This is a genomic window from Bradyrhizobium sp. USDA 3240 (genome assembly GCF_054063295.1).
The window spans coordinates 8116488-8171568 of the sequence record NZ_JBSSGD010000002.1; the positions used below are offsets into that span (position 1 = coordinate 8116488).

53 protein-coding genes (2 of these 53 only partly in view) are annotated in these 55081 nt (G+C 65.3%); 30 read left to right on the plus strand and 23 right to left on the minus strand.

What is annotated here, in order from left to right:
• Positions 1–618: the final stretch of an MFS transporter gene (locus tag ACVIGA_RS38645; RefSeq protein ID WP_456670153.1), read on the plus strand. The gene continues 645 nt to the left of window position 1, outside the view; the window shows 618 of its 1263 coding nt (coding positions 646–1263); its start codon lies beyond the left edge, outside the window; it ends in the stop codon at positions 616–618.
• 93 nt (positions 619–711) lie between these two features.
• Here ACVIGA_RS38645 and ACVIGA_RS38650 read toward each other — a convergent pair whose 3' ends face one another.
• Both ACVIGA_RS38650 and ACVIGA_RS38655 read right to left on the minus strand, forming a co-directional pair.
• Complete coding sequence (locus ACVIGA_RS38650) at positions 712–2991, minus strand: FdhF/YdeP family oxidoreductase (RefSeq protein ID WP_456670154.1); 2280 nt, start codon at positions 2989–2991, stop codon at positions 712–714.
• Positions 2992–3261: 270 nt separating this feature from the next.
• On the minus strand, positions 3262–4032 hold the full coding sequence (locus ACVIGA_RS38655) for an enoyl-CoA hydratase (RefSeq protein WP_456670155.1): 771 nt from the start codon (positions 4030–4032) through the stop codon (positions 3262–3264).
• A gap of 237 nt (positions 4033–4269) precedes the next feature.
• Between ACVIGA_RS38655 and ACVIGA_RS38660 the strand changes: the two genes are divergently transcribed.
• Entirely contained in the window at positions 4270–4809 is a 540-nt protein-coding gene (locus tag ACVIGA_RS38660; RefSeq protein WP_456670156.1) for a PaaI family thioesterase, read from the plus strand.
• 60 nt (positions 4810–4869) lie between these two features.
• Complete coding sequence (locus tag ACVIGA_RS38665) at positions 4870–5478, plus strand: TetR/AcrR family transcriptional regulator (RefSeq protein WP_456670157.1); 609 nt, start codon at positions 4870–4872, stop codon at positions 5476–5478.
• A gap of 152 nt (positions 5479–5630) precedes the next feature.
• Here the strand turns inward: ACVIGA_RS38665 and ACVIGA_RS38670 are convergent, their stop codons facing one another.
• Together ACVIGA_RS38670 and ACVIGA_RS38675 are read right to left on the minus strand one after the other, a co-directional pair.
• The gene (locus tag ACVIGA_RS38670; protein WP_456670158.1) at positions 5631–6143 is read right to left on the minus strand and encodes a chromosome partitioning protein ParB; all 513 of its coding nucleotides are present in this window, start codon (positions 6141–6143) and stop codon (positions 5631–5633) included.
• Between the two features lie 198 nt (positions 6144–6341).
• Positions 6342–7901, minus strand: coding sequence for a winged helix-turn-helix domain-containing tetratricopeptide repeat protein (locus ACVIGA_RS38675; RefSeq protein WP_456670159.1), 1560 nt, complete (start codon positions 7899–7901; stop codon positions 6342–6344).
• A gap of 171 nt (positions 7902–8072) precedes the next feature.
• On the opposite strand from ACVIGA_RS38675, the gene ACVIGA_RS38680 reads away from it, so the two are divergent.
• Positions 8073–8312 (plus strand): DUF1127 domain-containing protein, encoded by a 240-nt coding sequence (locus ACVIGA_RS38680; protein WP_456670160.1) that lies wholly within the window; start codon positions 8073–8075, stop codon positions 8310–8312.
• Between the two features lie 15 nt (positions 8313–8327).
• Here ACVIGA_RS38680 and ACVIGA_RS38685 read toward each other — a convergent pair whose 3' ends face one another.
• Complete coding sequence (locus tag ACVIGA_RS38685) at positions 8328–9242, minus strand: LysR family transcriptional regulator (RefSeq protein ID WP_456670161.1); 915 nt, start codon at positions 9240–9242, stop codon at positions 8328–8330.
• A 120-nt stretch (positions 9243–9362) separates the two neighbouring features.
• Between ACVIGA_RS38685 and ACVIGA_RS38690 the strand changes: the two genes are divergently transcribed.
• From ACVIGA_RS38690 to ACVIGA_RS38730, 9 genes are all read left to right on the plus strand, one after another.
• Complete coding sequence (locus tag ACVIGA_RS38690; protein ID WP_456670162.1) at positions 9363–10859, plus strand: CoA-acylating methylmalonate-semialdehyde dehydrogenase; 1497 nt, start codon at positions 9363–9365, stop codon at positions 10857–10859.
• Positions 10860–10984: 125 nt separating this feature from the next.
• Complete coding sequence (locus ACVIGA_RS38695; protein ID WP_456670163.1) at positions 10985–12130, plus strand: isobutyryl-CoA dehydrogenase; 1146 nt, start codon at positions 10985–10987, stop codon at positions 12128–12130.
• On the plus strand, positions 12127–13209 hold the full coding sequence (locus tag ACVIGA_RS38700; protein WP_456670164.1) for an enoyl-CoA hydratase/isomerase family protein: 1083 nt from the start codon (positions 12127–12129) through the stop codon (positions 13207–13209). The genes ACVIGA_RS38695 and ACVIGA_RS38700 overlap by 4 nt, the downstream gene beginning before the upstream one ends.
• 24 nt (positions 13210–13233) lie before the next feature.
• Positions 13234–14121, plus strand: coding sequence for a 3-hydroxyisobutyrate dehydrogenase (mmsB, locus tag ACVIGA_RS38705; protein WP_456670165.1), 888 nt, complete (start codon positions 13234–13236; stop codon positions 14119–14121).
• 129 nt (positions 14122–14250) lie between these two features.
• Positions 14251–15975, plus strand: a complete 1725-nt coding sequence (locus tag ACVIGA_RS38710) for an AMP-binding protein (protein ID WP_456670166.1) — start codon at positions 14251–14253, stop codon at positions 15973–15975.
• 13 nt (positions 15976–15988) lie between these two features.
• The gene (locus ACVIGA_RS38715) at positions 15989–16468 is read left to right on the plus strand and encodes a MaoC family dehydratase (RefSeq protein WP_456670167.1); all 480 of its coding nucleotides are present in this window, start codon (positions 15989–15991) and stop codon (positions 16466–16468) included.
• 176 nt (positions 16469–16644) lie between these two features.
• Positions 16645–16791 carry a hypothetical protein gene (locus ACVIGA_RS38720; protein ID WP_223972942.1) on the plus strand — a complete coding sequence of 49 codons (147 nt, stop codon included), beginning with the start codon at positions 16645–16647 and terminating at the stop codon, positions 16789–16791.
• A 278-nt stretch (positions 16792–17069) separates the two neighbouring features.
• Entirely contained in the window at positions 17070–17987 is a 918-nt protein-coding gene (locus tag ACVIGA_RS38725; protein ID WP_223972940.1) for an SDR family NAD(P)-dependent oxidoreductase, read from the plus strand.
• A 2-nt stretch (positions 17988–17989) separates the two neighbouring features.
• On the plus strand, positions 17990–19207 hold the full coding sequence (locus ACVIGA_RS38730; RefSeq protein WP_456670168.1) for an NAD(P)/FAD-dependent oxidoreductase: 1218 nt from the start codon (positions 17990–17992) through the stop codon (positions 19205–19207).
• A gap of 155 nt (positions 19208–19362) precedes the next feature.
• Here ACVIGA_RS38730 and ACVIGA_RS38735 read toward each other — a convergent pair whose 3' ends face one another.
• Positions 19363–20580 (minus strand): MFS transporter, encoded by a 1218-nt coding sequence (locus ACVIGA_RS38735; RefSeq protein WP_456670169.1) that lies wholly within the window; start codon positions 20578–20580, stop codon positions 19363–19365.
• A gap of 92 nt (positions 20581–20672) precedes the next feature.
• On the opposite strand from ACVIGA_RS38735, the gene ACVIGA_RS38740 reads away from it, so the two are divergent.
• Positions 20673–21575, plus strand: coding sequence for a LysR family transcriptional regulator (locus tag ACVIGA_RS38740; protein ID WP_456670170.1), 903 nt, complete (start codon positions 20673–20675; stop codon positions 21573–21575).
• Positions 21576–21755: 180 nt separating this feature from the next.
• Here the strand turns inward: ACVIGA_RS38740 and ACVIGA_RS38745 are convergent, their stop codons facing one another.
• The 3 genes from ACVIGA_RS38745 to ACVIGA_RS38755 form a co-directional block, all read right to left on the minus strand.
• Complete coding sequence (locus tag ACVIGA_RS38745; protein WP_456670171.1) at positions 21756–22835, minus strand: alanine racemase; 1080 nt, start codon at positions 22833–22835, stop codon at positions 21756–21758.
• A gap of 123 nt (positions 22836–22958) precedes the next feature.
• Positions 22959–24773 (minus strand): ABC-F family ATP-binding cassette domain-containing protein, encoded by a 1815-nt coding sequence (locus ACVIGA_RS38750; RefSeq protein WP_456670172.1) that lies wholly within the window; start codon positions 24771–24773, stop codon positions 22959–22961.
• Between the two features lie 4 nt (positions 24774–24777).
• Complete coding sequence (locus tag ACVIGA_RS38755; protein ID WP_375780535.1) at positions 24778–25275, minus strand: YaiI/YqxD family protein; 498 nt, start codon at positions 25273–25275, stop codon at positions 24778–24780.
• A gap of 136 nt (positions 25276–25411) precedes the next feature.
• Between ACVIGA_RS38755 and ACVIGA_RS38760 the strand changes: the two genes are divergently transcribed.
• Complete coding sequence (locus tag ACVIGA_RS38760; RefSeq protein ID WP_456670173.1) at positions 25412–26212, plus strand: hypothetical protein; 801 nt, start codon at positions 25412–25414, stop codon at positions 26210–26212.
• Between the two features lie 251 nt (positions 26213–26463).
• Here the strand turns inward: ACVIGA_RS38760 and ACVIGA_RS38765 are convergent, their stop codons facing one another.
• Positions 26464–28839 carry a xanthine dehydrogenase family protein molybdopterin-binding subunit gene (locus ACVIGA_RS38765; protein ID WP_456670174.1) on the minus strand — a complete coding sequence of 792 codons (2376 nt, stop codon included), beginning with the start codon at positions 28837–28839 and terminating at the stop codon, positions 26464–26466.
• Between the two features lie 223 nt (positions 28840–29062).
• Here ACVIGA_RS38765 and ACVIGA_RS38770 point away from each other — a divergent pair, with 223 nt between their 5' ends.
• Together ACVIGA_RS38770 and ACVIGA_RS38775 are read left to right on the plus strand one after the other, a co-directional pair.
• Positions 29063–30106 (plus strand): Ppx/GppA phosphatase family protein, encoded by a 1044-nt coding sequence (locus tag ACVIGA_RS38770; RefSeq protein ID WP_456670175.1) that lies wholly within the window; start codon positions 29063–29065, stop codon positions 30104–30106.
• 167 nt (positions 30107–30273) lie between these two features.
• The gene (locus ACVIGA_RS38775) at positions 30274–30975 is read left to right on the plus strand and encodes an RlmE family RNA methyltransferase (protein WP_456670176.1); all 702 of its coding nucleotides are present in this window, start codon (positions 30274–30276) and stop codon (positions 30973–30975) included.
• A 75-nt stretch (positions 30976–31050) separates the two neighbouring features.
• On the opposite strand, the gene ACVIGA_RS38780 is transcribed toward ACVIGA_RS38775, so the two are convergent.
• Positions 31051–32541 carry a DHA2 family efflux MFS transporter permease subunit gene (locus ACVIGA_RS38780; protein ID WP_375780541.1) on the minus strand — a complete coding sequence of 497 codons (1491 nt, stop codon included), beginning with the start codon at positions 32539–32541 and terminating at the stop codon, positions 31051–31053.
• A gap of 136 nt (positions 32542–32677) precedes the next feature.
• Between ACVIGA_RS38780 and ACVIGA_RS38785 the strand changes: the two genes are divergently transcribed.
• The 4 genes from ACVIGA_RS38785 (at position 32678) to ACVIGA_RS38800 (ending at position 36381) form a co-directional block, all read left to right on the plus strand.
• The gene (locus tag ACVIGA_RS38785; protein ID WP_092125564.1) at positions 32678–32923 is read left to right on the plus strand and encodes a hypothetical protein; all 246 of its coding nucleotides are present in this window, start codon (positions 32678–32680) and stop codon (positions 32921–32923) included.
• A 202-nt stretch (positions 32924–33125) separates the two neighbouring features.
• Complete coding sequence (gene guaB, locus ACVIGA_RS38790; protein WP_223972903.1) at positions 33126–34616, plus strand: IMP dehydrogenase; 1491 nt, start codon at positions 33126–33128, stop codon at positions 34614–34616.
• Positions 34617–34889: 273 nt separating this feature from the next.
• Positions 34890–35912, plus strand: a complete 1023-nt coding sequence (locus tag ACVIGA_RS38795; protein WP_456670177.1) for an NADP-dependent oxidoreductase — start codon at positions 34890–34892, stop codon at positions 35910–35912.
• A 130-nt stretch (positions 35913–36042) separates the two neighbouring features.
• Positions 36043–36381, plus strand: coding sequence for a hypothetical protein (locus ACVIGA_RS38800; RefSeq protein ID WP_456670178.1), 339 nt, complete (start codon positions 36043–36045; stop codon positions 36379–36381).
• 6 nt (positions 36382–36387) lie between these two features.
• On the opposite strand, the gene ACVIGA_RS38805 is transcribed toward ACVIGA_RS38800, so the two are convergent.
• Both ACVIGA_RS38805 and ACVIGA_RS38810 read right to left on the minus strand, forming a co-directional pair.
• On the minus strand, positions 36388–37224 hold the full coding sequence (locus ACVIGA_RS38805; protein WP_456670179.1) for a metallophosphoesterase family protein: 837 nt from the start codon (positions 37222–37224) through the stop codon (positions 36388–36390).
• A gap of 126 nt (positions 37225–37350) precedes the next feature.
• Positions 37351–37788, minus strand: a complete 438-nt coding sequence (locus tag ACVIGA_RS38810) for a hypothetical protein (protein ID WP_456670180.1) — start codon at positions 37786–37788, stop codon at positions 37351–37353.
• A 169-nt stretch (positions 37789–37957) separates the two neighbouring features.
• On the opposite strand from ACVIGA_RS38810, the gene ACVIGA_RS38815 reads away from it, so the two are divergent.
• Positions 37958–38380 (plus strand): MAPEG family protein, encoded by a 423-nt coding sequence (locus tag ACVIGA_RS38815; protein WP_456670181.1) that lies wholly within the window; start codon positions 37958–37960, stop codon positions 38378–38380.
• 22 nt (positions 38381–38402) lie between these two features.
• Positions 38403–39701 (plus strand): RsmB/NOP family class I SAM-dependent RNA methyltransferase, encoded by a 1299-nt coding sequence (locus ACVIGA_RS38820; protein WP_456670182.1) that lies wholly within the window; start codon positions 38403–38405, stop codon positions 39699–39701.
• 97 nt (positions 39702–39798) lie between these two features.
• Here ACVIGA_RS38820 and ACVIGA_RS38825 read toward each other — a convergent pair whose 3' ends face one another.
• On the minus strand, positions 39799–41082 hold the full coding sequence (locus ACVIGA_RS38825) for an MFS transporter (RefSeq protein ID WP_456670183.1): 1284 nt from the start codon (positions 41080–41082) through the stop codon (positions 39799–39801).
• Positions 41083–41196: 114 nt separating this feature from the next.
• Between ACVIGA_RS38825 and ACVIGA_RS38830 the strand changes: the two genes are divergently transcribed.
• Positions 41197–41649 carry a winged helix-turn-helix transcriptional regulator gene (locus ACVIGA_RS38830; RefSeq protein WP_456670184.1) on the plus strand — a complete coding sequence of 151 codons (453 nt, stop codon included), beginning with the start codon at positions 41197–41199 and terminating at the stop codon, positions 41647–41649.
• A gap of 116 nt (positions 41650–41765) precedes the next feature.
• On the opposite strand, the gene ACVIGA_RS38835 is transcribed toward ACVIGA_RS38830, so the two are convergent.
• Together ACVIGA_RS38835 and ACVIGA_RS38840 are read right to left on the minus strand one after the other, a co-directional pair.
• Complete coding sequence (locus ACVIGA_RS38835; protein ID WP_456670185.1) at positions 41766–42098, minus strand: DHCW motif cupin fold protein; 333 nt, start codon at positions 42096–42098, stop codon at positions 41766–41768.
• Positions 42099–42387: 289 nt separating this feature from the next.
• Positions 42388–42759 carry a nuclear transport factor 2 family protein gene (locus ACVIGA_RS38840; protein WP_456670186.1) on the minus strand — a complete coding sequence of 124 codons (372 nt, stop codon included), beginning with the start codon at positions 42757–42759 and terminating at the stop codon, positions 42388–42390.
• A gap of 136 nt (positions 42760–42895) precedes the next feature.
• Between ACVIGA_RS38840 and guaA the strand changes: the two genes are divergently transcribed.
• Positions 42896–44494: a glutamine-hydrolyzing GMP synthase gene (guaA, locus tag ACVIGA_RS38845; protein ID WP_456670187.1), complete on the plus strand. Its 1599-nt coding sequence runs from the start codon at positions 42896–42898 to the stop codon at positions 44492–44494.
• Positions 44495–44582: 88 nt separating this feature from the next.
• A complete protein-coding gene (locus ACVIGA_RS38850; RefSeq protein WP_456670983.1) occupies positions 44583–45485 on the plus strand; it encodes an HNH endonuclease in 903 nt (300 codons plus the stop codon).
• A 121-nt stretch (positions 45486–45606) separates the two neighbouring features.
• On the opposite strand, the gene ACVIGA_RS38855 is transcribed toward ACVIGA_RS38850, so the two are convergent.
• On the minus strand, positions 45607–45843 hold the full coding sequence (locus ACVIGA_RS38855; protein WP_342722481.1) for a hypothetical protein: 237 nt from the start codon (positions 45841–45843) through the stop codon (positions 45607–45609).
• Between the two features lie 391 nt (positions 45844–46234).
• On the opposite strand from ACVIGA_RS38855, the gene ACVIGA_RS38860 reads away from it, so the two are divergent.
• Positions 46235–47431 (plus strand): serine hydrolase domain-containing protein, encoded by a 1197-nt coding sequence (locus tag ACVIGA_RS38860; protein ID WP_456670188.1) that lies wholly within the window; start codon positions 46235–46237, stop codon positions 47429–47431.
• Between the two features lie 75 nt (positions 47432–47506).
• On the opposite strand, the gene ACVIGA_RS38865 is transcribed toward ACVIGA_RS38860, so the two are convergent.
• Positions 47507–48145 (minus strand): glutathione S-transferase family protein, encoded by a 639-nt coding sequence (locus tag ACVIGA_RS38865; RefSeq protein WP_456670189.1) that lies wholly within the window; start codon positions 48143–48145, stop codon positions 47507–47509.
• Positions 48146–48433: 288 nt separating this feature from the next.
• Between ACVIGA_RS38865 and ACVIGA_RS38870 the strand changes: the two genes are divergently transcribed.
• Entirely contained in the window at positions 48434–48907 is a 474-nt protein-coding gene (locus tag ACVIGA_RS38870) for a VOC family protein (RefSeq protein WP_456670190.1), read from the plus strand.
• 187 nt (positions 48908–49094) lie between these two features.
• Complete coding sequence (locus ACVIGA_RS38875) at positions 49095–50357, plus strand: serine hydrolase domain-containing protein (protein ID WP_456670191.1); 1263 nt, start codon at positions 49095–49097, stop codon at positions 50355–50357.
• A 119-nt stretch (positions 50358–50476) separates the two neighbouring features.
• Here ACVIGA_RS38875 and ACVIGA_RS38880 read toward each other — a convergent pair whose 3' ends face one another.
• The 4 genes from ACVIGA_RS38880 to ACVIGA_RS38895 form a co-directional block, all read right to left on the minus strand.
• Complete coding sequence (locus ACVIGA_RS38880; RefSeq protein ID WP_456670192.1) at positions 50477–50974, minus strand: peptide deformylase; 498 nt, start codon at positions 50972–50974, stop codon at positions 50477–50479.
• 69 nt (positions 50975–51043) lie between these two features.
• Positions 51044–51916, minus strand: a complete 873-nt coding sequence (locus ACVIGA_RS38885; protein WP_456670193.1) for a bifunctional helix-turn-helix transcriptional regulator/GNAT family N-acetyltransferase — start codon at positions 51914–51916, stop codon at positions 51044–51046.
• Between the two features lie 73 nt (positions 51917–51989).
• The gene (locus tag ACVIGA_RS38890) at positions 51990–52850 is read right to left on the minus strand and encodes a DMT family transporter (protein WP_456670194.1); all 861 of its coding nucleotides are present in this window, start codon (positions 52848–52850) and stop codon (positions 51990–51992) included.
• Positions 52847–53353, minus strand: a complete 507-nt coding sequence (locus ACVIGA_RS38895) for a MarR family winged helix-turn-helix transcriptional regulator (protein WP_456670195.1) — start codon at positions 53351–53353, stop codon at positions 52847–52849. The genes ACVIGA_RS38890 and ACVIGA_RS38895 overlap by 4 nt, the downstream gene beginning before the upstream one ends.
• A 214-nt stretch (positions 53354–53567) precedes the next feature.
• Here ACVIGA_RS38895 and ACVIGA_RS38900 point away from each other — a divergent pair, with 214 nt between their 5' ends.
• On the plus strand, positions 53568–54365 hold the full coding sequence (locus ACVIGA_RS38900) for a DUF899 domain-containing protein (protein ID WP_456670196.1): 798 nt from the start codon (positions 53568–53570) through the stop codon (positions 54363–54365).
• Positions 54366–54398: 33 nt separating this feature from the next.
• Here ACVIGA_RS38900 and ACVIGA_RS38905 read toward each other — a convergent pair whose 3' ends face one another.
• Positions 54399–55081 carry the 3' portion of a LysR family transcriptional regulator gene (locus ACVIGA_RS38905; RefSeq protein ID WP_456670197.1) on the minus strand. The gene runs 220 nt beyond the window's last position, so 683 of the gene's 903 nt are visible here — the last part of the coding sequence; its start codon lies beyond the right edge, outside the window; its stop codon occupies positions 54399–54401.

Here is a 55081-nt window from a genome sequence, read left to right on the forward strand (position 1 = left end):
CTGCTGCGCGACCTCAAGGAGGGCATCGTCTATGCTTGGAGCGGTCCCGGCATGCGCGCGGCACTCTGCGTCGCGTTCCTGGCCAACCTCACCGCGTTTCCGCTCACCAACGGCCTGCTGCCTTTCGTCGCGCGCGACATCTTCCATACCGACCAGACCGGGCTCGGCTATCTCTCCGCGAGTTTTGCCTTCGGCTCGCTGATCGGTTCGATCACGCTCAGCCTGGCCGGCGGCGTGCGCATCGCGCGGCTGCTGATCGGCGCGACGCTCGCCTGGTATGCGATGCTCATGGTGTTCGTCGAGCTCAGGACCATGCCGGTGGCGATGGCCTGCCTGGTGCTGGCCGGGATCGCGCAGAGCATGTCGATGATCTCGGCCGCCGTGATGCTGATGCGCAACGCCAGCGCGCATCTGCGCGGCCGGGTGATGGGCGTGCGCATGATGGTGATCTACGGCCTGCCGCTCGGCCTGCTCGCGGCCGGCAGCCTGATCGACCTGATCGGCTACACCGCAACCGGCACGCTGCTCGCCGCCGCCGGCTTCATCGCGATGCTGGCAATCGCGCTGCACTGGCGGGCTGACCTCTGGCCGGTGCACGCGCCGGCGAATGCAAGGTGAAACTTCGGTAGCCTGGATGAGCCGAGCGATATCCGGGGCCGCTGGTCCCGCATGTCGCTGCGCTTATGCGGGCTACGTCCTGCGATACGGGCGCTACACCGCCTGAGCCGCCCGCCGGATATGCACCGGGACCGACTTGTACGACGGCGTGCCGCTCTCCTTGTCCTGGTAGTCGAGCGGCACCAGGCCGTTGGCTTCCGGATAATAGGCGGCGACCGAGCCGCGGGCGATGTCGTAGACGATCGCGGTCAGGGTGAGGCGGCGCGGCGCGCCGGAGGGCAGCGCGGTCTCGATCTCGACGAGATCGCCATGGGCGAGGCCGCGCGCGGTGAGGTCCGCCTCGTTGGCGAACAGCACGTCGCGCCGCCCGAACACGCCGCGATAGCGGTCGTTCAAGCCATAGATCGTGGTGTTGTACTGATCATGGCTGCGGATGGTGGCGAGCTTGAGGATGGTCTCGTCCGACAAGACCGGGTCCTCTTCGAGGCCGTCGAAGATCAGGAATTCGGCCTTGCCTGATGGCGTGGTCCATTTGCGCTCGGTCGGAGGCAGCGGCAGGCGGAAGCCGCCGGGAATCCGGATCCGCGCGTTGTAATCCTTGAAGTCGGGGAAGACGCCCTCGATGGCGTCGCGGATGCGGTCGTAATCGGCGATCAGCTCAAGCCACGGCACCTTGCTCGCCGGCAAGGTCGCCATCGCCATGCCGGCAACGATCGCCGATTCCGAAAGCAGGTTTTCGGAGGCCGGGGTCAGCTTGCCGCGCGAGGCGTGCACCATCGACATCGAATCCTCGACGGTGACGACCTGCGGCCCCGAGGCCTGGATGTCGCGTTCGGTGCGCCCCAGCACCGGCAGGATGATCGACTGCTTACCGACCAGAAGATGCGAGCGGTTGAGCTTGGTGCCGAGATGCACCGCGAGCTCGAGCTTGCGCATGCCGGCCGCGCAACGCTCGGGATCGGGCAGCGCGATGGCGAAATTGCCGCCGAGGCAGATCAGGACCTTGGACCTTCCGTCGTCGATCGCCTCCATCGCTGCGACCGCGTCATGGCCGTGATGGCGCGGTGGCTTGAAACCGAAGGTGCGCTCGATGCCCTCGAACATCGGGATGTTGGGCTTCTCAGTGATGCCGACGGTGCGGTTGCCCTGCACGTTGGAGTGGCCGCGCAGCGGGCAGATGCCGGCGCCCGCCTTGCCGTAATTGCCCTTCAGCAGCAGCAGGTTTGCGATCTGGTGGACATTGTCGGTGCCGCGGCTGTGCTGGGTGATGCCCATGCCGTAGGTGACGATGGTGGCATTGGATTTTGCATAGGCGGCGGCGATTTCGCCGAGCTGGGCGCGCGTGAAACCGGACACGGTCTCGATCGCCTCCCACGACGTGGCGCGCAGGTCGGCGGCGAACGCGGCAAAGCCGTTGGTGTGCTCGGCGATGAAGCCGTGATCGAGCACGTCGTGCGTCGCGTCATCCTTCTCGATCAGCGCCTTCATGACGCCTTTCAGCACCGCGGCGTCGGCGCCGACCTTGGGCTGATAATAGGTCGAGGCGATCCGCGTCGAGCCAAGGGTCGCCATCTCGATCGGGTCCTGCGGATCAGCAAAGCGCTCCAGTGCGCGCTCGCGCAGCGGATTGAATACGATGATCGGCGCGCCGCGGCGCGAGACCTCCCACAACGTGCCCATCATGCGCGGATGGTTGGTGCCGGGGTTGTGGCCCATCGCGATGATCAGCTCGCAATGGTCGAAATCGTCCAGCGACACCGTGCCCTTGCCGATGCCGATCGATTGCGGCAGCCCGACACTGGTCGCCTCGTGGCACATGTTCGAGCAGTCGGGGAAATTATTGCTGCCGTATTCGCGCGCGAAGATCTGGAACAGGAACGCGGCCTCGTTCGAGGCGCGACCGGAGGTGTAGAACTCGGCCATGCCGGGATCGGGCAGGCTGCGCAGGCTCTCGCCGATCCGCGCGAAGGCGTTGTCCCATGTGATCGGCTGGTAGGTGTCGGACGCGGCGTCATAGGCGAGGGGGTCGGTCAGGCGACCCTCATTCTCCAGATGGAAGTCGCTCCAGGTCAGCAGCTCGGTGACGGTGTGCCCGGCGAAGAAGTCCGGCGTGACGCGCTTGCTGGTCGCCTCCCAGGTCACGGCCTTGGCGCCGTTCTCGCAGAACTGGAAGGTGGAGGTGTGCTCCTTGTCCGGCCAGGCGCAGCCCGGACAATCGAATCCGTCCGGCTTGTTGGTGCGCAGCAGCGTGATCGGCGCCTCGACCAGATCCATCTGGTCGCGCACCGCTGTCGCGGTGGCCTTGAGGGCGCCCCAGCCGCCGGCCGGAGCATTGTAGGGTCGGATACCGGGAACGTCGCGCTTTTGGACCATATGTCCTCCTGCAGCTCTTGAGTTCTGACCTCGTGCGTCTGTCCCGAAAGTGATTGCTTTGTTGGCCGCGAGCGCGGCGATCCGCGAGACCTGCGTTCCGATCGACGTTCTCGATCTGAAACACCAGGCTCGCGCGATGGAGGTTAGACTAATCGGCTGGGGCCGGCGGTCAACACTCTGTCAGGTCGGTCTCGTAGCCCGGATGAGCGAAGCGATATCCGCGACGGCCGATCCCGCATGTCGCTGCGCTCATGCGGGCTACAAAAGCATCTACCGCTTGCGATCTAGAAATCCCTGCAACAGCCGCTGCGGCTCGCCGGTCTGGAACGACTCTCCGAACATGCCGACGCTGAGGTTGACCGACTCGGTCAGCGGCAACTCTTCCCATTGCCGCAGCAGGTCCTTCTGAATGCGCAGCGCTTCGGGGCCGCATTCCAGCAGTGCCTTCACGGTGTGCTCGACGGCCTCATCGAGGCCGCCGGGTTTTGCCACGGTGTCGACGAGGCCCCAGGCGAGCGCGGTGGAGGCGTCGATGTTCTCAGCGGTCATCATCAGCCAGCGGGCGCGACCCCAGCCGATCAAGCGCGGCAACAGCGCGGCATGGATCACCGAGGGAATGCCGACGCGCACCTCGGGCATGCCGAACATGGCGTCATGCGCCGCGACGCGGACGTCGCAGGCGGCCGCGACCTCAAGGCCGCCGCCGAGGCACCAGCCAGGCAGGCGGGCGATGACGGGCGCCGGGAATTTGCGCACCGCCTCGCAGAGATCGCGCAGGCGGCTGATGAACGCTTCGGCTGACGCCTGGTCGAGCGTCGCCATCTCCTTGATGTCGGCGCCACCGATCATGCTGCGCTCGCTTTCGCCGGCCAGGATCACGGCGCGGATGGTCCGATCGGCGGCCAGGTGCTCAAAGCCTTCGCGCACGCCGTTGGTCACGGCGGAGCTGACGATGTTCAGCTTGCCGGCGTTGCAGATCGTGAGGCGGACGACGCCTCGCGCGTCGCGGTCGATGCCGCAGTGTGGATTGAGCATGTCCATTGGAAAGGTCCCGGCGCAGGAATTAACACGTCATTCCGGGATGGTGCGTAAGCACCAGACCCGGAATCTCGAGATTCTCGGTGCGCAACTGCGCACCTGAGGGTTCGATGCTTCGCATCGCCCCAGAATGACTCGGGCCATGTCCCGGACAAAGCCCGCCTCTGTCAAGGTGCTGGCCCTGTTGCGCTGCACGGCGCTGCCATATAGAATTATGTTTATCATATAAATGGAGCCATCATGACCGCCGCTGAGACATCAGACCTGCATTCGCTTGAACTGACGCGCTCGCGCGTGGTGGAATGGCAGGCGCCCGGGCCGGTCGCCAAGGCGGCGATGCCGATGTCCGGCATCGCGGCGATGCGCGCGATTCGCGACGGCCACTTGCCGCCGCCGCCGATGGCAAAGCTGATCGGCTTCCGCATGGCTGTTGTCGACGAGGGGAGGATCGTGATGGAACTCGAGCCGCATGAGAGCCTGGAGAACACCATCGGCCTCTTGCACGGCGCGACTGCTGCCGCGCTGCTCGATACCGCGATGGGTTGCGCGATCTCGACCCTGCTGCCGGCCGGGCAGACCTCAGTGACATTAGACCTCAAGTTGACCTATCTGCGCCCACTCTCCCTGCGCTCGGGAACCATCGCGGCCGAGGGCAAGGTGATCAAGCTCGGTCGCCAGACCAGCTACACCGAGGGCTTCGTCCGCGACGGCAAGGGCAATCTTGCGGTGCACGCGACTGCGACATTTTCCATGCTCGGCGGGGAACCAAAAGCGAAATAACTGCAGCATTCCGGGCGCAAATCTGTTATTGTATGATTAGAAACATTCCATGAGAGCGGCATGCGCTATTCGAAAGAACACAAGCAGGAGACCCACGCGCGGATCGTGAAGAAGGCCGCGACGCGGCTGCGCGAGAAGGGCGCCCATGGCATCGGCGTCGCCGACCTGATGAAGGACGCCGGCCTGACCCATGGCGGCTTCTACGCGCATTTCGACTCGCGCGAGGCGCTGGTGATCGAGGCCTTCAACTACGCCATGGACCGCGCCAACGAGCGCTGGCGCAAGGTTACGGCGGAGGTGCCGCCGGAGAAGCGGCTTGCGACCATCGTCGACGGCTACCTGTCGGCGATCCATCGCGACGATCCCGGCCAGGGCTGCGCGGTGCCGGCGCTCGGCGCCGAGATCGCCCGCGAAAGCCTGAAGACCCGCAAGGCCTTTGCGCTCAAGCTCGACCAGATGATCGATATGATCACCGACCAGATCCAGGACGTGCCGCGCAAGACCGCGCGCAAGCAGGCGATGGCTACGCTCGCGACCATGCTGGGCACCATCGTGATGTCGCGGATCGCAGGCAATGGCGAGATGTCTGACGAGATCCTGAGCGCGGGCCGCGAGGCGGTGCTCGGCCGGGCGGCGGTGACGAAGAAACCGCGTGCCAGAGCGAATTAGCGGAGTTCCTGCGACGAGGCGCCGGATCTCCCGGTTCGGTTTTCGTCGGCAACGAAGCCATGAGGCACCCTTTGGAAGGCCTCAGCCCTGCGAGGCTTCCGGAGTGACGGCCCGGCGCATGCTCCCTCCGACCTTGATGGCCGGGGCGGTCATCAATAACGACCACCATCGCGCTTTTGTTGTGTGAGCCATTCCGACAGCGTCCTCGTTTTTGATGGTGGCTCGCCCGAGGACCCTCGTCTGATGCTCGTTCCGGAGCGAGCCGACCGAAGCCTGGCTGATTCAGTTTCCACGATCGCGTCTGCGGAAGCCGACGATCGCTCGGCAGCTTCTCTCTCGAGGCGCAGCTTCTTCAAGCGCGCCATTTTGTCCCGCTCGGCCTCTGTCTCAGCTCCGTCGGACAACAGCGTCTTGTGGTGAGCAGTCTCTGCTGAACCCCAGACTCCGATGATGGTCGTCTCGCCAAGCGCCTTGCAGGCCTCGAGCCGATGTAACCCTTCGAGCAAAACCAGGCGGCCCTCATCGGGCCGAACGAGAATGGGGACTTGTTGCCCAACGTCCAGAATACTCGCCGCGATTTCTTGAACGAGCTCAGGCCTGAGCGTTTTCCGTTTCTTAACGGGCACGTAAATCTGATCGATTGGAAGACTTTCCGGGTCGGGCACAGTGTTACTCCCTACTCAGGATCCGTCCAAAATGCGGTATAAGGATGAAGCGCCACATCGCCAAGGCATTTCTCAAACTGAACTCGAGGGCCAGCGCGCTAGTCGGGTCGTCCCGCTGAACAGCGCGCGCTCGGCTTCGCCGGTCTCGTAGATGCAGTCCGCAAAGGCGCTGCTACGGGGCGGGCCGCGAACCGGCGGTCAGTCCGGAAGCCCCGCTTCGCGAAGGCCCTTGGCAAAAAGCGCAAGATGCTCTGCCCGGCGGAATGGGGTCAGATCTCCCAGATTGGAGATGCGCAAATCGGGATTGCGCTCGCGTGCGCGCGCGATGCCTTGCCGTGCCGGCTCGAGGCGTCCGGTGAGCGCGTTGCTGGCCGCGAACATGCAGATTGCCAGTAGGAAATCCGGATTGTCGCGCAACGCTTTCTCGGCCGATGACAGAGCCATGTCGTAACGGCCCGAGAGAAAGTGAGCATAGGACACGGCTGCGTGCATTGTGTGCATCGCCGGATCGAGCGGGCTCAGGCGCATGGCGCGCGCAGCGTAGTCAAGTGCGAGGTCGGGCTCGCCTCCAAAAGCTCTCACCCAGGCACCAAGATTCCAGGCTTGCGCCAGGTTCGGATTGATCGCCAGTCCGCGATCGACGAATGCGATAGCATCGTCGAACTCATGGGCGATAAAGGCGAGCACGTAGGCACCCATGCACATCGCTGCCGGGTCATCTGCTCCCAGATGCACTGCCTTCCGGCCGAGCCGCGTAGCTTCGGCAGATTCCTGGTCAGGATCGATCATCCAGCGGCGTGCCTTGCGTTGGATGTAGCACCACCCGGCCATGCCATAGGCGCACGCCAGACCGGGGTCGAGCTCGATCGCCTTGCGAAAGAGCAGGAGCGCTTCGTTGTTGGTTTCTCTGGTCCATCGACGAACGCGCGCCAGGCCACGCAGGTAATAGTCGTATGCATCCAGATTCTCGGTTGGCTTGCGCCTGGCCCGCTTGATTTCCTCGCGCTGCAGCATGGGCGCGATTGCGCCGACGACGGTCGAGGTCACCTGGTCCTGCAGATCGAAGACATCTTCGAGCGCACCATCAAAGCGGTCAGCCCAGAGATGTGCGCCGGTCTCGGCATCGATGAGCTGGCCGGCGATGCGAATGCGATTTCCGGCCTTGCGCACGCTCCCTTCGAGGACATAGCGCACCGCGAGTTCGCGGCCGACCTGTTTGACGTCCACGGACCGGCCCTTGTAGGTGAAACTCGAATTGCGCGCGATCACGAGCAGCCAGCGAAACCGCGACAATGCCATCGTGATGTCCTCCACGATGCCGTCGGCGAAGTACTCCTGCTCCGGGTCGGCACTGAGGTTCTGGAACGGCAGCACGGCAATGGATGGCTTGTCGGGAAGCTTGGGGAGCGCCTGCGGTGGTTCGGCCAGGGCGCCGGCCGTCGCCGCGTGCTCCTCGCGGACCGCACCGACGAACCGGAAGCCTCTGCGCGGCAGGGTCTTGATGAGGCGCTGCTCATCGCCGGAATCGCCGATTGCGCTGCGCGCGGCGTTGAGGCGCGTGGTCAGGGCTGCGTCCGACACGCTGCGTCCATTCCAGATGGCGTCGATGACGTTGTCCTTGCTGACGACGCGCTCCCGGTTGCGGATCAGGAAGTCGAGCAGGTCGAATACCTGTGGCGCGACAGCGACCATGTCCGTTCCGCGATGCAACTCGCGGCGGCCCGTGTCGAGTGCGTACTCCTCAAAGAGATAGCGCAAGCTGCGAATCCCTTGGGTGTGCCTCCGACGATCGGTCGTGAGGCGCCTTGGCACCGCTTGGAGTGCCAAGAATAAGCCGCTGGTGAGGAAAATGTAAGCAGCGTGTCAAGCGCGCGCGTTCATGCCGCGGCACCTTGTCTGGGTGGATGAACGTATCCTGGAGGTGCTGCAATGAGCGCGATCTACGGTCCAACGAGTTCAGCCCAGGCGGTCGCATCGACGCCGCGGATCTTCAGTGCTTTCAAGGGCTTTTGGGATGCAGTTCAGGAATGGCGCAAATGGGAGCGGCTTCGTTCCGATCTCGGCAGCCTGAGTGATCGGGAGCTCATGGACATCGGGATCTCGCGTGGTGAGGTCGACTATGTCGCATCGAATCGGGATACGGACCCGCGAGGCATTCGATCCGTCTGACGATGTCGGTGAGCCCTACGCCCCGCTGAACAGCGCGCGCTCGGCCTCCACGGTCTCGTAGATGTAGTCCGCCACGGCACGGATGCGGGCGAGGTCCTTGCTGTCGGCGTGCATCAACAGCCAGAAGGTGCGGGAGATCCGCACCTCGTCCCGCAGCACCGGTTGCAGTTCGGGGTGGGCTGATGCCATGAAGTGCGGCAGCACGGCGATGCCGAAGCCGGCGATGGTGGCGTTGAGCTGCGCGATCAGGTTGGCGCTGCGGAATTTCGCGGAAATCTTCGGCGAGACCAGCGGCAGATAGTCCAGTTCCGGCGTGAACAGCAGCTCCTCGATGTAGCCGACGAAGCGGTGCTTCGGCAGGTCGGTACGCGCGGCGATCTTTGGCGCCTGTGCGAGATAGCCGGGTGCGGCATAAAGCCCGAGCGTGTAGTCGAGCAGTTTGCGGCCGACGATGCGGCCTTCCTTCGGCATGGTCAGGCTGATTGCGATGTCGGCCTCGCGCTTGGAGAGCGAGAACAGCCGCGCGGTGGCGACGAGCTGCAGATCGAGATCGGGATACCGCTCGGTGAACTTGACCAGCCGCGAGGCCAAAAAGTGGCTGCCGAAGCCGTCGGGCGCGCCGATCCGCACCGTGCCGGTGAGATGCGCGCGCGAGCCGCCGACCGCCTCCTGATTGGCGACGATGGTCGATTCCATCGCCTCGGCACTGTCGGCGACGTGCTGGCCGGCCTCGGTGAGCAGATAGCCGGTCTTGCGGCGATCAAACAGTTTTGCGGACAGGTGGCCTTCCAGCCGGTCGACACGCCGGATCACTGTGGCATGATCGACGCCGAGCTGCTTGGCAGCAGCCGATACCGACCCGCCGCGCACGATGGCAAGCACGAAACGGAAGTCGTCCCAGTCGATCGTGTCGCCGCCTTGATCCTGCATTTCCGCACATCTATGGTGCAATTTATCGGACTTGAATCCTATAAAATGCAGGGTCATTAGGGTTTGTAAAGCGATCTTGCCGCGAGGAGCGGCGATTCACGTCTTCAAGGGAGGATATTCATGCGCTCGATCGGACATTTCATCGGTGGCAAGGAGGTCAAGGGCACCTCGGGCCGTACGGCTGACGTCTTCGAGCCGATGACCGGCGACGTCCAGGCCAAGGTCGCGCTGGCCTCCAAGGCCGAAGCTCGCGCCGCGGTGGAGAACGCCCGCGCCGCGCAGCCGGAGTGGGCCGCCACCAACCCGCAGCGCCGCGCCCGTGTCATGATGAAGTTCGTCGAGCTGGTGCAGCGCGACTATGACAAGCTCGCCGAGATTTTGGCGCGCGAGCATGGCAAGACCGTTCCCGACGCCAAGGGTGACATTCAGCGCGGCCTCGAAGTCGCCGAGTTCGCCTGCGGCATCCCGCATCTGATGAAGGGCGAGTACACCGAAGGCGCCGGCCCCGGCATCGACATCTATTCGATGCGCCAGCCGCTCGGCGTGGTCGCCGGCATCACGCCGTTCAACTTCCCGGCGATGATCCCGATGTGGAAGTTCGCGCCCGCGATCGCCTGCGGCAACGCCTTCATCCTCAAGCCGTCGGAGCGCGATCCGGGTGTGCCGATGGCGCTGGCCCAGCTGATGATCGAAGCGGGCCTGCCGGCCGGCATTCTCAACGTCGTCAACGGCGACAAGGAAGCGGTCGACGCCATCCTCGACGATCCCGACGTCAAGGCGATCGGCTTCGTCGGCTCGACCCCGATCGCGCAGTACATCTACGAGCGCGCCGCGCAGACCGGCAAGCGCTGCCAGTGCTTCGGTGGCGCCAAGAACCACGCCATCATCATGCCCGATGCCGACATGGACCAGGCGGTCGACGCGCTGATCGGTGCCGGCTATGGCTCGGCCGGCGAGCGCTGCATGGCGGTCTCGGTTGCGGTGCCCGTCGGCAAGACCACGGCCGACCGGCTGATGGAAAAGCTGATCCCGCGCGTCGAGTCGCTCAAGATCGGCACCTCGGTTGATCCGTCGGCCGATTACGGCCCGCTGGTGACCCGCGAGGCGGTCGAGAAGGTCAAGAGCTACATCGACATCGGCGTCAAGGAAGGCGCGACGCTCGCCGTCGACGGCCGCGGCTTCAAGATGCAGGGCTACGAGAACGGCTTCTATCTCGGCGGTTCGCTGTTCGACAACGTCACCAAGGACATGCGGATCTACAAGGAAGAGATTTTTGGCCCGGTGCTGTCGGTGGTGCGCGCCAAGGATTATCACGAGGCGCTGGCGCTGCCGTCCGACCACGACTACGGCAACGGCGTTGCGATCTTCACCCGCGACGGCGACACGGCGCGCGACTTCGCGGCCAAGGTCAATGTCGGCATGGTCGGCGTTAACGTGCCGATCCCGGTGCCGATCGCCTATTACACCTTCGGTGGCTGGAAGAAGTCCGGCTTCGGCGATCTCAACCAGCACGGTCCGGACTCGGTCCGCTTCTACACCAAGACCAAGACGGTGACCTCGCGTTGGCCGTCCGGCGTCAAGGACGGCGCGGAGTTCTCGATCCCGACGATGAAGTAGTTTCCGGGAACGTCATTGCGAGCGCAGCGAAGCAATCCATCTATCCCCCGCGTGGAAGAATGGATTGCTTCGTCGCTTCGCTCCTCGCAATGACGATGGGGTAACCTTCAGGGCTAGGCGGCGAGATGCAGTTCGCTCTCAACGAGGACCAGATCGCGGTTCGCGACATGGCGCGGGCGTTTGCGGCGGAGAAGATCGCGCCGCATGCGCTCGAATGGGACGAGAAGAAGCACTTTCCGGTGGATGTGATGCGCGAGGCAGCAGGCCTCGGCATCGGCGGCATCTATATCAAGGACGATGTCGGCGGCTCGGCGATGACGCGCTTCGACGCGGCGCTGATCTTCGAGGCGCTGGCGACGGGCTGCCCGACCACGTCCGCTTTCATCTCGATCCACAACATGGCGTCCTGGATGATCGATGCCTATGGCAACGACACGCAGCGCCACAAATGGCTGCCGAAGCTCTGCACCATGGAGCTGCTGGCGAGCTATTGCCTGACCGAGCCGGGCGCAGGTTCCGATGCCGCTGCGCTGCGCACCCGCGCGGTGCGTGACGGCGACCATTACGTGCTCAACGGTCAGAAGCAGTTCATCTCGGGCGCCGGCAGCACTGACCTCCTGGTGGCGATGGTGCGCACCGGCGGCGATGGCCCCGGCGGCGTCTCGACGATCGTGATCGACGGCAAGACGCCCGGCGTGTCGTTCGGCGCCAACGAGCGCAAGATGGGCTGGAATGCACAGCCGACCCGCGCGGTGGTGTTCGAGAACGCGCGCGTGCCGGTCGAAAACCGGCTCGGCGAGGAGGGCATCGGCTTCAAGATCGCGATGGCCGGCCTCGACGGCGGCCGTCTCAACATCGCGGCGTGCTCGCTCGGCGGCGCGCAGACGGCGCTCGACAAGGCGCTGGCCTACATGAAGGACCGCAAGGCCTTCGGCAAGCGGCTCGACGAGTTCCAGGCGCTGCAATTCAAGATCGCCGACATGGCAACCGAGCTGGAAGCCGCACGCACCTTCCTGTGGCGCGCAGCCGCTGCGCTAGACCGCAAGGATCCGGACGCGTCGATGCTCTGCGCGATGGCCAAGCGGTTCGGCACCGATGTCGGCTTCGAGGTCGCCAACCAGGCGCTGCAGCTGCACGGCGGCTACGGCTACCTCAGCGAATACGGCGTCGAGAAGATCGTGCGCGATCTGCGCGTGCACCAGATCCTCGAAGGCACCAATGAAATCATGCGGCTGATCGTGTCGCGCAAGTTGATCGAGGGCGCGCGATGAATGATGCGGCCGTTGCGGAAGGCGACCTGATTGCACGCAAGGAAGGGGCGGCCGGCATCATCCGGCTGAACCGGCCGAAGGCGATCAATGCCGTGACGCTGGAGATGTTCCACGACATCGACAGGGCGCTCGAAGCGTTCGAGGCCGATCCCGACGTCGCGGTCATCGTGCTGGAAGGCGCCGGCGAGCGCGGCCTGTGCGCCGGCGGCGATATCCGCGCGCTCTGGGAAAGCTCGAAGGCCAAGGGCGACCTCGGCAAGATCCTGTGGCGGGACGAGTACATTCTCAACGCGCGGATCAAGCATTTCCCGAAGCCTTACATCGCCTTCATGGACGGCATCGTGATGGGCGGCGGCGTCGGCCTGTCGGCGCACAGCCGACACCGCGTGGTGACCGAGCGGACCAAGCTGGCGATGCCCGAAGTCGGGCTCGGCTTCTTCCCCGATGTCGGCGGCACCTATCTGCTGTCGCGTTCGCCGGGCGAGATCGGTACCTATTTTGGTCTCACCGGCACCACCATGAACGGCCCCGATGCGATCTACGCCAAATTCGCCGACGCGGTGGTACCGAGCGCCAAGCTGCCGGCGCTGCGCGAGGCGCTGACCAAGGTTGCGCCGGGCACGACGTCCGCCGAAATCGACCGGCTGATCGCAGGCTTCGCCACCGGCGAGAAATTCGGCCCCGTGGCCGCGCTACAGGCCAAAATCGACGTCTGGTTCGCGGGCGGACGGATGGAAGACATCGTTGACGCGCTGAAAGCCGATGGCTCCGAGCTGGCGCAGGCAACACTGAAAACGCTCAGTGAGAAGTCGCCGCGCGGCATGGTGGTGACGCTGAAGCTGCTGCGGCTGGCGCGCGCCACCGCGACGCTGGAAGAGTGCCTGGTGCGCGAATATCGCGCGGCGCTCGAGGTGTTCGCCAGCGACGATTTCCGCGAGGGCGTGCGCGCCGCCGTGATCGACAAGGACCGCAATCCGAAGTGGTCGCCGCCCAATATCGAGGACGTGACGGCGGAGATGCTGGTGCCTTACTTCGCCGAGATCGGCGCCGACGAACTGAAATTTCCTGACAGCAAATAGAAACGTCGCAAGCGGAGGACTCCCATGGCAAACGTCGCATTCATCGGGCTCGGCAATATGGGCGGGCCGATGGCCGCCAATCTGGTCAAGGCCGGCCACAAGGTGACCGCGTTCGATCTGGTCGCGGCATCCCGCGATCAGGCCAAGAGCGATGGCGCCGCGATCGCCGAGAGCGGCGTCGGCGCGGTGAAGGGCGCCGATGTCGTGATCACAATGCTGCCGGCCGGCAAGCATGTGCTCGGCGTCTGGAACGAGGTGCTGCCCGCGATGGACAAGGGCGCGCTGATCATCGATTGCTCGACCATCGACGTCGAAAGCGCCAAGCAGGCGCATGCGCTCGCCGCCAAGCATGGCTTGGCTTCGGTCGATGCGCCGGTGTCCGGCGGCACCGGCGGCGCCAAGGGCGCGACGCTGACCTTCATGTGCGGCGGCGAGGCGAAGGCGTTTGCGGCGGCGCAGCCGATGCTGGCCAACATGGGCAAGAAGATCGTGCATTGCGGCGGCGGCGGCGCAGGGCAGGCGGCCAAGATCTGCAACAACATGATCCTCGGCATTTCGATGATCGCGGTCGGCGAGGCCTTCGTGCTCGCCGAAAAGCTCGGCCTGTCGCATCAGGCGCTGTTCGACGTCGCCTCGACCTCATCGGGGCAGTGCTGGTCGCTGACGACCTATTGCCCGGTTCCAGGTCCAGTGCCGACCTCGCCGGCCAACAACGACTACAAGCCGGGTTTCGCCTCCAACCTGATGGTGAAGGACCTGACGCTGGCGCAGGACGCCGCCACTGCCGCCGGCGCGGTGACGCCGCTCGGCAAGCATGCGCAGGAACTCTATAAGACCTTCGACGCGTCGGGACATGGCGGGGTCGACTTTTCCGGAATTATCCAGCACGTTAGAGGACTTGCAGGGAAATAAGACCGTCATCTTGAGGTGCGAGCGCTTGCGAGCCTCGAAGGATGATGGTCGACCGCTTGTGGCCATCCTTCGAGACGCCCCGCCTCGCGCGGCTCCTCAGGATGACGGCGGTGAACGCGGTGAGACCCCATGACCACATTTCAGGACGCACGCGCCTTTCTGCTCGAGCACCGCACCGACTACGACACGGCGGTGAAGGGATTTCGCTGGCCGGATCCGACGCCCTTCAACTGGGCGCTGGACTGGTTCGACGCCGAGCTGGCGCGCAATGCCGACAGCCGCGACCGGCCGGCGCTGTGGATCGTCGATGCCGCCAGCGGCAACGAAACCAAGCTCAGCTTTGCCGAGTTGGCGCGCCGCTCCAACCGGGTCGCGAACTTCCTGCGCGCGCAGGGACTGAAGCGCGGCGACCATCTGTTGCTGCTGCTCGGCAATGTCGTGCCGCTGTGGGAGACCATGCTGGCGGCGATGAAGCTCGGCATGGTCGTGATCCCCGCGACCACGCTGTTGACCGCGGATGAATTGCGCGACCGGCTCGATCGCGGCAAGGCGAAGGCGGTGGTCGCGACGCAGGATCAGGTCGCGAAGTTCGCAGGCCTCGGCGGCGAAAAGCTGGCGCGCATCGTGGTCGGCGCGACACAGGCCCATGAGGGCTGGTTGCCGTTCGAGGAGGCGGCCAAGGCGTCGGATGCCTTCACGCCCGACGGCCCGACCAAGGCCGACGACCCGATGCTGCTGTATTTCACCTCGGGCACCACGGCCAAGCCAAAGCTGGTGCGGCACAGCCAGCGCAGCTATCCGGTCGGCCACCTCTCGACCATGTACTGGATCGGCCTGCAGCCCGGCGACATTCATCTCAACATTTCCTCGCCCGGCTGGGCCAAGCACGCCTGGAGCTGCTTCTTCGCGCCGTGGAATGCTGGAGCGACGATCTTCATCGCCAACCAGCCGCGCTTCGAGGCGAAGGGACTGCTCTCGATCATCGGCCGCTGCGGCGTCACCACGCTGTGCGCGCCGCCGACGGTGTGGCGGATGTTCATTCAGGAGCAACTGTCGGACTTCAAGGTGAGCCTGCGTGAAGTGTGCGGCGCCGGCGAACCGCTCAACCCCGAGATCATCGACCAGGTCAAATCGGCCTGGGGCCTGACCATCCGCGACGGCTACGGCCAGACCGAGACCACGGCGCTCGCAGGCAACTCGCCGGGGCAGAAGGTGAAGGTCGGCTCGATGGGCCGGCCGCTGCCGGGCTATCGCGTGCAGGTCACCGACAATGACGGCCATGCCGCAAAGGAGGGCGAGGTGACCTTGCTGCTCGGCGCGGACCGGCCGGCGGGCCTGATGCAGGGCTATCAGGGCGACGACGGCAGACTGATCGGCACCGACGGCGAGATCTACCGCAGCGGCGACGTCGTGTTCACCGATGACGAAGGTTATCTGACCTTCGTCGGCCGCACCGACGACGTGTTCAAATCCTCCGACTACCGCATCTCGCCGTTCGAATTGGAGAGCGTGCTGCTCGAGCACGACGCGGTGGCGGAAGCGGCCGTGGTACCGAGCCCGGACCCGATCCGGCTCGCGGTCCCCAAGGCCTATGTGCTGCTGGTCTCCGGTGTCGAGCGCAGCCCGGAGACGGCGCTGTCGATCTTCAAGCATTTGCACACGCGGCTCGCACCGTTTAAACGCATCCGCAAGATCGAGCTGGTTACCGAACTGCCCAAGACGATTTCTGGAAAAATTCGTCGCGTGCAGTTGCGCCGGCTCGAACATGACGATGTCAGAAGCGATGCGTTGCGCGGAGCCGAGTTCCGCGAGGAAGAATTTCCGGAGCTGCAGAAGGTGCGGACCTCCGGGTAGCGGAGGTTAGCCAATGAACGAAGTCTGGAAGAAGCCGCCGGTGTCGCTGGAAACCTACCAGGGCATGGTCGGCAAGGAGATCGGCGTGTCCTCGTGGCACCTGCTGGATCAGGGCCGCATCGACACCTATGCCGACGTGATCGAGGATCACCAGTTCATCCATGTCGATCCCGAGCGCGCGAAGAAGGAGACCGCGTTCGGCACCACGATCGCCCATGGCTTCCTCACGATGTCGCTGCTGTCGATCATGTCCTACGAGGTGATGCCGGTGCTCGAGGGCACCGCGATGGGCGTCAATTACGGTTTCGACAAGCTGCGCTTCATTTCGCCGGTGCGCTCGGGCAAGCGCGTCCGCGGCCGCTTCGTGCTGGCGGAAGCCACGCTGCGCAAGCCGAGGGAACTGCTGTCGCGCACCAACGTCACGGTCGAGATCGAGGGCGAAGAGAAGCCCGCGCTGGTCGCCGACTGGCTCGGCCTGATCTACTTCAGCTAAGGGATGGTTGAGTAGCTCCACTTTTCCCGCAAGCGGGAGAGGTGGAGCGAGCCCGTCGCAACCCTCTTTCAGAGGCGGTGAGTTGCTCGCCTGATCCACATAGCGCATTGACGGCTTTGATCCCTGGTGTCCATCATGCCTCCGTTGAGGCGGTGCGGGTCCCGGGAGTGGCAGCCATGGTGCAGAACATCGTCGCCGGACTTGTCGTAGTCGGTTTGATTTTGATTGGCTCGCTGAGCTACGCCCAGGAGCATCACGAGTGCTGGAGCGGGCACCTGCTCAAAAGCCTGAAACCCTGCGGGTCGATGACCCCTTCCGTCTAGCGCGCCCGGTGGCCGTCTTGGGTCTGGCCCTCTTGGGTCTCGGCCGGGCTTGACCCGGCCATCCATCGCTGCTCAAAAGTCCCCAACCTTTTCATGCCGTTCGGCCCTCATCCTCTCTCCTTGTGGAGAGGGTGGCGAAATCGAGCGGAGCGAGATGGAGCCGGGTGAGGGTCTCTCTCCGCGTGCTCATCCGTGGAGAGAACCCCTCATCCGGCGCGCTGGCGCGCGCCACCTTCTCCCACAAGGGGAGAAGGGTAGTCAGAGCAGGAACGACAGGCATGGCAATCAGGTTTGACGGACGCGTCGCTATCGTCACCGGCGCGGGCAATGGTCTTGGGCGGGCGCATGCGCTGGGGCTCGCCAGCCGCGGCGCCAAGGTCGTGGTCAACGATTTCGGCGGCGCGCGCGACGGCACCGGCGGCTCGCTGTCGCCGGCCGAGACCGTGGTCGAGGAGATCCGTAAAGCGGGCGGCACCGCGATGGCCGACGGCGCCGACGTCTCCAACTTCGAGCAGGTCACCGCGATGGTCGAGCGCGCCACCAAGGAGTGGGGCAGCGTCGACCTGCTCTGCGCCAATGCCGGCATCCTGCGCGACAAGTCGTTCACCAAGCTCGAGGTCGCCGACTGGGCCAAGGTGCTCGACGTGCATCTCACCGGCACCTTCTATTGCTGCAAGGCGGTGTGGGCCGGCATGCGCGAGCGCAATTACGGCCGCATCGTGCTGACGACCTCCTCGTCCGGCCTGTTCGGCAATTTCGGCCAGGCCAATTACGGCGCGGCGAAGGCCGGCATGGTCGGCCTGATGAACGTGCTCGCCGAAGAGGGCCGCAAGAACAACATCAAGGTCAACACCGTCTCGCCGACGGCTGCGACCCGCATGACCGAGGAACTGCTGCCGCCGCAAGCGCTGCAACTGATGAAGCCGGAAGCGATCACGCCCGCGGTCGAATTCCTGCTCTCGGAGGACGCGCCGACCCGTACCATCATGGGCGCCGGTGCCGGCTCGTTCGCGGTCATCCGCGTGCTGGAGACCGAAGGCGTCAACCTGCCGCAATCCGAATGGACGCCCGACGGCGTTGCCGCGCACTTCAACGCGATCAGCGACATGTCGACCGCGAAGGCGCTGCAGGGCGCGTTCGAGCAGACGCAGAAGTACGTCGCCCAGGCCGCCGCGCGGGCCGGGATCAAGCTCTGAGCATGAGTGTCGCCGTCATCGGAGCCGGTCCCGCCGGCCTGATGGCGGCGGAAACCCTTGCGGCGGGTGGCGCACAGGTCACCGTCTACGACGCGATGCCGTCGGCCGGGCGCAAGTTCCTGATGGCCGGGCGCGGTGGCCTTAATCTCACCCACAGCGAGCCGTTGCCGGATTTCCTTGCGCGCTATCGCGAGGCGATGCCGCACCTGAAGGCCGCGGTCGAGGCGTTTCCGCCCGACGCCATGCGCGCCTGGAGCGCCGTGCTGGGGCAGCCCACCTTCATCGGCACCAGCGGCCGCGTGTTTCCAAAAGTGTTCAAGGCATCGCCGTTGCTGCGTGCCTGGCTGCGGCGGCTCGATGCCGCGGGCGTTGCGCTTGCATTCCGGCATCGCTGGATTGGGTGGGACGAGAGCGGCGGATTGTTGTTTGCAACGCCGGATGGTCCGCGCGTGGTCAATGCCGACGCGTCGGTGCTTGCGCTCGGCGGCGCAAGCTGGCCGCGGCTTGGCTCCGACGGGACGTGGACGGTGACCGTCGCAGCGAAGGGCATCGCCGTCGCACCGATGCGGCCGGCCAATTCCGGCTTCGCGGTCGCGTGGTCGGATGTCTTCCGTGATCGCTTCGAAGGGCAGCCGCTGAAGGGCATCGCCCTGACGATTGGACCACACACCGTGCGCGGCGAGGCCGTCGTCACCCGCACGGGCATCGAAGGCGGCGCGATCTACGCGCTGTCGGCGGAATTGCGCGAGGCGGTGCTGGGTATCGGGCAGGCGACGCTGACGATCGCGCTGCGTCCGGACCTCGACGCCGCCGCGCTGACTACCCGCTTGTCCGGGACGCGTGGCAAGCAGTCGTTTGCGAATTTCCTGCGCAAGGCGGCGCAGCTCTCTCCTGTCGGCATAGGCCTGATGCAGGAGACAGCAATTGCGTCTGGCCGGCCACTGGCATCGTTCTCGCCGGCAGAGCTCGCGCAGTTGATCAACGCGATTCCGGTTCAGCTCACGGGCGTCGCGCCGATCGATCGGGCGATCTCGACCGCGGGCGGGATCGCCTTCAGCGAGCTGGACGCGCATTTCATGCTGCGTCGGCTGCCCGGTGTTTTTGCCGCCGGCGAGATGCTCGACTGGGAGGCTCCGACCGGCGGCTACCTGTTGCAGGCCTCGTTCGCGACGGGGGCCGCCGCGGGGAAGGGCGCGTTACGTTACGTCGGCATCGCGTAGCCCGCCGCCGCCCTTCGAGGCCTCCGCTGCGCTACGGCTCCTCAGGGTGACGGCTTCGAGAGAGCTCTTGTCTTCGAGAGAGCGTCATCCTGAGGTGCTCGCGAAGCGAGCCTCGAAGGATGCGCGGGCGCCCCACGCATCGGAGCCGGACAAACTCATTCCGAGCCCGTCCTCGTCGCGAGGTCGGTGATGAACCCCAGCACGCCGAACGTGGCAGCCACCGCGCAGACCGCCGTCCATCCGCCAAAACTCCACGCCGCGGACGCCGCAGCCGCGCCGACCGCGCCGCCGATGAAGAACAGCGCCACGAACAGGCCGTTGATCCGGCCGCGGGCCTCGGGTTGCAACAGATTGACGGCGCGGCGGCCGAGCGTCTGGTCGGTGGTAATGCCGAAATCGAGCAGCACGGCGCCGACGCCGAGTAACGAAAGGGCAGCGATCCGCGACTCGATCATGCCGGCCCAGGCGCACAGCACGAGCGCGCCGGCGATGAGGAGGTGCGAGACGATCAGCAACGGCCGCGCGAAACCTCGGTCGCCCCAGCGGCCGGCGACCGGAGTCGCGGCCGCGCCCGCAACGCCGATCAGCGCGAACAGTGCGATCCCCTTGGCGTCGAGCTTGAACGGCGCTTCCGGCAGCCGCAGCGCGACAGCCGCCCAGAACGCGGTGAACGATGCCATCACCAGCGCCGCGGTCCAGGCGCGAACCCGCAGCACCGGCTCCTCGCGGAGCAATCTCGGGAATGAACGCAGCAGCGCGCCGTAGCTGACCTTCGCCGCAGGCTGCAGCGTCGGCAGATAGCGCGCCAGCGCGCAACCGAGCACGGTCATCAGCACGGCCGAGGTGAGGTAGTAGCCGCGCCAGTTCCAGCTGTCCGCGATCAGGCTCGCCAGCGGCCGCGACAGCAGGATGCCGATCATCAAGCCGCTCATGACATCGCCGATCGCCTGTCCGCGGCGCTCCGGCGGCACCATCGAGGCGACCAGCGGCACCACCATCTGGATCGCGGCGCAGGAGGCGCCGAGGATGAAGGTGGCGGCCAGCAAGATCAGCGGCGTCGGCGCGATCGCGGTACCGACCGCGGTGACGATGGCGCAGGCGAGGGTCCGCAGGATCAGCCGCTTGTTCTCGACCAGATCGACCAGCGGCACCAGCAGCAACAGCCCGAGTGCGTAGCCGAGCAGGGTCAGCGTCGAGATCAGGCCGGCCTGCAGCGCGGTCATGTCGAGCGATCGGCTCATCATCCCGACCAGGATCTGCGGGGCAAACAGGTTGGTGACGACGGTGCCGGTCGTGATGGCGCCGATCCAGATCAGGGGACGCACGGAGACGGCGCGCGCCGGGGAGAGCTTGGTGGTTTCGGAAATTGTCATGGGACCTCGCGATGGAGTGGCGAGACCCCTTTAGGGGATCGGACTAATATGCTACAATTCAAATAAGTTGATGAAGAATATGCGAGATTGTTATGAACACCCATGACCTTGTGGCGTTCGTCGCCGTGGTGGAGACCGGATCGATCGTCGCGGCCTCAGCGCGGCTGAACCTGACCCAGCCCGGCGTGACGCGGCGGATCCAGAATCTCGAGGAGATGCTCGGCGCGCAGCTGCTCGACCGGCTATCGAAGCCGCTGAAGCCGACGGCGGCGGGGATCGAGGCCTATGAGCAGGGCCGCCGCGTGCTGCGCATGCTCGACGATCTCAAGTCAGGCGTCGTCAATGACGGCGTGGTGCGCGGCGAGTTCAGGCTCGGCTTGACGCCGTTCCTGTCGGAGGCCGGGCTCACCGGTCCGCTCGATGCGGTGCGCGGCGAATTCCCCGCGCTCGCACTGCGCGTCGTCTCGGGCTGGTCGCCAAATCACATGGAACGGGTCAGCCGCAACGAGCTCGATGCCGCGGCGATCTGCCTGCCCGATGGCACCGCGCCGCCCGACGATCTCGCGGCCGACGATCTCGGCGCGCAGCCGGTGGTGTTCGTCGTCGCGCGTGAGATGAAGACGCCGAAATTCGTCGACCTCGAATGGCTGTCTCGGACCGGGTGGGTGATCAACCAGGACGGTTGCGGCTTCCGCCAGACGCTGAAACGCCATTTCGACGCGGCGCATCTGCCGTTCACCATCGCGGTCGAGGCGCTCGACAGCGAGCTGCGCCTGTCGCTGGTGGCGCGCGGGCTCGGCATCGGCCTGGTTACGCCCGTGGCGCTGAAACGAAGCCCGATCCGCAGCCGGCTCAAGACCGCGAAGATCGCGGATTTCAATCCGGCGGTGCGCGCCTGGATCGTGCACCGCCCGCCCGCCGGCCGCCTGGCGCGACCGATCGAGGTGTTTCGCGATGCGCTGGACCGCGAGTTGCAGGCGCTGATCCGCGGGTAGAATCGTAGGATGGGTAGAGCGACACCCGCCGTCGCACTTCGAGGCCTCCGCTGGGCTACGGCACCTCAGTGTGACGGCTTCGAGAGAGAATCTCCTGTAGAGAGAGCGTCGTCCTGAGGTGCGAGCCTTGCGGCGCAATTGCGCCGCTGGGCGAGCCTCGAAGGATGCGCGGGCGCTCGGTCAGCGCAGCTTGCCGCGCGCCGTCACCGGCAGCGCGCCGATGATCTCGTCGCCGCGCACCATCACCACCTCGTCCATCATGTTGACGACGACGCAGACGTGGTTGGGCACGACCCGCAACACGTCGCCGACATTCGGCCGCGTGTTGCTGCGGGCGAGATCGAGGAAGCCGTGCTCCTCGGCAAAGCGTGCGATCTTGGCCTCGGGGTGTTCGAGGATCAGGCCGTGGCCTTCGAGGCCGCCGGTGTCCGAGGTTAGCGTCTTGGAGCCGGCATCGAGGATGCCGCGCTCGGGGCCGGCGCGGCTGACCACGGTGGAATAGATATGCAGCGCGCAATCGTCCCAGGTGGCGACGCCGGCCGCGACCTGCATGCGGTCGTTGTAGATATAGGTGCCGAAGCGGTGCTCCGTGCCGCCCTTCAGTTTGCCGAGATTGACGAGGTTCGGCGTGCCGCCGGTCGAGACGATGGTCGCATCGAGGCCGTGGGCGCGCACGCCGGCCAGCGCCTCGTCGTAGAATTTCTGCGCATCCGCCCAGCCGGTCTCGGTCGGATACAGCATGAAGCCCGCGAAGCTCAGGCCCTTCGAGCCTGCGATCGCTCGCGCCAGCGCGATCGCCTCGGCCGGCGTCTCGACGCCGGCGCGCTTGCGTCCGGTGTCGCATTCGACCACGACCGACAGCGGACGCCCCGAGGCGGCTGCTGCCTTCGGCAGATCGCCGATCACGACTGAATTGTCGGCCGCGACGGTGACGTTGGCCTTGCCTTGCAGCGCGCCGAGCCGCGCCATCTTCTCGTCGCCGAGCAGATTGTAGCTGATCAGGATGTCGTCGATGCCGCTATCGGCCATGATCTCGGCCTCGCCGAGCTTCTGGCAGGTGATGCCCTTGGCGCCGGCCTTGATCTGCAGCTGCGCCAGCATCGGATTCTTGTGCGTTTTGATATGCGGCCGGTTGGCGACACCGGCCTCGTCGCAGGCCTTCTGGATGCGCGCGATGTTGCGCTCAACCCGGTCCATGTCGATCACGGCGCACGGCGTGCCGTATTCCTTGGCGATCTTGGCGGCGAGGGGCGTGGTCATCGGGTCAACTCCGGTTCAGCGTTCTGTCATTGCGAGGAGCGCAGCGACGAAGCAATCCATCTCTCCGCAAGCGGCGAATGGATTGCTTCGCTTCGCTCGCAATGACGGCAGGAATCATCATGCTCATGCCTGCTCGATCTCTTCGCGCAGCACTTCGAGTTCGAGCCAGCGGTCTTCGGCGGCGGCGAGCTCGTCCTGCGCCTTGGCGATCGCGGCCGAGGCAGCGTCGAACTTCTTGCGATCCTTAGCGTAGAGGTCGGGATCGTCGAGCAGCTTTTGCTGCTTGGCGATCTCGGCGTGCAGTCTGTCGATTGTCTTCGGCAATGTTTCCAGCGCGTGCTTCTCGTTGAAGCTGAGCCGGCGCCTGGGTGCCGCTTCGGGGGCGGCGGCCCTGGCTTCCTTCTTCTCCTCGATCGCGGCGTCCGCCTTCACCGTCTCGCGCTTCACATCGGCACCGCGCTGCGCCAGCATGTCGGAGTAGCCGCCGGCATATTCGATCCAGCGGCCCTGGCCTTCGGGCACGATCACCGACGTCACCACGCGGTCGAGGAAGTCGCGGTCGTGGCTGATCAGGATCACGGTGCCTTCGTAATCGCCGAGCATGTCCTCGAGCACGTCGAGGGTTTCGAGATCGAGGTCGTTGGTCGGCTCGTCCAGGATCAAGAGGTTCGACGGCTTGGCCAGTGCGCGCGCCAGCATCAGGCGGCCGCGCTCGCCGCCGGAGAGCGCCTCCAGCGGCGTGCCGCGCTGCTCCTGCGCGAACAGGAAATCCTTCATGTAGCCGATGACGTGTTTCGACTTGTCGCCGACCATGACGTGGTCGCCGCGGCCGCCGGTCAAAGCCTCGGCCAAGGTCAGCTTCGGATCGAGGCTTTCGCGATGCTGGTCGAGCGTTGCCATCTCGATATTGGCCCCGAGCCGCACCGAACCGGAGTCGGGTGGATCGTTGCCGATCAACAGATGCACCAATGTGGTCTTACCGGCGCCGTTCGGGCCGACGATGCCGACGCGGTCGCCGCGCTGGATCCGGGTCGAGAAGGTATCGACGATCGTGCGCTCGCCATAGGCCTTGGTGATGGTCTTCGCCTCGATCACGAGGCGGCCGGATTTCTCGGCCTCGGCGGCGGCGAGCGTGGCATTGCCGGTGGCGCCGCGGTAGTCGCGGCGCTGGTCGCGCAGCGCAAACAAATTGCCGAGCCGCTTGACGTTGCGCTTGCGGCGGCCGGAGACGCCGTAGCGCAGCCAGTGCTCTTCGTTGACGATCTTGCGGTCGAGCTTGTGCTGCTCACGCTCTTCCTCGGCCAGCACCTCGTCACGCCACGCCTCGAAGGCACCGAAGCTGCGCTCGATCTGCCGGATCTGGCCGCGGTCGAGCCAGGCGGTAGTGCGCGACAGATTGGTGAGGAAGCGGCGGTCGTGGCTGATCAGGACCAGCGCGCAGCGCCGGCTCTCCAATTCGCCTTCGAGCCATTCGATGGTCGGCAAATCGAGATGGTTGGTCGGCTCGTCCAGCAGCAGGATGTCGGGCGAGGGCGCCAGCACGCGGGCCAGCGCGGCGCGGCGCGCCTCGCCGCCGGAGATGTGCGCCGGATCCTCCTCGCCGCTGAGGCCGAGCTGTTCGAGCAGATAGCGCGCCTGGTAATGGTCGTCGCCGGGGCCAAGCCCGGCCTCGACATAGGCCAGCGTCGTCTTGTGGTCGCCGAAATCCGGCTCCTGCGGCAGATAGCGGATGGTGGCGCCGGGCTGCACGAAACGGCTGCCCCCATCAGGCTCGACCAGGCCGGCGGCGATGCGCAGCAAGGTCGACTTGCCGGAGCCGTTGCGGCCGATCAGGCAGACGCGCTCGCCCGCGGAGACCGACAGTTCGACGCCTGACAGCAGCGGCGTGCCGCCGAACGTCAGGCTGATGTCCTTGAGCTGAATAAGCGGTGGGGCCATCGCGCTAGTTCCCGTTTGCCGGCGCCTGCTCGGCGCGGCGGCGCTGGATGCGGCGGATGGTCTGGTCGAGTGTCGACAGGAAGGTCGAGCGGTCGCGCGGCGAGTATGATTTCGGCCCGCCGGTTATTTCGCCGGACGAGCGCAGGTCGGTCATCAAATTGCGCACCGCGAGCGTCATGCCGATCGATTGTTCGGTGAACGGCTTGCCGTTCGGCGCGATCACGTCGGCGCCGGCCTTGACGCAGCGGCTCGCCAGCGGAATGTCCGCTGTGATCACGACGTCGCCCTCATGCGCGCGTTCCGCGATCCAGTCGTCGGCGGCATCCATTCCGGAACCGGCGGCGATGCGCTCGATCAGCGGATCCTGCGGCACGCGGATGAAATTGCCAGCGACCACGCTGACGGGCACGCCGAGCCGGATCGCGACGCGATAGATTTCGTCCTTCACCGGGCAGGCGTCGGCGTCGACATAGATGCGGGTTTGGGCAGGGGTTTCAGTCATCGATTCATTGGTTGGCGGGCGCGGCCTGCGTGTACTCCATGGTGCGGAAAATTGCGAGCAAAACGAGAGGCTTGCCATGCTTCTTTGTTCGACTACCATTGTCACCAGAAAAACAACGGAAATAAGGGAAAACCCCATGTCTTCAGGCGCCATGCAGACCTACCGCGTCTCGGCCTACAACACCTCGAAACTGTCGGAGAACAAGATCCACGACGACACGGTGGCGCGGAAGTTCGGCTTTTCCGGCGGGCTGGTGCCCGGCGTCGACGTGATGGCCTACATGATGCATCTGCCGATCGAGAAGTGGGGCCGCGATTTCCTGGATCGTGGTCTGATCGATGCCCGCTTCGTCAAGCCGGTCTATGATGGCGAGATCGCGGAATTGACCGGACGGGAGACCGGCAATGGGCTCACGATCGAGCTCCATAGCCGCGGCGAGCTCTGCGCCACCGGCACCGCGTCGCTGCCGGCCTCTGCGCCAAAATTTGTGCTCGACGATTACAAGCAGGTCCCCGCCGTCGCCGAACGCAAGCCGGTCAGCGCGTCGTCCTATGAAGAGGGCAAATGGCTCGGCGTGGTCCCGCGCGACTGGTCCGGCGACGCCGCCAAGGAATATCTCGCCGATATCCGCGAGACCGACCCGATCTACTTGCGCGAAGGTCTCGGCCACCCCGGTCTGCTGCCGCGGGTGATGAACAAGGTTTTGGTCGATAACGCGATCGTCGGGCCCTGGATCCATGTCGGCACCCGCATGCAGCTGCTGTCGGCCGGCAAGATCGGCGACGAGCTGACCGCGCGCGCCAAGGTGACCGGCAACTACGACAAGAAGGGCCACCGCTTCGTCGAGCTCGACGCGCTGGTGCTCGGCAACGGCACGCCGCTCGCGCATTGCTGGCACATCGCGATCACCCAGCCGCGCGAGCAGGCGGCGGCGTAGGGCGCTCCGTCATTGCCGGGCTTGACCCGGCAATCCATCGTCTTCCCAAGAGTCGTTTCAAGTCGATGGATGCCCGGGTCAAGCCCGGGCATGACGAATGTGAGGTGGGGTGAGCTCTCGCATCGCCTACAACTGTCATACCCCGCGCATGCGGGGTATCGAGTACGTTGCGGCCTCTCGATCGCCCGCCTTCGCGGGCGATGACAGCGGTGTTGGTGGCGACCGCGTTGTTTGTGGCGACGGCGCCTGCTTCAAGCCGCCGCCTTCGCCTTGGCGTCCTGGATCGCGCGCCAGACGCGTTCGGGGGTCAGCGGCATGTTGATGTGCTTGATGCCGTATTCCGACAGCGCGTCCACCACGGCGTTGACGATGCAGACCAGGCTGCCGGCGCAGCCGGCTTCGCCGCAGCCCTTGGTGCCGAGCGGATTGGACTTCGCCGGCGAGGGATGATCGCCGACCAGCATCGACGGCACGTCGCCGGCGCGCGGCAGCGCGTAGTCCATGAACGAGCCGGTGATCGGCTGGCCCGAGCCGTCGTAACTGACTTCCTCCATCAGCGCCTGGCCGATGCCCTGCGCCACGCCGCCGTGGAGCTGGCCGGCGACGATCATCGGGTTGACCACGGTGCCGAAATCGTTGACCGCCGAGTAGCGCACGATCCGCGTCACGCCGGTGTCGGGATCGATCTCGACCTCGGCGACATGGCAGCCGTTCGGGAAGGTCGACGCCGTCTCCTTGGTGGCATGATCGACGTCGAGCGTCTCCGGCGTGCCCTCGGGCATCTTGCTGTCGCGCATCCGCTCGGCAAGCTCCATGATGCCGATCGAGCGGTCGGTGCCGGCGATGGTGAAGCGGCCCTGGCCGAATTCGATGTCGGCCTCTGATGCCTCCAGCATGTGCGCGGCGGCCTTCTTGCCCTTCTCGACGACGAGGGCGGACGCCTCGACGATCGCCTGTCCGGTCGCGGTGATCGAGCGCGAGCCGCCGGTGCCGTTGCCGAAGCGCACCAGATCGCTGTCGCCCTGTTCGAGCGTGATCTTCTCGAAGGGAACGCCGAGCTGCTCGGACAGCACCTGCGCGAACGGCGTGGCGTGGCCCTGGCCGTAATCCAGCGTGCCGGTGGTGAGCTTCACCGATCCATCCGGCTCGAAGGTGATCTTGCCGAGCTCGCCGCTCGGCGGCGCGGTGACCTCGAGATAGGAGCCGACGGCGATGCCGCGCAGCTTGCCGCTCTTTTTGCTCTCCTTCTTGCGCTTGGCGAAGTTCTCGTAGTCGGAGATCTCCAGCGCCTTCTGGAACACGCTGGCGAAATCGCCGCTGTCATAGGTGACGCCGGAGGCGGCCGGGAACGGCAGCTGCGACGGCTTGATGAAGTTGCGCTTGCGCAGCGTGAAGCGGTTGATGCTCATCTCGTCGGCGGCGGCGTCGATCAGCCGCTCCATGTAGTAATTCGCCTCGGGCCGGCCGGCGCCGCGATAGGCGCCCATCAGCGTGGTGTTGGTCAAAACCGTCTTGATGTCGACGCCGAGCAGCGGCGTGCGATAGACGCTGGCGAGGTTCTTGCCGGTGTTGAGCGACAGCGGGCCCGGCGCGACGCCGGTGATGTAGGCGCCGAGATTGCCGTAGCCGGAGAGCCGCACCGCGAGGAACTTGCCCTCGGCATCGAGCGCGAGCTCGGCATGGATCAGCTGCGCGCGGCCCTGGCTGTCGGACAGGAAGCTGGTCGAGCGCTCGTCCAGCCACTTCACCGGGCGGCCGAGCTGGCGCGCCGCATGCGCGATGCAGGTGTATTCGGGATAGTTGAGGTTCTTCATCCCGAACGAGCCGCCGACATTGCCGGTGAGGATGCGGACCTTTTCGGCGGGCACGTTGAGCAGCCGCGCCAGGATCGCCTTGTTGCCGGAGACGCCTTGGGTCGGCACCTGCACCGTGAAGCGTTCGGTTTTCTTGTCGTAATGTGCGAGCGCGACGCGCGGCTCCATCGAGACCACGGCGACGCGAGTATTCACGATGTCGAGTTTTGTGACATGCGCGGCGGCGGCGAACGCCGCCTCGATCCTGGCGGTGTCGCCATAATGATAATCGAGCGCGACGTTATCGGGGATGTTGTCATAGAGCTGCGGCGCGCCGGGCTTGGTCGCTTCGGCCGCGTCCGTCACCGCCGGCAGCGGCTCGATGTCGACCTCGACAGCTTCCGCAGCGTCGCGGGCCTGCGCCGCGGTCTCTGCCACCACGAAGGCCACGGGATCGCCGACGAAGCGTACCTTGTCGGTCACCAGCGCGGGGCGGTTGGTCTGCTTGAGCGGCGAGCCGTCGCGGTTCTTCAGCGGCAGGCCGCAGGTGAAGGGGTTGTAGCCCGCGGCCGCAAGGTCGGCGCCGGTCCAGACGCCGAGCACGCCCGGCATCGCCTTGGCGGCTTCCGTGCCGATCCCCTTGATGATGCCGTGGGCATGGGAGGAGCGGACCATCCAGCAATGGGCCTGGCCGGGAAGGGAGAAATCGTCGGTGTATTTGCCCTTGCCGCGCACCAGGGTGTCGTCCTCCTTTCGTCGAACAGGCTGTCCGACACCGTATTTTTGCAGTGCGATAGCGTTTTCGAGAGAGGCGGGCGGCGTGTGATCTTGCATCGAAAATGACCTGAAATGCCCGGATTTGCTGGAGTTTGGGGGCGAAGACGAGATAACGCACGCCCCCCTTAACGACAACGCCCGATTGGGCATGGACCCAATGTGAACGGAGTTTGCGCAGGGCTTTGACGCTGCTAAAGTTTCCGTGAGCGGACAATTATTCGGCAGGCCCCGAGACTCCCCCTGGATTGCCCTTGGGGTCCTGCGGAAAGACAGTGTTTTGATGAATGACTATGTGCGGCTTTGTGACGGCCCTCCGGCCGGCGAAGCCCCGTCAGGGCTGATTGCGGCGGCCGCGGAAAGCGGTGTCTACGCCGCGCTCGACCTCGGCACCAACAATTGCCGGCTGTTGATCGCCTGTCCCACCGGCGACGGGTTCCGCGTGGTCGACTCGTTCTCGCGGATCATCCGGCTCGGCGAGGGCATCGCCGCGACCGGCTCGATCAGCGAGGCCGCGATCGAGCGGGCGATTGCCGCGCTCGCCATTTGCAGCGACAAGATCCGCTATCGCAAGGCCCGCAGGCTGCGGCTGATCGCCACCGAGGCCTGCCGCGCCGCCGGCAATGCCGAAAGCTTTCGCGCGCGCGTCGCGGCCGAGACCGGCATCGAGCTCGAGGTGATCGATCGCGAGACCGAGGCGACGCTCGCCGTGATCGGCTGCTCGCCGCTGCTCGATCCGAAGGGGCGGGGCGCCATCCTGTTCGACATCGGCGGCGGCTCGACCGAGCTGGTGCGGATCGAGCGCGATCCCGACGCGCCCGATGCGCCGCCGCGCATCAAGGCGTGGATGTCGATCCCGCTCGGCGTCGTCACGCTGGCCGAACATTTCGGCGGCAAGAACGTCACCAGGGACATGTATGCGCGCATGATCGATGAGGTCGCCCGCCACGTCGCGCCGTTCGCGGCCGAGCACGGCAAGGACCTGCGCGACATGCACATGCTCGGCACCTCGGGCACCGTGACCACGCTCGCCGGTGTGTTCCTCAATCTGTCGCGCTATGATCGCCGCCGCATCGACGGCATCTGGATGAACGATGGCGACGTCACCGCGACGATCCAGAAGCTGCTCGGCATGAGCTACGAGGCGCGCGTCAACAACAACTGCATCAGCGTCGAGCGGGCCGACCTCGTGCTCGCCGGCTGCGCGATCCTCGACGCAATCCGCAACGCGTTCCCGATGCCGCGGCTGCGGGTTGCCGATCGCGGCCTGCGCGAGGGCATGCTGGTCGAGATGATGCGCGAGGACGGCGCACTGCGGGCGTGCTAGAGCTTCCTTTGCCTCGCCCCGCTTGCGGGGAGAGGCCGGATTGCATGTCAATGCAATCCGGGTGAGGGGAACTCTCCACGAAAGCATCTCTCACCCTCATTGCGGAAGCAGCCCCTCACCCCAACCCTCTCCCCGCAAGAGCGGGGCGAGGGAGAAGAGAAAATGGAATGGCGAAAGACACCACCGGGCGGCTGCACGTCACGGTCAAGAGCGGCGGCAAGCGAAAGCTGTCGTCAAAACTCTGGCTCGAGCGCCAGCTCAACGATCCCTACGTCGCCAAGGCCAAGGCGTTGGGCTACCGCTCGCGCGCGGCGTTCAAGCTGCTCGAGATCGACGACAAATATCGCCTGCTCAAGCCGGGCATGACCGTCGTCGACCTTGGCGCTGCGCCCGGCGGTTGGAGCCAGATCGCGGCCAAGCGCACCGGTGCCGCCGACGGCAAGGGCAAGGTGGTCGCGATCGATCTCCTGGAGATGGGCGAGATCCCCGGCGTCACCTTCGCGCAGCTCGACTTCCTCGACCATGGCGCGCCCGAGAAGCTGATCGCGATGATGGGCGGCCGCGCCGATTTCGTGATGTCCGACATGGCCGCCAACACCACCGGCCATCGCAAGACCGATCAGCTGCGCATCATCGGGCTGGTCGAGACCGCCGCGCATTTTGCCGGCGAGGTGCTCAATCCCGGCGGCACGTTCCTGGCAAAAGTGTTCCAGAGCGGCGCCGACGCCGAGTTGGTGGGGCAGCTGAAACGCGATTTCGCCAGCGTGCGTCACGTCAAGCCGTCCGCCAGCCGGCAGGATTCCTCCGAGCGCTACGTGCTGGCGACAGGGTTTCGGGGACAGCAACAGCCGTCATTGCGAGGAGCGTAGCGACGAAGCAATCTATCGTTCCGCAGACGCGGAGGCATGGATTGCTTCGCTTCGCTCGCAATGACGGGACTGAACCTACCCCAGCCGCTGATCCCGCGCGTTCTGCGTATCCTCGGTCGCTGCCTTGACGGCGTCAGTGGCGGCGCGTTTCTCGGCACCCTTGCGGCTCGAGATATCGATCGCCTTGCGGCCGGCGATTTCGTTGCCGGCATCAACCGGCATTTGCCAGAAGAACCAGGCGGACGCTGCCGAGATCAGCGACACCACGATGAACGCCGGTCCGAACACGTCGGCGGAGAGCTCGGTCTGGTGATGCAGCGCCAGCGTGGTTTCCACGGAGAACGCGCCGACCGCGACGCCCGCGGACACCGCGAGCTGCTGGTTGACGCTGACCAGGGTGGTGGCGCGGCTCATCTGCGGCGCCTCGACCTCGGCATAGGCCACGGTGTTGATCGCGGTGAATTGCAGCGAGCGGAAGAAGCCGCCGACCACCAGGATGGTGAAGATCAGCATCAGCGGCGTCGAGATCGTGAACAGGGCGCAGGCGGCGAGGAAGGCCGAGCTGACCACCGCATTCACCGTCATCATGTTGCGGAAGCCGAAGGCCTTGATGATGCGTGCCGCCAGCGTCTTCATGCCCATGGCGCCGACCGCCGAGGCAAAGGTGACGAGACCGGACTGGAACGGCGATAGGCCGAAGCCGACCTGCATCAGCAGCGGCAGCAGAAACGGCAGCGCGCCGATGCCGAGCCGGAACAGGAAGCCGCCGACGATCGACGCCCGCATGGTCGGCAGTCGCAGCAGCCCGAAATCGAGCACCGGCGAGCCGGTGCGCCGGGCGTGGATGAGGTAGAGCGTCATCGACACCGTGCCGACCCCGACCAGGCCGGCGACGATCGGCCATGGCAACAGATTGAGGCCGGCGACCGACAGCCCGAAGGCGATGCCGGCAAGCCCGATGCCGGCGAGCACCAGTCCCACCAGGTCGAAACGTTCAGGGTCCTCGCTCTTGATCGGGTCGATATATTTCAGCGCCAGGAAGATGCCGAGCAGCCCGATCGGGATGTTGATCAGGAAGATCCAGTGCCAGGAGAAATAGGTGGTGATGAAGCCGCCAAGCGGCGGCCCGATCACCGGGCCAATCAGCGCCGGCACCGTTACCCAGGCCATCGCGTTGACCAGCGCACTCTTGTCGACCGAGCGCAGCAGCACTAGCCGCCCGACCGGGGTCATCATCGCTCCGCCGAGGCCCTGCAGGATGCGAGCGAACACGAAATCGGTCACCGAGGAGGACAGCGCGCAGCCGATCGAGCCCAGCATGAACACGGCGACGGCGGCGGCAAACACGATGCGGGCGCCGAAGCGGTCCGCGGTCCAGCCACTGGCCGGGATGAACACCGCGAGCGACAGCAGATAGGACGTGATCGCAAGCTTCAGCGTCAGGGGGCTGGTGCCGATATCGGCGGCGATCGCCGGCAGCGAGGTCGCAATCACCGTCGAGTCCATGTTTTCCATGAACAGGGCGGTAGCGACGATGAGCGGGATCAGGCGTTGTTTGTTTATCAAAATAGGACAGCCGTGCTGAAAAAGGCGGGCGAGGGGGCCATATCATCCTGCCCAGGACCACGCTATTGCGGAACCGGGCAAACGCCCTAAATCCTGCGTGACGCTGCTATGCATCCGCCAGCGCCTGAGGTGTGCCGTGATCTACGTCCTTGCCGCTCTGCTGCCGCCGATCGGGCTGCTCCTGAACGGACAGCCGTTTTCGGCCATCTTCAATCTGGTCCTGATCGTGTTTTGCGCGATTTTCGGCCTGTTTTTCCACGTTTTGCTGCTGGTGCCGTCGGCCCATGCGGTCATTGCGGTCCACATGAAGCGCGAGGACCGGCGCCACCGCGAGGTGGTCGAGGCGATCCGCCGGCACGGGCCGCCGCAGGGATATCGCTAAGCGGGCTGCAGGGTCCCCTGAACCGGCCCGTAAAAAGCCTGTGCATGGCTGGCAAACACTTTGATTCGTCATGCCGCCATGCTATCGACCAGCGTCAACCCCACCGATGGGCGCCGATTCGACGGTGACGCAGCGAGCGTCGCCGCAGGTAGCGTTCATCCGTAAGACCCTCGCGGCTGCGGCCGCAGATAAGGAGTTGGCAATGGCCACGGGATTTCAGGCTATCCGCGAAGCCTACACGTTCGACGATGTGCTTCTGAAGCCCGGTCTGTCCGACGTTCTTCCCTCGGAAGTCGATATTCGCTCGCGAGTCACCCGCGCGATCCAACTCAACATCCCGATCATGGCGTCCGCGATGGACACCGTCACCGAGGCACGGATGGCGATCGCCATGGCGCAGGCTGGCGGCCTCGGCGTCATCCACCGCAATTTCGACCCCGAAGGTCAGGCTGCTCAGGTGCGGCAGGTCAAGAAATTCGAGTCCGGCATGGTGGTGAACCCGCTGACCATCGGTCCCGACGCCACGCTGGCCGACGCGCTGGCGCTGATGAAGGATCACGGCATCTCCGGCATCCCGGTCGTAACAGGTGCGGGCAAGAACGTGCCGGGCAAGCTGGTCGGCATTCTGACCAACCGCGACGTGCGCTTCGCAACCGATCCGCGACAAAAGGTTTCGGAGCTGATGACGCACCAAAACCTCGTCACGGTGCGCGAGGGTGTCAGCCAGGACGAGGCGAAGCGGATGCTGCACCAGCATCGCATCGAAAAGCTGCTCGTCGTCGACGACCAATATCGCTGCGTCGGCCTGATCACCGTGAAGGACATGGAAAAGGCGGTCGCCCATCCGCTGGCCTGCAAGGATGCGCAGGGCCGGCTTCGCGTCGCCGCCGCCACCACGGTCGGCGAGACCGGCTATGAGCGCACCGAGCGGCTGATCGATGCCGGCGTCGACGTCGTCGTGGTCGACACCGCGCACGGTCACTCGCGGCACGTGCTCAACGCCGTCAACCGCATCAAGCGGCTCTCCAACGCCGTGCAGGTCGTGGCCGGTAACGTCGCGACCGAGGGCGGCGCGCAGGCGCTGATCGATGCGGGCGCCGACTGCATCAAGGTCGGCATCGGCCCGGGCTCGATCTGCACCACGCGCATCGTCGCCGGCGTCGGCGTGCCGCAGCTCACCGCGATCATGGATGCGGTGGCGGCGGCCAAGAAGGCCGACGTCCCCGTGATCGCCGACGGCGGCATCAAATATTCCGGCGACCTCGCGAAGGCGCTCGCCGCCGGCGCCGACATCGCGATGGTCGGCTCGCTGCTCGCCGGCACCGACGAGACACCCGGCGAAGTGTTCCTGTGGCAGGGCCGCTCCTACAAGGCCTATCGCGGCATGGGCTCGGTCGGCGCGATGGCGCGCGGCTCGGCCGACCGCTACTTCCAGCAGGACATCAAGGACACGCTGAAGCTGGTGCCGGAGGGTATCGAGGGCCAGGTGCCGTACAAGGGCCCGGTCGGCAATGTGATGCACCAGCTCGCCGGTGGTCTCAGAGCGGCGATGGGTTATGTCGGTGCGAAGGACATCAAGGATTTCCACGACAAGGCCGAGTTCGTCCGCATCACCGGCGCCGGCCTGCGCGAGAGCCACGTCCACGACGTGACGATCACGCGCGAAGCCCCGAACTATCCGGGCGGGGTGTAAGCCTCTCCACGTCATTCCGGGGCTCGCGAAGCGAGAGCCCGGAATCCATCGGGCCGCAGCGTTGGTGGATGAATGGATTCCGGGCTCGTGCTTCGCACGCCCCGGAATGACGAGGGGATGCGGTGGCGGCACGCCTCTTCGGCATGACGCCGGTCATTTCAAACAACATTTCAAACAGCCCTGCGCGAAAGAGCAAATCCATCTCCCTTGCGGGGAGCTGGATTGCATGACTACGTGTGCGCCACGAACCAATCAGCTCAAGAGGAAATCAGCATGTCCCAAGGAAAGCGCATCGTTCTTGCCTCGCGCCCGCATGGCGAGCCCACGCCGGCCAATTTCAGGCTCGAGGATTACACGCCGCCGACACCGGGCGCGGGCGAAGTGCTGCTGCGCACCATCTGGCTGTCGCTCGATCCCTATATGCGCGGCCGCATGGCCGATGGTCCGTCCTATGCCGCGCCGGTGCCGGTCGGCGGGGTGATGGAAGGCGGTACGGTGAGCGAGGTGGTCGCGTCCAACAATCCCGCCTTTGCCAAGGGCGACATCGTGCTGTCGCGCGCTGGCTGGCAGACGCATGTTCTGTCCGACGGCAAGGGCCTCGCCAAGATCGATCCGAAGATCGCGCCGATCTCGACCGCGGTCGGTGTGCTCGGCATGCCCGGCATGACCGCCTATACGGGACTGCTCGAGATCGGCAAGCCGCAGGCGGGCGAGACGGTGGTGGTTGCGGCCGCGTCCGGCGCTGTCGGTTCGGCGGTCGGCCAGATCGCCAAGATCAAGGGCGCGCGGGCGATCGGCATCGCGGGCGGCAAGGACAAGTGCGCCTACGTCAAGAACGAGCTCGGCTTCGACGAGTGCCTCGATCATCGCGATCCCAACCTTGCGGCGAAGCTCAAGGAAGCGTGCCCGAAGGGCATCGACGTCTATTTCGAGAATGTCGGCGGCGCGGTGTTCGACGCGGTGTTTCCGCTGCTCAATGCGTTCGCGCGGATTCCGGTGTGCGGCCTGATCGCGCATTACAACGACACCGAGGCGCACGCGCCGAAATGGGCCGGCGCGATGATGCGCAACATCCTGACCAAGCGGCTGACCTTCCGCGGCTTCATCGTCAGCGACTTCGCCGCCATGCATGGCGACTTCCTGCGCGACATGTCGCAATGGGTGCGCGAGGGCAAGGTCAAATACAAGGAGTTCGTGACCGAGGGCCTGGACAGCGCGCCGGACGCCTTCATGGGCCTGCTCAAGGGCGCCAATTTCGGCAAGCAGCTGGTCCGGATCGGGCCGGACAAGGCCTGAGCGATAGCGTTTTCGAGCGAAGCCTGTCCCGGACTTGATCCGGGATGGGCACCGGTTCGGGTGAAGAAAGCGCGTCAAAGCGAGACATTTCAGCTCCCATTCCGCGTAACAAAGTAGCAAAAACGCCACAATGGCGGGCTTTTGGGGCTTTTCGGCCCCCATTTGCTTGACGGGGAACCCGGCGCAGTTGATTCAATATGGCTATATTTCAGGTGTAGTCATGGTTTTTGAAGCTATTGTTTTCGGGGTCATTCTCCTCGCCGTCGGCTATTGGCTGACGATGTTCGTCATGGGCCGCCGCGACGACGTCCTGCATGGGAAATTTGTCGAGGACGAGCCGGCCGCCGAGCCGATCCGCCCCACGCTGCGCATGCAGCCCGCGCCGGCGGCGCCGCAGCCGAACAAGGACTCGCTGCAGGCGCTGCTCACCGTCATCAAGCAGGATCTGCACGACGCGGCGCGGAGCTGAGACGGCTTACGCCGGTTGCTTGCCGAGCAGCATGTCCAGGTCGACATCGACCTGTCCCTTGGCCCTGACGTGGCGCACTTCAAAACTGTCCGGCTGGAAGCGGTACTCGACCAGGCCGGTTTCCTTGATGCCGATCACTTCCTGTCGCGCATCTGAAATGATGAAGCCGGCCGATGGCGCCCAGATCTGCCTGACACGCTCGAATGTGTAGTCGCGGCGCTGGTGCACATGGCCGCTGCCAACCAGGCGCCAATCGACCTTGCCGAACATCTCGATCAGACGGCGGCGCGCCGGCTGCGGCACGTAGCGGATCGCGCTCTCGGCGCGTTCGGCATCGTAGGGCACGTCGAGATACAGCGGCTTGTGCAGGAACAGCGCGACCGGTCTGCCGACCGCCTTGTCGAGCGTTGTGGCGAGCCAGTCGAACTGTGCGGCCTCGCTGTCGAGGCCGGTGTTCATGATCAGCGAATTGAGGCCGATGAAGCGCCAGCCGGCGGCGTCGAAATGCCAGCGGTCCTCACCGAGCACCGAGGTGAAGGCGCGGCGCGTCTCTTCGGTCGGCAGTTGCGCCGGCACCGGGCCGACCGCAGTCGGATTGTCGCCGATGTCGTGATTGCCCGGCAGATAGAGGCAATCGACCGGCAGCGCGCTGTGCAGTTCCTTGGCGAACACCAGATCGTCGCGGCTGGTCGGCCCATCGAACGCGACGTCGCCGGAGTTGAGCACGAGATCGGGACGCGTCGCGTCGATGTGCTCGCTGACGCGATGAAAGTTGTCGACCAGCGGCTTGAAGCGGCGCGCGAGGTGGGTGTCGGAGATTTGGGTCAGGCGGAACTGGGGCATGCATCGATCCTTTCGGCCGAATTATAGCGTCGGCGCGAAGTCGGAACGATGACGATTGCAGTGTGTTCTTCGCTGCTCTGTTTGATGCGTTGTTTGATGTCTTGTTTGATCCGGCGGCGCAGGCCGCTAGATCGCAAGCTGCTTGTCTGCGCGGGTGGGCAGGGCAGGCGGAGCGACGCGGCCTCCGAGCAGCCCGGTGTTCGGCGGGTTTGTTCCCGTCGCGGCCGGTGATGCATTGAGGCCGAGATAGGCGAGCGCATCGTGCCCGATGTCGTAGGCCGCATAGCCGAGCAGGCTGAGCACCAGCGCCGTGGCGAGGCTGTGCCTGACAATGTCGCGCGTCGAGCGATAGCCGCTGCGGAAATAGACCGAGAGCAGGATGGCGACCAGGAGCGCTGTGGCGACGCCGGCAAGCCCCGACATGACCATGCCGAGCCCGCCATCCGCCGCGTCGTCGAACCAGCCGATACCGGGGTCGATCGCCTTCAGCAGGGAGGTGAGGAGATCGCCGAGGCTCGCGGCCGCCAAAGCCGCGCCGTCCAGGATCGGGGTGATGATGCTCATCGCGTCATCCGTGGGGAACTGAAACCGTCATTATTCCTGGGAGTTGGTCACCCGGGCTCGGATCATGGTTCAACGGGTTACCCAGGCGCGTTATTGGCAAGCTTCATTGTGTTGCGCGGCCGTGGCAGCTAAGAGGGCGGCCGGACGCCCGGCTTAAGGGAGATTCTTGATGTCGGTTCAAATGGTTCTGTTACCGGTCTTCATCCAGATTGGGCTCGCCTTCGCGCTTCTGTTTGGGATGGCCACGCTGCGCACGCGGACGCTGGCGAGCGGCGAGACCAAGATGGCCGATATCGCGCTGCGCCAGCCGAACTGGCCGGAGCGCGCCACTCAGCTCGGCAATTGCTTCGCCAACCAGTTCGAACTGCCGGTGCTGTTCTATGTCCTGATCGCCATTGCGCTGCCGCTGCGCCGTGCCGATCTGTTCATCGTGCTGATGTCCTGGGTGTTCGTGGTGACGCGCTTTGCCCATGCCGGCATCTTCGTCACCTCCAACGACGTGCGGCCGCGCTCGCTCGCCTGGTTCGCCGGCGTACTGGTGCTGGCGGCGATGTGGCTGTATTTCGCGCTCAAGCTCCTGCTGCTGATTTGACGCGCCCAACCGAAAGAGTTCTATGACCCCCGCTGCCCGGCTCTCCGCCGCGATCGAGCTGATCGCCACCATCGACGCACAGCGCATTCCCGCGGCCAAAGCGCTGAAGGAATGGGGCACCGCGCACCGCTATGCCGGCTCCGGCGATCGCGCCGCGATCTCCGGCCTGATCTGGGACGTGCTGCGCCGGCAATCCTCCGCGGCCTGGCTGATGGATGATGCCAGCGCGCGGTCGCGGGTGCTCGGCATGCTCAAGCTCGAGCGCGGCATGGACATCCCGACGATCTCGGCGCTGTGCGACGGCGGCCGGTTCGCGCCGGAACCGCTGACTGCGGCCGAGGAGGCCGCAATGGCCTCGCGCTCGCTTGCGGATGCGCCGGCGCATGTCGCGGGCGACTATCCGGACTGGCTGGACCCGCATCTGGCAAAGGTGTTCGGCGACGACCGTTCTGCCGAGGCAACTGCGATGGCGAGCCGCGCGCCGCTCGATCTGCGCGTCAACACGCTGCGCGGCAAGCGCGAGAAGGTGTTGCCGCGCCTCTCGTATCTGGGTGCGAAGGAAACGCCGTGGTCGCCGCTCGGCCTGCGCATCGAGCTCGGCGCCGACGCGCGCAATCCCGGCATCCATGCCGAGGAGGATTTCATCAAGGGCGCCATCGAAGTTCAGGACGAGGGCTCGCAACTCGCCGCGCTGTTCTCGGCGGCCAAGCCCGGCGAGCAGGTGATCGATCTCTGCGCCGGCGCCGGCGGCAAGACGCTGGCGCTGGCCGCGATGATGGACGGCAAGGGCCGGCTGATCGCGACCGACAGCGACAAGCGCCAGCTCGTGCCGATCCATGAGCGGCTGTCGCGCGCCGGCGTGCACAATTGCGATGTGCGCACGCCGCGCGGCGAGGAGGAAGTGCTGTCCGACATCAAGGCGTCAGCCGATCTCGTGCTGATCGACGCGCCGTGCACCGGCACCGGCACCTGGCGCCGCAATCCCGACGCCAAATGGCGGATGCGCCCAGGCGCGCTCGAGGTGCGGCTGAAGGATCAGGCCGAGGTGCTGGCGCGCGCCGCGCCGCTGGTCAAGTCCGGCGGCCGCATCGCCTACATCACCTGCTCGGTGCTGGCGGAGGAGAACGGCGAGCAGGTCAAGGCGTTCATCGCGCGGCATCCGGAGTTTTCGGTGCAGCCGCCGGAGCAGACCGCATCGGTGCTGTGGGACAAGGCCGAGGCGTTTGCAGAGGCCGCGCTGCTGTCGCCGGAAGGCCTGCTGATGACGCCGCGCCGCACCGGCACGGATGGGTTCTTCGTCTCGGTGCTGAAGAAGGCGTGAGCGCAATCGTCATTCCGGGGCGTCCGAAGGACGAACCCGGAATCTCGAGGTTCCGGGTTCAATGCTTACGCATTGCCCCGGAACGACGAAATTCACCTCATGACCGCCCACAATCATAGACCACGCCAACCGGCACCGGTGTCCTGCTCACCACGATGACCCAGTACAGCAGCGCGCAGGCGCTGATCGCAGCGCCCAGCGCGCAGACGCCGAGCCAGCCGGCGGCGGCATAGGCCATCGTCGAAGCGATCGCGCCGAGCCCGCTGCCGACCGAGTAGAACACCATGTAGACGCCGATCAGTCGGCTCGACGCTTCGGGGCGGGCAGCTACGATCAGGCTCTGGTTGGTGACATGGACGGCCTGCACCGCGAAGTCGATCATGACGACGCCGGCGAGCACCAGCCACAGCGACGAATGCAGGCAGGCGATCGGAGCCCAGCCGGCGAGCATCAGCAACAGCGACAATCCGGTGGTGCGCTGGCCCCAGCCGCGATCGGCGAGGCGGCCCGAATTGCGCGCCGCCAGCGCGCCGGCGAGGCCGGCAATGCCGAGCATGCCGATCGCGGTGTGCGACAGCGACAGCGGCGGCGCGGCAAGCGGCAGCACGACCGAGCTCCAGAACGCGCTGAAGCTCGCGAAGATCAGCAACGCGAACACGGCGCGTTCGCGCAGCACCGGCTCCTCGGCGAACAGCGCGGCCGTCGAGCGCAGCAGCTTTGCATAGGATGATCCGGTCAGCGCCCGCGGCGGCTGCCGCGGCAGCACATAGGCGAGCAGCGCCGCCATCGCGAGCATCAGCACGGCCGAGGTCAGGTAGACCATGCGCCATCCGCCGATATCGGCCAGTGTGCCCGACGCAAAACGAGCCAGAAGGATGCCCGATACGACGCCGCTTTGAATGGTGCCGATGGTTTGTCCGCGCTCGGCTGGCGAGGCCGATGTCGCTGCAAAGGCGACGATCACCTGGATGACGACGGCGAGCAGCCCGACCAGCGCCATTCCGCCGAACAGCACGATTGCGTTTGGCGCGGTGCCGACCACGACGAGTGCAACCGCGGACAGCATGATCTGGCCGACGATCAGCTTGCGGCGGTCCCAGAGGTCGCCGAGCGGCACGATCAGCATCAGGCCGAAGGCGAGGCCGACCTGGGTCAGCGTCACCACGATGCCGATCGCGGCGGGAGCGATGCCGAGATCCTGCGCCATGGTGTCGAGCAGCGGCTGCGCGGAATAGATGTTGGCGACGCTGAGCCCGCAGGCGACCGCAAACAGCAGCACGACCGCGGGCGAAAGCACGCCTGCCTTGGTGTCGCGGGGCTTGTCGCCCGTCTTGTGATCGCCCGTGGCCGGCCCGGCTTCCATCATGGTCTGGTTCGTCATCTTGCCTCCGCTGCAATTCGCAATCTGGTCTTATAATGAGACCAGTTGCGTCGCGGCCTGTCTAGTCCTATTTTAAGACCAGATCGGAATCGCGATCGAAGGAGATAAGCCGCGATGCAGCGGACCGGATTCGCAAAGGCGGAATGCCCGGTGGCCCGCGCGCTGGATGCGATCGGCGACTGGTGGTCGCTGTTGATCGTGCGCGACGCGTTCGACGGCCTGCGCCGGTTCGGCGACTTCCAGAAGAATCTCGGCATCGCCAAGGGCATGCTGACGGCGCGGCTGCGCAAGCTGGTCGAAACCGGCGTGCTCGAGCAGGTCGCAGCCTCCGACGGCAGCGCCTACCTCGAATATGCGCTGACGAAGCGGGGACACGACCTGTTCCCGATCGTGGTCTCCCTGCGGCAATGGGGCGAGGCGCACCTCTACGCGCGGGGCGAGCCGCATTCGGTGCTGCTCGATCAGGCCGGGCAGGGCGTCGGGCAGCTCGTGTTGCCGTCGAAGAGCGGCAAGCCGCTGGGCTGGGCGGATACCAAGGTGAGGAAGGTTGCGGCGCGGCGGCGGTGAGTGCGTGACTCTCTCCACGTCATTGCGAGGAGCGTAGCGACGACGCAATCCATGTCTCGGCAAGCGGCGCTATGGATTGCTTCGCTCCGCTCGCAATGACGGGGGACTATGTCAGTTCAATCCACGATAAACAGCGTCGCACCCATCGCCGTCGACGAACGGTGCGCGGCGTCGCCGAAATCGGAGACCTGGTAGCTCATGCCAGGCTTCAGCGTGAATTTGCGGCCGTCGCGCAGCTCGGTGTCGAGCTCGCCGTTGACCACAAAGAGCACATGGCCGCGATCGCACCAGTGATCGGCGAGATAGCCCGGCGAATATTCGACCATCCGCACCCGCAGCTCGCCGATATTGAGCGTGCGCCACAGCGCTTGCCCGGTCTCGCCGGGATGCACTGAAGGCTCGACGTTGCTCCAGTCGGTGACGGTGAAGGGCAGGGTCGGGATTTTCATGCTGCGTGGGCTCCTCGATTTTTGCTCATCGTACGGCTCTGTATCCCAAACGCTGACGTCATCCTGAGGTGCGCGCCGAGCGGTGCGCAGCAACGCTCGGTGAGCCTCGAAGGATGGGATGGAGCCGGGCTGTCGCCGTTCGAGGGCCGCTGAAGAAGCGGCCACCTCAGGGTGACGGGAGAGATTAGTGCGTAGGGTGGGTTAGCGTTAGCGTAACCCACCATCTTTTTCGTCGTGTGACTCGGTGGGTTACGCCTGCGGCTAACCCACCCTACGATTCGACGGCAGCTCAACCCACCAGATGGTTCGCCGAGCCCTGCCTGATCTTGCTCTCCGCATCGAGCCGCAGATACTCGCAGATCTTCTTGCCGCGCTCGTTCTGGTAGAACACGACGACGCTGTCGGGCGAGACGTAGAGGTCGATCAGTTCGAAATGCAGCTCGGGCAGCTTGGCGAGCGCGGCGCTCCAATAGGCCCGCAGCTGCGCCTTGCCGTGCACCGTGCCGGAGGCGCCGAAGCCGAGTGGCGGGATCCGGTCCGAGGTCATCTCGGTATCCTCCGAATACATCGCCAGCACGCGCTCGAGGTCGCGTGCGTTCCAGGCGTCGACCCAGTCGCGGCCGAGCGCTGCGAGGCGGGACGGTTCGTGAAAATCCGGCATTGGTTTCCTCCCATTGGTTATGGCCAAATTAGGTCAATAATACTGACCTATATAGATTTGTCCATGCCCAAAGAAGAATGTGGGCGCCCCGCGCTGCGCGGTTGCGGGGGCGGGCGCCGTCGCGTATCTGCTTGCCATGACAGCCCAGCACACAGCCCGCGAACCGTCGACGCCCACCGTGGCCTCGGCGCATGACAAGATTCTGATTGTCGATTTCGGCAGTCAGGTGACGCAACTGATCGCCCGCCGCGTCCGCGAGATGGGGGTCTATTCCGAGATCGTGCCGTTCCAGAAGGCGGAGGCTGCCTTCAACGAGATGAAGCCGAAGGCGGTGATCCTCTCCGGCGGCCCGGAATCGGTGCATGAAACCGGCTCGCCGCGCGCCCCGCAGCTGATCTTCGAGTCAGGCGTTCCTGTGCTCGGCATCTGCTACGGCCAGATGACCCTGGCCGCCCAGCTCGGCGGCGAGGTCGAGGGCGGGCACCACCGCGAGTTCGGCCGCGCCGATGTCGAGGTGAAGACCGATAGCCAGCTGTTCGACGGCGTCTGGGGCCACGGCGAAAAGCATCAGGTGTGGATGAGCCATGGCGACCGCATCACCAAGATGCCGCCCGGCTTCTCGGTGGCCGGCACCTCGCCGAACGCGCCGTTCGCGATCATCCAGGACGAGAAGCGGAAGTATTACGGCCTGATGTTCCATCCCGAGGTGGTGCACACGCCGGACGGAGCAAAGCTGCTGCGCAACTTCGTGCGCAAGGTCGCGGGGCTGACTGGCGACTGGACCATGCGCGCGTTCCGCGAGGAGGCGATCGAGAAGATCCGCGCCCAGGTCGGCAACGGCAAGGTGATCTGCGGCCTGTCCGGCGGCGTCGATTCCGCCGTCGCGGCGGTGCTGATCCATGAAGCGATCGGCGACCAGCTCACCTGCGTGTTCGTCGATCACGGCCTGCTGCGGCTCGACGAGGCCAAGACCGTCGTCGACCTGTTCCGCAACCACTACAACATTCCGCTGGTCCATGTGGACGCGTCGAAACAGTTTCTGGGCGAGCTCGAAGGCGTCACCGATCCCGAGGTGAAGCGCAAGACCATCGGGCGGCTGTTTATCGACGTGTTCGAGGCGGAAGCGAAAAAAATCGGCGGCGCCGCATTCCTGGCGCAGGGCACGCTCTATCCTGACGTGATCGAGAGCGTCTCCTTCACCGGCGGACCGTCGGTCACCATCAAGTCGCACCACAATGTCGGCGGCCTTCCCGCGCGCATGAACATGAAGCTGGTCGAGCCGCTGCGCGAGCTGTTCAAGGACGAGGTGCGCGTGCTGGGCCGCGAGCTCGGCCTGCCCGAAGTCTTCGTCGGCCGCCACCCGTTCCCGGGCCCGGGTCTTGCCATCCGCTGCCCCGGCGACATCACAAGAGAAAAGCTCGACATCCTGCGCAACGCGGACGCGGTCTATATCGACCAGATCCGCAAGCACGGCCTCTATGATGCGATCTGGCAGGCTTTTGCGGTGCTGCTGCCGGTGAAAACCGTCGGCGTGATGGGCGACGGCCGCACCTACGAATACGTCGTGGGCCTGCGCGCCGTCACCTCGACCGACGGCATGACCGCCGACTTCTACCAGTTCGACATGAAGTTTTTGGCCGAGACCGCGACGCGCATCATCAACGAGGTGAAGGGCGTGAACCGGGTGGTGTACGACGTGACGAGCAAGCCGCCGGGGACGATCGAGTGGGAGTGAGGTTGCTCGGGAAAGCCAATCCCAGGATGACTTCTTGGAGCATTGTCACGAGGCCCAAATAGATTCGGGGAGGGTGGCCAAAGAAGCTATGGGATTTGGCGTATTCATTCATCGGTCGGACTCGATCTACGACGATAGTCCTGCGGAAAAGTATCAATTCCCCAGCCAGTATTTGCGCCGCGTCGAGGCCTGTGTCGGTGACTGGATTGTCTACTACGAGCCAAGCAAAGTGGCCGAGACAAAAGGTTACTTTGCGATCGCCAGGGTTCGTCAGGTTATTCCCGATCCCGGCATTTCGGGGATGTACCTCGCGCTGATTGAGCCACGAACCTATCTCGACTTCGCAAATCCGGTCCCGTTCAACGGTGCGATGGGACCGGTCGAGCGGGGTGTTCTCAATGACCAGGGACGCATTTCCGGACGGGCTCAATCTGCGGTTCGTCCACTCTCAGCTGAGGATTTTGCCAGAATAGTCGGACTTGGTTTCGAGGAAGATGTACCTCTGTTGCCGCGTTCCGACAATGACGTGCCATTGCTCGACATTGGCGAAGGAGCACAAGCGCCCTTCATATATGACCAGCAACGCGACCGTGTAAGCGTTACGATGTCGAGGATTATGCGCGACCGGGTCTTTCGCCGTGTCGTTCTGCGCGCCTACGACGAACGGTGCGCGATCACAGGATTAAAACTGATCAATGGGAGAGGGCGCGCGGAAGTGGCTGCCGCACACATTCGGTCAGTGGAGGCGAGTGGGCCCGATATTGTTAGCAACGGCATCGCGCTTTCTGGCACAGCTCATTGGATGTTTGATCGCGGCTTGATCAGCTTGGCCGACAATTTGGAAATATTGATTTCGCGGCAGACAAATGATCCGCAAGGCATACGATCAATAATCAACAAGTCAGGCCACGCGCTCCCGCCGCAGCGCGTCTCTGACCGTCCGCATCCGCATTATCTAAGATGGCACCGCGAGCATTGCTTTAAGCAATGAGCGTAGGGTGTGGCGAAGCATACTCCACCATCTCATGGATCGGTGCGCTGTATGGCGGGTTGCGTGTCGCTAACCCGCTATACAGCAATCTTGCTGCTTCGTTACATGCCCGCGGGCGCGATCAATACGGGCCCGGTTCGCAGGGGACATTGCCGCCGGTCCAGGGCGCGGTCGCGAAGGAACCGACACGTGGCGCCGGGATGCAGGCGCGACCATCAACATAGACCGGCTCGGCGGGCGCAGCGGCATTGGCTTCGGCGACATGCCTGGAAACAGCGTGTGTTTCGCGCGCCATCGCCGGTGACGCGATCATGGCAACCGCGATGAAAGCAGCCGACAACAGTTTGACGTTCGTCATTGAGTTTCTCCGTTTTGCTTAAGGGGCCAAGGAGTCTGGCCTCGTCAGATAGATGTGCGCGGAGCGGGCGCAGTTAAATGCAATCCTTGCTCACGACGGCTCAACGCTGCGTGAGGGGTTCGAAGCGTCATCTGGCGCGTCTTGAAGCTGTGCTCGCGATGGCGGGGTTCCGTGTTCGCTGATCCCCTCTGGCCCGGCGTTCTTCGATCCGCCATCGCTCCATGAGAATGTGCGGGCGAGATGACAATGACGACGCTGCTTTCCGCACCAACTTCCAACGACCGAACTTTGAAACAAACAGTAACGGTGATTTCACTCGCGCTGGGAGAAATTGTATGAGAGTATACAACCAAAGGTCAACGCTGTGCATCTTCACTGTGAGAGGGCGAAAATGAGCGACCAAATGATCGAAGCGACGACAAGTCCGGCACAGATCGTTCAGCAGGCGGCCGCAAGTTATCTCAGTATCAGCAACGCGCCTGGCTGCTGCATCGCGGTCTACGACCAAAAGTCGTTCGGCACCAAGGGCTACGTCTATCCCAAGGGACTGTCAGGCGTGCCCGGCTCTTCGCCCACGCCATTTGCGGTCACGACAGACACGGTGTTCGAGATCGGATCGGTGACCAAGGTGTTTACCAGCACATTGCTGGCGGTGGCGGTCAAAGCGGGTGGGCCCAGTCTTGATGACGCGATCGGCCCGTATCTGAACGCTGGCCACAACCTCAGCCCGAACCCGATCGGGACGCCCGTGCTGGACGCCATCCAGCTCGTGCAATTCGCTACCCATACCTCCGGTATGCCGGAGCAGCCGGGGGACGGCTTGACCGGCTACAGCCAGCAATTGTTTGCGGATCAGCCGCCCTCCAGCGAACTCGTCGCGTGGTGGAACCAATACGACACGCCGCCGCCGGGATGCTGGCAGTACTCCAATATCGGTTTCGTGACACTCGGTTTTGCGGTCACGCAGATGTATGGGAAAGACCCGGGTCATAACTACAACGAGATCTTGGCCGAATACGTCACCGGTCCGCTCGGCATGAAGCAGACCGGAGCCGTGCTCAATTCTTCCTGGAAGATCGCTCAGGGATGTATCGGGCATTGGAGCAAGAGCTCTGTGCCGCCATATTCGATCGTTTTCGACCGCAATACGCCGACCGGCGGCACTGCCTTCGATCTGAAATCCACCGGCGACGATATGCTCAGGTTTCTTGCGGCGCAGATTGCGGCACCGAAGGGACCGCTCGGCTCGCAGATCGCGCTCACTCAGCAGAACCAGGGAACATTCCCCGTCTGCGGGCAGAAGAACAGCGTCACCATGGGCCTCGCCTGGCAAATCACGTCGGACACGCAAGGCCATACCGTTTTCACAAAAAACGGCGCGACGAGTAAAGGCGGGTTCGAAGCGATCGTGATCGTGGTGCCGGAATTGCAATGCGGTGTGGCGGTGCTGAGCAACCAGTATTTCGATGCGTCGGGCGTGCATCCAGCGGGGATGGCGCCCGGCAGCACCGCGCTAAAGATTATCTCGCAGCTTCATCCAGGGTTCGAGCTGGCCGAGCCGCTGGCAGAACCCGAACCATTCGACTAGCGCGTTTTTGAGCGAAGCCTGTTCCGGACTTGATCCGGGATGCACGCCGGTTCGCAAACCTCAGCCGGTCGGTTGCTAGCGCGTGTTAACCGCCAGCTGAGCGTCGAAAGCCCGCTTGTACGCAGGCCGCGCTTCGCCGCGGGCGACGTAGGCGGAAAGGTTCGGAAATTCGTCGAGGATGCCCGATAGTCTTAGCCTGAGCAGCACCGACACCATCATCAGGTCACCCGCGCCGAACGCGCCATCGAGCCAGTCGGCATCGCCGAGGCGGGCGGAGAGCTGCTTCAGCCGGTCGCGGATGCGATCCATGACCAGCGGCAGGCGCTCCTTGGTCCACGGCTTGTCGCTCTCCAGAATCCTCGCGGTCACGAGTTCGAGGATCGGCGGTTCCACCGTGTTGACCGCGGCAAACATCCAGCTGATTGCACGGGCGCGGGCATCGGCATCGCCGGGCAGCAGGCGCGCATGACGCTGGGCGATATGGAGCACGATCGACCCTGTCTCGAACAGCACGAGATCGCCTTCCTGATAGGTCGGAATCTGGCCGAAGGGATGCAGCGCCAGATGTGCGGGCTCTTTCATCGCCTGGAACGAAACCAGGCGAACCGCGTAAGGCTGGCCCACTTCTTCCAGCGCCCAGCGAACCCGCGTATCGCGCGCCAGTCCCTTGCCGCCATCGGGTGACCGTTCGAAGGCGGTGATAGTGGGGGTCATCGTTTCACTCCATGTCCTTGCGTCCCAAGGACGAGCGAGTGGCGCGTGTACCGACAGCCGATCCTGGAATCTCTTGACCAAGCGTAGCCCGGATGCAGGCTGGGGGCGGGGCGTTTCCGGGGGCACCTGTGATCCTACCCCGTGCTTTCGGTTCCCGTCGCGGCAACCGGACGCATCTCACTAAGACCAGCGGAACGCACGATCCCGAAATTATTTTTGATCGGCGTGTTGCCCGCTGTCGGCTGGCGCCTCGGCCACTCGTCCTCCGCATAAACCAGGAGACTGCAAATGACCGATCTCGTCACATGCCTTTGGTTCGATCAGGGCCAGGCGCGCGCAGCGGCGGAGTTCTACGCCGCGACCTTTCCCGACAGCCATGTCGATGCGGGCCATGTCTCGCCGATACCGGGCATCGGGCAGGGCGATGAGCTGACGGTCGAGTTCACGGTGCTCGGCCGCCGCTTCGTCGGGCAGAACGGCGGCTCCAACTACACGCCGAACGAGGCGGTCAGCTTCATGGTGCTCACCGATAGCCAGGACGAGACCGATCGTTATTGGAATGCGGTCACCGGCAATGGCGGCAAGGAATTGCCGTGCGGCTGGTGCCGGGATCGCTGGGGTTTTACCTGGCAGATCACGCCGCGGCGGTTGCTGGAGCTCGTCAACGGCGCCGATCGCGTCGCCGGCAAGCGCGCGATGGAAGCGATGATGACGATGAAGAACATCGACATCGCGGCGATCGAGCGGGCGGCTGCCGCGTAATCCGTTTGGTGGAATGATTTGGCCCGGACGAGACAGTCATGGGTCCGATCAAGCTGATCTGTGCGACGCGAGGCCATTCGCGTCGCGGCATGCGCTTGCCGCGACGGTCACCCCGGCGCAGACGCGGGATGTGTGCGATGCCGTCGCATGATACGCATTTCGCTCCGCAGCTCTGGAGCCAGCCTTGATGTCCGTCGCAGCCGCCGCCAATCAACAGCAAAACCCCACCGCCGCCGAGAGCGATCCCGAGGCGCTCGGCTGGATGCAGGGCTTTCCGCCGCCGCGGGACAAGACGATCACCTTCCAGGACGGCTCGTTCCGCAGCTTCCCTGAGCTGCGCTGGGCCTGGAGCAACATCCGCCAGCTGGTGCCGACGGTGAACGTCTGGCGCGGCGCGGGGCCGGCGTCGGTGCTGCCGCGCGAAGATCATGACATCGGCGCCTCCGCGTCGGTGACGATGGACGGCCGCCCGCAGACTTTCGCGCGCATGCTCGAGGAGAGCTATGCCGACGGCATCGCGGTGCTGCATCGGGGCAAGCTGATCTACGAGCGCTATTTCGGCGTGTTGAAACCGCACAAGCCGCATATCGCGATGTCGGTGACGAAGTCGTTCACCGGCGTGCTCGCCGGCATGCTGGTCGCCGAGGGCAAGATCGATCCGCAGGCGCCGGTCACCGACTATGTGCCGGAACTGAAGCCAAGCGCATTCGGCGATGCGCGCGTGCACGAGGTGATGGATATGACCACGGGGTTGAAATACGCCGAGGTCTATACCGACAAGAATTCCGACGTGTGGGGGCTGCGGCGCGCCAACGGCATGGCGCCGATCCCGCCGGGCTATGAGGGCGCAACCAACATCTTCGACTTCCTCTGCGCGCAGCAGAAGCAGGGCGAGCACGGCAAGGCCTTCGCCTACAAGACCGTCAACACCGATGTGCTGGCCTTCATCATCAGGCGCGCCAGCGGCATGACCTTGTCGGACCTGCTGTCCGAGAAGATCTGGGCGCCGATGGGCGCGGAGGAGGATGCGCATTATCACGTCGACCGCATTGGTACCGAAAGCGGCGGCGGCGGATTGTCGACGACGCTACGCGATCTCGCCCGCTTCGGCGAGACGATCCGCAATCACGGCCGTTTCAACGGCCGCCAGATCGTGGCGTCCACGGTTGTCGAGGACATCGCGCGCGGCGGCGATACCGAAAAGTTCAAGCCGGCCGGCTACACCACGTTGCCCGGCGCGTCCTACCGCAATCAGTGGTGGGTGACGCACAATGCGCACGGCGCCTTCATGGCGCGCGGCGTGCACGGCCAGGGCATCTATATCGATCCCAAAGCCGAAATGGTGATCGCGCGCTACGCCTCGCACCACGCCGCCGGCAATGCCGCAAACGACCCGGTGACGCTACCAGCCTACATGGCGCTGGCGAAGGATTTGATCGCGGGAGGGTAGAGACGCAGATCAATTTGTTCGGTGGTGTAGGGTGGATTAGCCGGAGGCGTAATCCACCAACTTGCCGCCGCGATCGTTGCGGCGGGTTACGCTTCGCTAACCCGCCCTACGATTCTGCGCTAGCCCCGCGACAGCTTCTCATATCGCTTGATCAGGCGCTCCCGCTTCAGGCGGGACAAGCGCCTGATCCAGAACACGCCATCGAGCTGATCGATCTCGTGCTGATGGCACACCGCGCGGAGCCCGTCCGATTCCTCGGTCTGCATGTTGCCCTCGGTGTCCTGGTAGCGGATGCGCACGCGCGCATGGCGCTCGACCTCGTCATTGACCCCGGGCATCGAGACGCTGCCTTCCTTGTGCAGTATCATCTCCGGCGAGGTCCAGATGATCTCCGGATTGACATAGCTCCGCGGCCCCTCACTGGCATCGAGCTCAAGCACCACGACGCGCAGGGGCACACCGATATGCGGCGCGGTGATGCCGATGCCGGGTGCGGCATGCATGGTCTCGAGCAGGTCAGCGGCCAGCTCATGCAGCGCGTCGTCGAACAGGTCGACCGGCTTAGCCGGGAGCGCGAGCCGCGGATCGGGATAGCGGACGATAGGGCGAATGGTCATACGAGCGTCTTAGGCCAGCGCATCGCGGTGGACAACATGCGGATGCAGCAGCCGCGCGCGGCGCCCCGCTCAGAGACGCTTTTCGAAGAACAGATCGGGGTAGGGGTCGTCGTTGAAGCGCGGGATCTCGGCCCAGCCGGTTCGGCGATAGAGCTGGCCGGCTTCCGCCAGCGCGCTGTTGGTGTCGAGCCGCAGCACCGCGATGCCGAGCCCGCGCGCGGCATTTTCGGCGGCGTCCATCAGGCGGCGGCCGAGGCCGAGGCCACGCGCAGCTGGTGCGACCCAGAGCCGCTTGATCTCCGCGAACCCACTGCTGCTGCCCTTCAACCCGACGCAGCCGATCGGCAGGCCGTCCGACATCGCCACGATGAAGCTGCCGCGCGGGCCCACCATGTCCTTGGCATCGGGATCGCGCGACAGCTTGACGTCAAAACCCTGTTTGAAGCGTCGCGCCAGCTCGGCGTAATATTCGCCAAGGCAGTAGCGCGCCTCGTCGCTGCGCGGGTCCATCTCGCGCAGTGCTGTGCCGTGGCGTCCGAGCGCCGAGGCGATCAAATCCATTGCCGCCAGCAGCGCCTCGCGCTGGGTGTGATGGCTAAGGAAGTCCTTGGCCTGCCGGTTGGAGATCGCCTCATAGGCGTTGAACTCGCGCTTGCCCGCCGGAGTCAGCTGCGCGATGCGGCGGCGGGCATCGTCGCCATGCGCCGTGGTCTCGATCAGCCCTTCGTCCTCGAGGCTGCGGAGCAGGCGGCTCATCAGGCCGGAATCGAGCCCGAGATAATCCCTGATCTCGCCCACATCCGTGCGGCCGTGCCCGATCGCATTCAGCACCCGCGCCGCGCCGAGCGGCCGGCCGCGCCCGAGGAACGAGGTGTCGAGCGCACCAACGGCCGAGGTGACGGCACGGTTGAAGCGGCGGACGCGGGAAACAGGGTCGAGCATATATCTGACTTTAGTCAGATATTGTCGCGACGTCAATTGTGATGGCTGCGCGGACTGAGCAGGCCAACTCAATCTACGCCCGCGCCAGCACCAGCACATTGCCGGCAAGGATCGCGGCGGCGCCGGCGAGCACCGGCCAGCCCAGCACGAGATGCTCGAACAGCGCCGACAATACGAGCGCAACGAGCGGCACCAGCGCGAGTGTATAGGCGGCGCGGCCGGGACCGAGCCGGCGCACCAACTCGAAATAGAGCATGAAGGTGATGCAGGACGCGGCGACGGCGAGATAGAGGAAACTCGCGACATAGGAGAGCGACGCATCGGCCGCGAAGCGCGTGCCGGTCGCGACGGCCCAGAGCGCGCTCGCCGCCGCGCCGACGAATGCACCCCAGGCCAGCACAGAGGCGACGGGCAATCCGGCGCGCTGGTTGCGCGCACCGACCGTCGTCCCGGCGCCGGTCGCGATCGCTGCTGTGAGCGCCCAGGCGAGACCAGCGAGCGGCGCGGCGCCATGCGCGGTGGCGCCGGGCAGGAAGATGATCGCAAGGCCAAGGATGCCGCACAGCGCGCCCCAGACGAAGCTCGGCGAGATCGGGACGCCGAGCGTGGCCCGCGCGATCACCGCTGCGAACAGCGACGATGTCGACAGCACCAGCGCCGCGAGTCCGCTCGGCATCCGCGCGGTCGCTTCATAGAAGCCGATGAAGGCAATGGCAAAGAACAGCAGGCCCTGCAACGCGACGGCCGGCCGGTGCTTGCGCGGGATCGCAAGCGGCACGCCGCGCAGCCGGCCGTAGCCGAGCAGGATGAGACCCGCGAGCACCATGCGCAGCGCCACCGACCACGGCGCGGGCGTGACGCCGGCCTGCATCGCGGTGGCCAGTGCGCCGCCGCCCCACAGCAGCGCGGTCAGCGCGAACAGTGCGGCCGTCATGGCGTTGCGGCGTGGTCGAGCAACGCGCGCCAGCCGACGGCGTCGATCCGTGCGCTTTCCCCCTCGAGCCGGGTGAGGGCGGAATCGAGTGTTGTCCGCTCGCTCTCGGTGAGGCGCGCAAGCAGTCGCGCCTCGATCGCGCTGCCCAATGCGGCGATACGGTTGAACGCAGTTCGCCCGCTGCGGGTGATGCTCACAGCGGCAAAGCGGCGATCTGTCTTGCCCGGGCGTCGCACCGCAAAGCCGAGATCTGCGAGCTGGCCGATGCCGCGGCTGACCGCGAACGGATCGAGCGCGCAGGCGCGGCCGATCTCGGAGGCGTTGGCAGCATCGCGCTCGGCGATCACGGCGAGGATGCGCCAGCCGGCCTGGCTCAGTCCGAACGTCTCGCGGTAAAAACTCTCGAGCGGGCGGGCGACCTGCGCCGCGACGAGGAACAGGCGATAGGGCAGCCAAGTGCTGAGCCTCAGGCCATCGTCGGCGGCGGGAGCAGCTTGTTTCATGGCCGGAGGCTCGCACATAGAAGTGCAAGCATATCGCAAGTAAAAAGCAGGCCGAAGCCGTGGGAGGCGCATGCGCGAATATCCCGACACACTTGTCACTCCCACCATTCGTCGCCGTCGCGCCAGATTGGGGCATGGCCAATGACGAACGGCCTCGGCGTGGGAACTGCGCCGTGGTCGCGGAGTTCGTCCAATTCGAAAGATGGAGATCATCATGAGTAAATCGGCTGAGAACGATCGCGGCGGACTGGCGGCAATGCAGACGCCGCCGGTGGTGTCGCGGGAGGCGTGGGAGGCGGCGCGCCTGGAGATGCTGGTGAAGGAAAAGGCGCAGCTGCGGGCGCGCGACGCGCTTGCCGCCGAGCGGCGGCGAATGCCGTGGATGGCGGTCGAGAAGGCCTATGTCTTCGAGGGGCCGAACGGCAAGGCGAGCCTGCTCGACCTGTTCGAGGGCCGCCGGCAGCTGATCATCTACCGCGCGTTCTTCGAGCCCGGCGTGTTCGGCTGGCCGGATCACGGCTGCCGCGGCTGCTCGCTCGGCGCCGATCAGGTCGGCCATCTCTCGCACCTGAACCAGCGCGACACCACGCTGGCTTACGCCTCGCGCGCGCCGCAGGCCGATATCGCGCGGCTGAAGGCGCGGATGGAGTGGGAGATGCCGTGGTACACGATAACAGACAGCTTTGATGCCGACTTCGGCGTCGCTGAATGGCATGGCCACAACGTGTTCGTCCGCGACGGCGAGCGGATCTTCCGCACCTATCTCGTCAACAGCCGCGGCGATGAAGCGATGGGCACGGTGTGGAGTTATCTCGACATCACGCCGTTCGGCCGCCAGGAGCTCTGGGAGGACTCGCCGAAGGGGTATCCGCAGGGCCCGACCTACAAATGGTGGAACTGGCATGACAATTACGAGGTGGAGGCCGCGCCGAACGCGAAGTGGGCGGCCGTGACCGACGCCGGCGAGGCCGCGTTCCGCAAGATCGCGGAGCAGGAACGCAAGGCGACTTGATGGGGTGGAAGAGGGAGGACGCGCAGCGTCCTCCTATCTCCCGTTGTCCTTCGGGGCCGACAACGCCTTCAGCGCCGACAGCGTCTGCCGGAGCCCGCGGTCGAGGCGCTTATCGCGGCGGATCACGACGGCGAGCCGGCGGTGGAGCTTCGGCGACAGCGACCGGACGATCAGGTCGCGCTGCTTGGTGTTGGCCGGCACGGCCATGCCGGGCAGGATCGCGCAGCCGAGGCCGGCGCGCACCATCTCCTTGATCGCCTCGACGCTGCCGAGCGACATCAACGGCTTCAGCGACACGCCGCCGCGCGCCAGCCATTCATCCGCGGTGCGCCTTGTGTTGCCGCCGGGCTCGAACAGCAAGACCGGCCTGCTCGCCAGCACCTCCGGCGTGATCCGCGCCGGCAGCTTCATGTCGTACGGCGCGATCAGCACGAACTCGTCATTCATGACGGGGGTGATCTCAAAACTGCGCCCCGACACCGGCAGCGTCACCAGCCCGATGTCGATCGTGTTGTCCTCGACTGCTCGCGCGATCTCCACGGTGTTGCCGGTCGTGACCGTGATTTCGAGCGAGGGCAGCGCGGTCCGCAGCTCTTTCAGGATCGGCGGCAGCAGGAAGATGCAGGCGGTCGCGCCGGTGCCGAGCCGCACGCGGCCTGCTGTTCCCGTGGTCTGCTGTGCGACGGCGTCGACCGCCGATGTCACCGCCGCGGTGA

Excerpts from the sequence above, each read along its gene's own strand:
- ACVIGA_RS38650 (WP_456670154.1), bottom strand. The coding sequence starts at position 2,991 with ATGGTCCAAAAGCGCGACGTTCCCGGTATCCGACCCTACAATGCTCCG.
- ACVIGA_RS38655 (WP_456670155.1), bottom strand. The coding sequence starts at position 4,032 with ATGGACATGCTCAATCCACACTGCGGCATCGACCGCGACGCGCGAGGC.
- ACVIGA_RS38660 (WP_456670156.1), top strand. The coding sequence starts at position 4,270 with ATGACCGCCGCTGAGACATCAGACCTGCATTCGCTTGAACTGACGCGC.
- ACVIGA_RS38665 (WP_456670157.1), top strand. The coding sequence starts at position 4,870 with ATGCGCTATTCGAAAGAACACAAGCAGGAGACCCACGCGCGGATCGTG.
- ACVIGA_RS38680 (WP_456670160.1), top strand. The coding sequence starts at position 8,073 with ATGAGCGCGATCTACGGTCCAACGAGTTCAGCCCAGGCGGTCGCATCG.
- ACVIGA_RS38685 (WP_456670161.1), bottom strand. The coding sequence starts at position 9,242 with ATGCAGGATCAAGGCGGCGACACGATCGACTGGGACGACTTCCGTTTC.
- ACVIGA_RS38690 (WP_456670162.1), top strand. The coding sequence starts at position 9,363 with ATGCGCTCGATCGGACATTTCATCGGTGGCAAGGAGGTCAAGGGCACC.
- ACVIGA_RS38695 (WP_456670163.1), top strand. The coding sequence starts at position 10,985 with ATGCAGTTCGCTCTCAACGAGGACCAGATCGCGGTTCGCGACATGGCG.
- ACVIGA_RS38700 (WP_456670164.1), top strand. The coding sequence starts at position 12,127 with ATGAATGATGCGGCCGTTGCGGAAGGCGACCTGATTGCACGCAAGGAA.
- mmsB (WP_456670165.1), top strand. The coding sequence starts at position 13,234 with ATGGCAAACGTCGCATTCATCGGGCTCGGCAATATGGGCGGGCCGATG.
- ACVIGA_RS38710 (WP_456670166.1), top strand. The coding sequence starts at position 14,251 with ATGACCACATTTCAGGACGCACGCGCCTTTCTGCTCGAGCACCGCACC.
- ACVIGA_RS38715 (WP_456670167.1), top strand. The coding sequence starts at position 15,989 with ATGAACGAAGTCTGGAAGAAGCCGCCGGTGTCGCTGGAAACCTACCAG.
- ACVIGA_RS38720 (WP_223972942.1), top strand. The coding sequence starts at position 16,645 with ATGGTGCAGAACATCGTCGCCGGACTTGTCGTAGTCGGTTTGATTTTG.
- ACVIGA_RS38725 (WP_223972940.1), top strand. The coding sequence starts at position 17,070 with ATGGCAATCAGGTTTGACGGACGCGTCGCTATCGTCACCGGCGCGGGC.
- ACVIGA_RS38730 (WP_456670168.1), top strand. The coding sequence starts at position 17,990 with ATGAGTGTCGCCGTCATCGGAGCCGGTCCCGCCGGCCTGATGGCGGCG.
- ACVIGA_RS38735 (WP_456670169.1), bottom strand. The coding sequence starts at position 20,580 with ATGACAATTTCCGAAACCACCAAGCTCTCCCCGGCGCGCGCCGTCTCC.
- ACVIGA_RS38740 (WP_456670170.1), top strand. The coding sequence starts at position 20,673 with ATGAACACCCATGACCTTGTGGCGTTCGTCGCCGTGGTGGAGACCGGA.
- ACVIGA_RS38745 (WP_456670171.1), bottom strand. The coding sequence starts at position 22,835 with ATGACCACGCCCCTCGCCGCCAAGATCGCCAAGGAATACGGCACGCCG.
- ACVIGA_RS38750 (WP_456670172.1), bottom strand. The coding sequence starts at position 24,773 with ATGGCCCCACCGCTTATTCAGCTCAAGGACATCAGCCTGACGTTCGGC.
- ACVIGA_RS38755 (WP_375780535.1), bottom strand. The coding sequence starts at position 25,275 with ATGACTGAAACCCCTGCCCAAACCCGCATCTATGTCGACGCCGACGCC.
- ACVIGA_RS38760 (WP_456670173.1), top strand. The coding sequence starts at position 25,412 with ATGTCTTCAGGCGCCATGCAGACCTACCGCGTCTCGGCCTACAACACC.
- ACVIGA_RS38765 (WP_456670174.1), bottom strand. The coding sequence starts at position 28,839 with ATGCAAGATCACACGCCGCCCGCCTCTCTCGAAAACGCTATCGCACTG.
- ACVIGA_RS38770 (WP_456670175.1), top strand. The coding sequence starts at position 29,063 with ATGAATGACTATGTGCGGCTTTGTGACGGCCCTCCGGCCGGCGAAGCC.
- ACVIGA_RS38775 (WP_456670176.1), top strand. The coding sequence starts at position 30,274 with ATGGCGAAAGACACCACCGGGCGGCTGCACGTCACGGTCAAGAGCGGC.
- guaB (WP_223972903.1), top strand. The coding sequence starts at position 33,126 with ATGGCCACGGGATTTCAGGCTATCCGCGAAGCCTACACGTTCGACGAT.
- ACVIGA_RS38795 (WP_456670177.1), top strand. The coding sequence starts at position 34,890 with ATGTCCCAAGGAAAGCGCATCGTTCTTGCCTCGCGCCCGCATGGCGAG.
- ACVIGA_RS38800 (WP_456670178.1), top strand. The coding sequence starts at position 36,043 with ATGGCGGGCTTTTGGGGCTTTTCGGCCCCCATTTGCTTGACGGGGAAC.
- ACVIGA_RS38805 (WP_456670179.1), bottom strand. The coding sequence starts at position 37,224 with ATGCCCCAGTTCCGCCTGACCCAAATCTCCGACACCCACCTCGCGCGC.
- ACVIGA_RS38810 (WP_456670180.1), bottom strand. The coding sequence starts at position 37,788 with ATGAGCATCATCACCCCGATCCTGGACGGCGCGGCTTTGGCGGCCGCG.
- ACVIGA_RS38815 (WP_456670181.1), top strand. The coding sequence starts at position 37,958 with ATGTCGGTTCAAATGGTTCTGTTACCGGTCTTCATCCAGATTGGGCTC.
- ACVIGA_RS38820 (WP_456670182.1), top strand. The coding sequence starts at position 38,403 with ATGACCCCCGCTGCCCGGCTCTCCGCCGCGATCGAGCTGATCGCCACC.
- ACVIGA_RS38825 (WP_456670183.1), bottom strand. The coding sequence starts at position 41,082 with ATGACGAACCAGACCATGATGGAAGCCGGGCCGGCCACGGGCGATCAC.
- ACVIGA_RS38830 (WP_456670184.1), top strand. The coding sequence starts at position 41,197 with ATGCAGCGGACCGGATTCGCAAAGGCGGAATGCCCGGTGGCCCGCGCG.
- ACVIGA_RS38835 (WP_456670185.1), bottom strand. The coding sequence starts at position 42,098 with ATGAAAATCCCGACCCTGCCCTTCACCGTCACCGACTGGAGCAACGTC.
- ACVIGA_RS38840 (WP_456670186.1), bottom strand. The coding sequence starts at position 42,759 with ATGCCGGATTTTCACGAACCGTCCCGCCTCGCAGCGCTCGGCCGCGAC.
- guaA (WP_456670187.1), top strand. The coding sequence starts at position 42,896 with ATGACAGCCCAGCACACAGCCCGCGAACCGTCGACGCCCACCGTGGCC.
- ACVIGA_RS38850 (WP_456670983.1), top strand. The coding sequence starts at position 44,583 with ATGGGATTTGGCGTATTCATTCATCGGTCGGACTCGATCTACGACGAT.
- ACVIGA_RS38855 (WP_342722481.1), bottom strand. The coding sequence starts at position 45,843 with ATGACGAACGTCAAACTGTTGTCGGCTGCTTTCATCGCGGTTGCCATG.
- ACVIGA_RS38860 (WP_456670188.1), top strand. The coding sequence starts at position 46,235 with ATGAGCGACCAAATGATCGAAGCGACGACAAGTCCGGCACAGATCGTT.
- ACVIGA_RS38865 (WP_456670189.1), bottom strand. The coding sequence starts at position 48,145 with ATGACCCCCACTATCACCGCCTTCGAACGGTCACCCGATGGCGGCAAG.
- ACVIGA_RS38870 (WP_456670190.1), top strand. The coding sequence starts at position 48,434 with ATGACCGATCTCGTCACATGCCTTTGGTTCGATCAGGGCCAGGCGCGC.
- ACVIGA_RS38875 (WP_456670191.1), top strand. The coding sequence starts at position 49,095 with ATGTCCGTCGCAGCCGCCGCCAATCAACAGCAAAACCCCACCGCCGCC.
- ACVIGA_RS38880 (WP_456670192.1), bottom strand. The coding sequence starts at position 50,974 with ATGACCATTCGCCCTATCGTCCGCTATCCCGATCCGCGGCTCGCGCTC.
- ACVIGA_RS38885 (WP_456670193.1), bottom strand. The coding sequence starts at position 51,916 with ATGCTCGACCCTGTTTCCCGCGTCCGCCGCTTCAACCGTGCCGTCACC.
- ACVIGA_RS38890 (WP_456670194.1), bottom strand. The coding sequence starts at position 52,850 with ATGACGGCCGCACTGTTCGCGCTGACCGCGCTGCTGTGGGGCGGCGGC.
- ACVIGA_RS38895 (WP_456670195.1), bottom strand. The coding sequence starts at position 53,353 with ATGAAACAAGCTGCTCCCGCCGCCGACGATGGCCTGAGGCTCAGCACT.
- ACVIGA_RS38900 (WP_456670196.1), top strand. The coding sequence starts at position 53,568 with ATGAGTAAATCGGCTGAGAACGATCGCGGCGGACTGGCGGCAATGCAG.